At 42.8% G+C, this 57,671-nt stretch carries 53 protein-coding genes, 1 tRNA gene, 1 other RNA gene and 1 pseudogene (2 of these 56 cut by a window edge); 49 read left to right on the top strand and 7 right to left on the bottom strand.

All coding sequences use genetic code 11. The features are described from left to right. From NMM13_RS04845 to NMM13_RS04930, 18 genes and pseudogenes are all read left to right on the top strand, one after another. Positions 1-5,079, top strand: partial view of a ZmpA/ZmpB/ZmpC family metallo-endopeptidase gene (locus tag NMM13_RS04845; RefSeq protein ID WP_254727812.1) — the 3' portion only. The gene continues 876 nt to the left of window position 1, outside the view; only the last 5,079 of its 5,955 coding nucleotides appear in the window; its start codon lies off the left edge, out of view; it ends in the stop codon at positions 5,077-5,079. Positions 5,080-5,307: 228 nt separating this feature from the next. Further along, entirely contained in the window at positions 5,308-5,508 is a 201-nt protein-coding gene (locus NMM13_RS04850; RefSeq protein ID WP_003006433.1) for a F0F1 ATP synthase subunit C, read from the top strand. A gap of 33 nt (positions 5,509-5,541) precedes the next feature. Continuing rightward, positions 5,542-6,255, top strand: a complete 714-nt coding sequence (gene atpB, locus NMM13_RS04855) for a F0F1 ATP synthase subunit A (protein WP_004219958.1) — start codon at positions 5,542-5,544, stop codon at positions 6,253-6,255. A 19-nt stretch (positions 6,256-6,274) separates the two neighbouring features. Further along, positions 6,275-6,769 (top strand): F0F1 ATP synthase subunit B, encoded by a 495-nt coding sequence (gene atpF / locus NMM13_RS04860; RefSeq protein WP_003006439.1) that lies wholly within the window; start codon positions 6,275-6,277, stop codon positions 6,767-6,769. After that, positions 6,769-7,305, top strand: coding sequence for a F0F1 ATP synthase subunit delta (locus NMM13_RS04865; protein WP_049483899.1), 537 nt, complete (start codon positions 6,769-6,771; stop codon positions 7,303-7,305). The genes atpF and NMM13_RS04865 overlap by 1 nt, the downstream gene beginning before the upstream one ends. 15 nt (positions 7,306-7,320) lie before the next feature. Then, positions 7,321-8,826, top strand: coding sequence for a F0F1 ATP synthase subunit alpha (gene atpA, locus NMM13_RS04870; protein WP_009732555.1), 1,506 nt, complete (start codon positions 7,321-7,323; stop codon positions 8,824-8,826). Positions 8,827-8,841: 15 nt separating this feature from the next. Beyond that, on the top strand, positions 8,842-9,723 hold the full coding sequence (locus tag NMM13_RS04875; RefSeq protein WP_009732556.1) for a F0F1 ATP synthase subunit gamma: 882 nt from the start codon (positions 8,842-8,844) through the stop codon (positions 9,721-9,723). An 85-nt stretch (positions 9,724-9,808) separates the two neighbouring features. Further along, positions 9,809-11,215, top strand: a complete 1,407-nt coding sequence (gene atpD, locus NMM13_RS04880; RefSeq protein ID WP_003011794.1) for a F0F1 ATP synthase subunit beta — start codon at positions 9,809-9,811, stop codon at positions 11,213-11,215. A gap of 13 nt (positions 11,216-11,228) precedes the next feature. Further along, positions 11,229-11,648 (top strand): F0F1 ATP synthase subunit epsilon, encoded by a 420-nt coding sequence (locus tag NMM13_RS04885; RefSeq protein ID WP_003002471.1) that lies wholly within the window; start codon positions 11,229-11,231, stop codon positions 11,646-11,648. A 96-nt stretch (positions 11,649-11,744) separates the two neighbouring features. Next, a complete protein-coding gene (locus NMM13_RS04890) occupies positions 11,745-11,975 on the top strand; it encodes a DUF1146 family protein (protein WP_129824257.1) in 231 nt (76 codons plus the stop codon). Positions 11,976-12,041: 66 nt separating this feature from the next. Further along, positions 12,042-13,325, top strand: a complete 1,284-nt coding sequence (murA, locus tag NMM13_RS04895) for a UDP-N-acetylglucosamine 1-carboxyvinyltransferase (RefSeq protein ID WP_049474821.1) — start codon at positions 12,042-12,044, stop codon at positions 13,323-13,325. Beyond that, positions 13,315-13,503, top strand: a complete 189-nt coding sequence (locus NMM13_RS04900) for a DNA-directed RNA polymerase subunit beta (protein WP_003006464.1) — start codon at positions 13,315-13,317, stop codon at positions 13,501-13,503. Before murA ends, NMM13_RS04900 begins: the two co-directional genes overlap by 11 nt. Positions 13,504-13,585: 82 nt before the next feature. Beyond that, positions 13,586-14,425 (top strand): DNA/RNA non-specific endonuclease, encoded by an 840-nt coding sequence (locus NMM13_RS04905; protein ID WP_254727810.1) that lies wholly within the window; start codon positions 13,586-13,588, stop codon positions 14,423-14,425. A gap of 81 nt (positions 14,426-14,506) precedes the next feature. Then, entirely contained in the window at positions 14,507-15,226 is a 720-nt protein-coding gene (locus NMM13_RS04910) for a M57 family metalloprotease (protein ID WP_254727808.1), read from the top strand. Between the two features lie 107 nt (positions 15,227-15,333). Next, positions 15,334-17,241: an ABC-F family ATP-binding cassette domain-containing protein gene (locus NMM13_RS04915; RefSeq protein ID WP_254727806.1), complete on the top strand. Its 1,908-nt coding sequence runs from the start codon at positions 15,334-15,336 to the stop codon at positions 17,239-17,241. After that, positions 17,242-18,114, top strand: a complete 873-nt coding sequence (locus NMM13_RS04920) for an XRE/MutR family transcriptional regulator (RefSeq protein WP_254727804.1) — start codon at positions 17,242-17,244, stop codon at positions 18,112-18,114. A 25-nt stretch (positions 18,115-18,139) separates the two neighbouring features. Continuing rightward, positions 18,140-19,319, top strand: a pseudogene (locus NMM13_RS04925) (MFS transporter). A gap of 108 nt (positions 19,320-19,427) precedes the next feature. Further along, positions 19,428-20,606 carry an MFS transporter gene (locus NMM13_RS04930; protein ID WP_254727803.1) on the top strand — a complete coding sequence of 393 codons (1,179 nt, stop codon included), beginning with the start codon at positions 19,428-19,430 and terminating at the stop codon, positions 20,604-20,606. Positions 20,607-20,668: 62 nt separating this feature from the next. Here the strand turns inward: NMM13_RS04930 and NMM13_RS04935 are convergent, their stop codons facing one another. From NMM13_RS04935 to murT, 3 genes are read right to left on the bottom strand one after another with little or no spacing between them, the layout of a single operon-like run. Next, the gene (locus tag NMM13_RS04935; protein WP_031573378.1) at positions 20,669-20,923 is read right to left on the bottom strand and encodes a LapA family protein; all 255 of its coding nucleotides are present in this window, start codon (positions 20,921-20,923) and stop codon (positions 20,669-20,671) included. A 10-nt stretch (positions 20,924-20,933) separates the two neighbouring features. Beyond that, the gene (gene gatD, locus NMM13_RS04940) at positions 20,934-21,722 is read right to left on the bottom strand and encodes a lipid II isoglutaminyl synthase subunit GatD (RefSeq protein WP_254727801.1); all 789 of its coding nucleotides are present in this window, start codon (positions 21,720-21,722) and stop codon (positions 20,934-20,936) included. Then, on the bottom strand, positions 21,722-23,065 hold the full coding sequence (gene murT / locus NMM13_RS04945) for a lipid II isoglutaminyl synthase subunit MurT (RefSeq protein ID WP_247926173.1): 1,344 nt from the start codon (positions 23,063-23,065) through the stop codon (positions 21,722-21,724). Before murT ends, gatD begins: the two co-directional genes overlap by 1 nt. A gap of 103 nt (positions 23,066-23,168) precedes the next feature. Between murT and cdaA the strand changes: the two genes are divergently transcribed. From cdaA to whiA, 11 genes are all read left to right on the top strand, one after another. Further along, on the top strand, positions 23,169-24,017 hold the full coding sequence (gene cdaA, locus NMM13_RS04950; protein ID WP_049490565.1) for a diadenylate cyclase CdaA: 849 nt from the start codon (positions 23,169-23,171) through the stop codon (positions 24,015-24,017). Further along, entirely contained in the window at positions 24,014-24,763 is a 750-nt protein-coding gene (locus tag NMM13_RS04955; RefSeq protein WP_195623101.1) for a YbbR-like domain-containing protein, read from the top strand. Before cdaA ends, NMM13_RS04955 begins: the two co-directional genes overlap by 4 nt. Positions 24,764-24,785: 22 nt before the next feature. Next, entirely contained in the window at positions 24,786-26,135 is a 1,350-nt protein-coding gene (gene glmM, locus NMM13_RS04960) for a phosphoglucosamine mutase (RefSeq protein WP_023917722.1), read from the top strand. A 47-nt stretch (positions 26,136-26,182) separates the two neighbouring features. After that, a complete protein-coding gene (locus tag NMM13_RS04965) occupies positions 26,183-27,580 on the top strand; it encodes an Ig-like domain-containing protein (protein ID WP_254727799.1) in 1,398 nt (465 codons plus the stop codon). A 117-nt stretch (positions 27,581-27,697) separates the two neighbouring features. Next, positions 27,698-27,829 carry a DUF4044 domain-containing protein gene (locus tag NMM13_RS04970; RefSeq protein WP_003011566.1) on the top strand — a complete coding sequence of 44 codons (132 nt, stop codon included), beginning with the start codon at positions 27,698-27,700 and terminating at the stop codon, positions 27,827-27,829. A 33-nt stretch (positions 27,830-27,862) separates the two neighbouring features. Then, positions 27,863-29,176 (top strand): GTPase ObgE, encoded by a 1,314-nt coding sequence (obgE, locus tag NMM13_RS04975; protein ID WP_013903339.1) that lies wholly within the window; start codon positions 27,863-27,865, stop codon positions 29,174-29,176. Between the two features lie 51 nt (positions 29,177-29,227). Continuing rightward, on the top strand, positions 29,228-29,392 hold the full coding sequence (locus tag NMM13_RS04980) for a hypothetical protein (RefSeq protein ID WP_003006512.1): 165 nt from the start codon (positions 29,228-29,230) through the stop codon (positions 29,390-29,392). 18 nt (positions 29,393-29,410) lie between these two features. Further along, positions 29,411-29,794, top strand: a complete 384-nt coding sequence (locus NMM13_RS04985) for a RidA family protein (protein ID WP_003006514.1) — start codon at positions 29,411-29,413, stop codon at positions 29,792-29,794. Between the two features lie 76 nt (positions 29,795-29,870). Next, on the top strand, positions 29,871-30,761 hold the full coding sequence (gene rapZ, locus NMM13_RS04990) for an RNase adapter RapZ (RefSeq protein WP_155167838.1): 891 nt from the start codon (positions 29,871-29,873) through the stop codon (positions 30,759-30,761). Then, positions 30,758-31,735, top strand: a complete 978-nt coding sequence (locus NMM13_RS04995) for a YvcK family protein (RefSeq protein WP_254727797.1) — start codon at positions 30,758-30,760, stop codon at positions 31,733-31,735. Before rapZ ends, NMM13_RS04995 begins: the two co-directional genes overlap by 4 nt. After that, positions 31,732-32,649: a DNA-binding protein WhiA gene (whiA, locus tag NMM13_RS05000; RefSeq protein ID WP_003006525.1), complete on the top strand. Its 918-nt coding sequence runs from the start codon at positions 31,732-31,734 to the stop codon at positions 32,647-32,649. Before NMM13_RS04995 ends, whiA begins: the two co-directional genes overlap by 4 nt. Before the next feature lie 246 nt (positions 32,650-32,895). Here whiA and NMM13_RS05005 read toward each other — a convergent pair whose 3' ends face one another. After that, positions 32,896-33,864: an NAD(P)/FAD-dependent oxidoreductase gene (locus NMM13_RS05005; protein WP_254727795.1), complete on the bottom strand. Its 969-nt coding sequence runs from the start codon at positions 33,862-33,864 to the stop codon at positions 32,896-32,898. A gap of 174 nt (positions 33,865-34,038) precedes the next feature. Between NMM13_RS05005 and rpsU the strand changes: the two genes are divergently transcribed. Beyond that, positions 34,039-34,215, top strand: coding sequence for a 30S ribosomal protein S21 (rpsU, locus tag NMM13_RS05010; protein WP_000048054.1), 177 nt, complete (start codon positions 34,039-34,041; stop codon positions 34,213-34,215). 99 nt (positions 34,216-34,314) lie between these two features. Here the strand turns inward: rpsU and mscL are convergent, their stop codons facing one another. After that, the gene (mscL, locus tag NMM13_RS05015; RefSeq protein WP_070589400.1) at positions 34,315-34,695 is read right to left on the bottom strand and encodes a large conductance mechanosensitive channel protein MscL; all 381 of its coding nucleotides are present in this window, start codon (positions 34,693-34,695) and stop codon (positions 34,315-34,317) included. A 216-nt stretch (positions 34,696-34,911) separates the two neighbouring features. Here mscL and dnaG point away from each other — a divergent pair, with 216 nt between their 5' ends. From dnaG to lepB, 11 genes are all read left to right on the top strand, one after another. Continuing rightward, a complete protein-coding gene (gene dnaG / locus NMM13_RS05020) occupies positions 34,912-36,690 on the top strand; it encodes a DNA primase (RefSeq protein ID WP_254727793.1) in 1,779 nt (592 codons plus the stop codon). A gap of 2 nt (positions 36,691-36,692) precedes the next feature. Continuing rightward, a complete protein-coding gene (rpoD, locus tag NMM13_RS05025) occupies positions 36,693-37,802 on the top strand; it encodes an RNA polymerase sigma factor RpoD (protein ID WP_021152924.1) in 1,110 nt (369 codons plus the stop codon). A 75-nt stretch (positions 37,803-37,877) separates the two neighbouring features. Next, a complete protein-coding gene (locus NMM13_RS05030) occupies positions 37,878-38,207 on the top strand; it encodes a metal-sulfur cluster assembly factor (RefSeq protein ID WP_004220168.1) in 330 nt (109 codons plus the stop codon). 172 nt (positions 38,208-38,379) lie between these two features. Further along, entirely contained in the window at positions 38,380-39,087 is a 708-nt protein-coding gene (locus tag NMM13_RS05035) for an ABC transporter ATP-binding protein (protein ID WP_223141196.1), read from the top strand. A 9-nt stretch (positions 39,088-39,096) separates the two neighbouring features. After that, positions 39,097-39,891 (top strand): hypothetical protein, encoded by a 795-nt coding sequence (locus tag NMM13_RS05040; RefSeq protein ID WP_070673853.1) that lies wholly within the window; start codon positions 39,097-39,099, stop codon positions 39,889-39,891. A 103-nt stretch (positions 39,892-39,994) separates the two neighbouring features. After that, positions 39,995-40,343: a transfer-messenger RNA gene (ssrA, locus tag NMM13_RS05045) on the top strand. An 8-nt stretch (positions 40,344-40,351) separates the two neighbouring features. Further along, a tRNA-Ser gene (locus tag NMM13_RS05050) sits at positions 40,352-40,439 on the top strand. 95 nt (positions 40,440-40,534) lie between these two features. Further along, complete coding sequence (locus NMM13_RS05055) at positions 40,535-43,636, top strand: DNA polymerase III subunit alpha (RefSeq protein WP_368077073.1); 3,102 nt, start codon at positions 40,535-40,537, stop codon at positions 43,634-43,636. 84 nt (positions 43,637-43,720) lie between these two features. Further along, complete coding sequence (pfkA, locus tag NMM13_RS05060; RefSeq protein WP_118397106.1) at positions 43,721-44,734, top strand: 6-phosphofructokinase; 1,014 nt, start codon at positions 43,721-43,723, stop codon at positions 44,732-44,734. Positions 44,735-44,803: 69 nt separating this feature from the next. Continuing rightward, positions 44,804-46,309: a pyruvate kinase gene (gene pyk / locus NMM13_RS05065; protein WP_254727789.1), complete on the top strand. Its 1,506-nt coding sequence runs from the start codon at positions 44,804-44,806 to the stop codon at positions 46,307-46,309. 165 nt (positions 46,310-46,474) lie between these two features. Then, positions 46,475-47,035: a signal peptidase I gene (gene lepB / locus NMM13_RS05070; protein WP_003006560.1), complete on the top strand. Its 561-nt coding sequence runs from the start codon at positions 46,475-46,477 to the stop codon at positions 47,033-47,035. A gap of 87 nt (positions 47,036-47,122) precedes the next feature. Here lepB and NMM13_RS05075 read toward each other — a convergent pair whose 3' ends face one another. Next, positions 47,123-48,316: a cation diffusion facilitator family transporter gene (locus NMM13_RS05075; protein WP_254727787.1), complete on the bottom strand. Its 1,194-nt coding sequence runs from the start codon at positions 48,314-48,316 to the stop codon at positions 47,123-47,125. 152 nt (positions 48,317-48,468) lie between these two features. On the opposite strand from NMM13_RS05075, the gene pcrA reads away from it, so the two are divergent. From pcrA to NMM13_RS05090, 3 genes are all read left to right on the top strand, one after another. After that, entirely contained in the window at positions 48,469-50,754 is a 2,286-nt protein-coding gene (gene pcrA / locus NMM13_RS05080; RefSeq protein ID WP_254727785.1) for a DNA helicase PcrA, read from the top strand. A 328-nt stretch (positions 50,755-51,082) separates the two neighbouring features. Next, positions 51,083-52,357 (top strand): DUF2130 domain-containing protein, encoded by a 1,275-nt coding sequence (locus tag NMM13_RS05085; protein WP_201037173.1) that lies wholly within the window; start codon positions 51,083-51,085, stop codon positions 52,355-52,357. Between the two features lie 33 nt (positions 52,358-52,390). Further along, entirely contained in the window at positions 52,391-53,161 is a 771-nt protein-coding gene (locus tag NMM13_RS05090) for an alpha/beta fold hydrolase (RefSeq protein ID WP_173019402.1), read from the top strand. A 34-nt stretch (positions 53,162-53,195) separates the two neighbouring features. On the opposite strand, the gene NMM13_RS05095 is transcribed toward NMM13_RS05090, so the two are convergent. After that, positions 53,196-54,512 carry an FAD-containing oxidoreductase gene (locus NMM13_RS05095; RefSeq protein ID WP_254727783.1) on the bottom strand — a complete coding sequence of 439 codons (1,317 nt, stop codon included), beginning with the start codon at positions 54,510-54,512 and terminating at the stop codon, positions 53,196-53,198. A gap of 181 nt (positions 54,513-54,693) precedes the next feature. Here NMM13_RS05095 and truB point away from each other — a divergent pair, with 181 nt between their 5' ends. The 5 genes from truB to NMM13_RS05120 all read left to right on the top strand — a co-directional run. Continuing rightward, a complete protein-coding gene (gene truB, locus NMM13_RS05100; protein WP_254727781.1) occupies positions 54,694-55,590 on the top strand; it encodes a tRNA pseudouridine(55) synthase TruB in 897 nt (298 codons plus the stop codon). 4 nt (positions 55,591-55,594) lie between these two features. Next, complete coding sequence (locus tag NMM13_RS05105; protein ID WP_254727779.1) at positions 55,595-56,530, top strand: bifunctional riboflavin kinase/FAD synthetase; 936 nt, start codon at positions 55,595-55,597, stop codon at positions 56,528-56,530. Positions 56,531-56,839: 309 nt separating this feature from the next. Continuing rightward, positions 56,840-57,241 (top strand): Spx/MgsR family RNA polymerase-binding regulatory protein, encoded by a 402-nt coding sequence (locus NMM13_RS05110; protein WP_021152971.1) that lies wholly within the window; start codon positions 56,840-56,842, stop codon positions 57,239-57,241. 12 nt (positions 57,242-57,253) lie between these two features. Continuing rightward, the gene (locus tag NMM13_RS05115; protein WP_003003480.1) at positions 57,254-57,532 is read left to right on the top strand and encodes a UPF0223 family protein; all 279 of its coding nucleotides are present in this window, start codon (positions 57,254-57,256) and stop codon (positions 57,530-57,532) included. Continuing rightward, on the top strand, positions 57,522-57,671 hold the beginning of the coding sequence (locus NMM13_RS05120) for an inositol monophosphatase family protein (protein ID WP_254727777.1). The gene runs 621 nt beyond the window's last position; the window shows 150 of its 771 coding nt (coding positions 1-150); the start codon lies at positions 57,522-57,524; the stop codon falls past the right edge of the window. Before NMM13_RS05115 ends, NMM13_RS05120 begins: the two co-directional genes overlap by 11 nt.

Here is a 57,671-nt window from a genome sequence, read left to right on the forward strand (position 1 = left end):
GTAGATGGACAAGAAGTTCGCAGAGTCGTTGAAAGCAAGGTCACTAAAGAACCAGTTTCACAAATTCTTGCTGTTGGGACAAAAGAAGATGCCCAACCAACCCCTCAACCCAATCCTTCTCCAGTTGTAACGGCTAAGGGGACACAAGAAGAAGGTCATGTCGGTGAAGCTCCTGTTCAACCGGAGAAGCCAACCTATACAGGTGTGGTGGAAGATAAAGGAACACAGGAAGAAGGCCATATCGGCGAAGCTCCTGTTCAACCAGAGAACCCAGCCTATACAGGTGTGGTGGAAGCTAAGGGAACACAGGAAGAAGGCCATGTCGGCGAAGCTCCTGTTCAACCGGAGAACCCAACCTATACAGGTGTAGTAGAATCCAAGGGAACACAGGAAGAAGGCCATGTCGGCGAAGCCCCTGTTCAACCAGAGAACCCTACTTATACAGGTGTGGTGGAAGCTAAGGGAACACAGGAAGAAGGTCATGTCGGTGAAGCTCCTGTTCAACCGGAGAATCCAACCTATCAAGTTACGGAAGGGACGGTAACAGAGACAGAAACGGTAATCCTTCCATATGAAACAGAGTATGTAACGGATGCCAATCGTTACACCGATGAAGAAAGCCTTCTTCAGAAAGGCGAGGCTGGTAGTCAGGAGATTCGTCGTGTTTATAAGACGGTCAATGGTGAGAAGATTGGCGAGCCCGTGAGCACGACAACTGAAACGGTAAAAGCTCCTGTGACAGAAAAAATTAGTCGTGGGAGTAAGGCGATTGAAGGCCAAACAGAGGAAGTTGCTTTTGAAGAAATTCCATTTAAGACGGTAACCGAACAAGATGCCACCTTGCTAAAAGGAACCGAAAGGGTTTCTCAAGTCGGTAAAAATGGGAAGAAAAAAATCACCAAGGTCTATAAGACCATTAAAGGTGTCAAAACAACGGATGCTCCTACAATTTCTGAAGAAGTACTAGAACAAGCCCAAGATCAGATCATTCAACAAGGGACCAAAGAACTTGAAAAGCCTACCTTAACTTTGACCCAGGTCGATAAGGAAGAATTGAAGCGCAGTGCTAAAGCTACCTATCATTTGGATAAACCAGACGGTGTGACCATCAAGTCCATCCAGGCTGTATTGAAGAAGGGTGATCAAGTGGTGAAAACCCTGACCCTTTCAGAGACGGACTTGGCAGCTGCTTTAGCGGACTTGGACTACTACAAGGATTATACGCTCGCAACGACCATGGTCTATGACCGTGGAAATGGGGATGAAGAAGAAGTTCTCAAGGAAGAACCACTGAGAATTGATCTTAAAAAAGTTGAAATCAAAAACATCAAGGAAACCAGTCTGATTAGCGTGGATGACCAAGGTCTTGAGACCGATAGCAGCCTCTTGTCTGAAACACCATCAGATGTGAAGCCTTACTACTTAAAGGTCACCACCCATGATAATAAGATTACAAAACTAGCCGTTGATAAAATCGAAGAAGTGACGGTAGATGGCGCAACCCTCTACAAAGTAACAGCCAAAGCTCCTGATCTCATCCAACGGACTGCGGACAACCAGTTCAGTGAGGACTATGTCCACTATATTGCGAAGCCGAAAGCTCATGAAGGAGATGTCTACTACAATTTCAACGAACTTGTAAAAGCTATGCAAGCCAATCCGACTGGTATCTTTAAGCTTGGTAGCAGTATGAATGCAAGTAATGTGCAACCAGCTGGCAAGTCTTATGTAACCAATGCCTTCAAGGGAATATTGGAAAGTACAGAAGGCAATACATTTGCTATCCATAACATTACGAGACCGTTATTTGGTAACATCGAAGGTGGTACTGTTAAGAATCTCTTGCTTGAAAATGTTAACATTGACATGCCTGGATTTGATCGAGTAGCACCGATCGCAGGTGTCATCAAAAATAATGCGACTGTCGAAAATGTTAAAGTAACAGGAAGCGTTGTTGGAAACAACGATGTAGCTGGTATTATCAATAAAATTGATGGTAGTGGGAAGGTCAGTAATGTTGCCTTCATCGGGAAACTGCACGCTGCTGGCAATAAAGGTGGCTATCTAGCAGGTGTTGTTGGCGAGAACTGGAAAGGTATTGTAGAAAAGGCTTACGTTGATGCTGAAATGACTGGGAACAAAGCCAAAGCGGCAGGTCTCGTCTACTCCTCCCAAAATGGTGGCAATAACCATACAGTAGGTAAAGAAGGGGTCCTCAGAAACTCCGTTGCTAAAGGTTCGATTGAACTGAAAGAAGCGGTCCAATCTGGTGGCTTACTGGGGACCAACTGGGCCTTGGGTGCCATTGAAGACAACATCACCATGATGAAAGTCAAAACAGGTGAGATGGTCTTCGGACACTCGGATATTGACGCAGATGATTACTTTACCTATTCAAGAACCAAGCGCAATTACAGTGTGGACGGCGTGAGTGAAGGGAAAAAATCCTTTAACAATTCCCGTAAAATCCCAAGCATCTCGCTGGCAGAAGTTGAGCAGAAAATCGAAGCAATGGGAATCACTGCTGATAAATATACCAGCAGTAAGCCGATTGAAGATACGCTCAATCACCTTGTTAGCAAAGACGATCAATACAAGGCCATCACTGGTTACGATGCGACTCGTGAGCTAGCTTACCGCAATATCGCTAAATTGCAACCTTTCTACAACAAAGAATGGATTGTCGACCAAGGGAATAAACTGGCTGCAACGAGTCCTCTCTTGACCAAGGAAGTCTTGTCTGTGACCGCTATGAAGGGCAATGATTTTGTTACTGAACTAGCTGATGCTGATCACATCCTGATCCATTATGCCGATAAGACAAAAGATATCTTTAGCATTTCACCGAAAGAGTCTAAAGTTAAACAAGTCAAAGAGTACAGTGTGGCGGAGCTCGGTGAAGTGGTCTACACGCCAAATATGGTGGACAAAGACCGGAGCGATCTCATCAGTGCTATCGTAGGGAAACTAAGTCCAGTAGAATTGCAATCAGATCCAATCTACACCCATCTTGGTAGAACAGGTCCTAACAAGGTCAATGCTATTAAGAACCTTTACCTTGAAGAAAGCTTCCAAGCAGTCAAGGATAATTTGACTCACTTTGTCAAACAGTTGGTTGAAAACCAAGACCATCAATTGAACACAGATGAGGCTGCCAAACGGGCCCTTATCAAGAAAGTTGATGACAACAAGGCCGCTGTTCTTCTTGGTTTGTCTTACCTCAATCGTTACTACGGAGTTAAGTTTGATAACTTCAATATCAAGCAACTCATGTTGTTCAAGCCAGATTTTTATGGGAAGAATGTTGATGTCTTAGACCGTTTGATTGAAATTGGTTCAAAAGAAGACTACATCAAAGGGACTCGTACCCACGATGCCTTCCGTGAAGTTGTGGCTAAATCGACTCTTTCTGGTAACTTAAATGACTTCTTGAAGTACAATATGGAGCTCTTTACAAAAGAGACAGACTTGAACGATTGGTTCATCAAAGCAACCAAAGACAATGTCTATATTGTGGAGCCTGAGACGACCAATCCAGCATTCGCGTCTGCTAAACACAGAGCCTATGAGGGCTTAAACAATGATGTTCACGGTAAAATGATCTTGCCACTCTTGAACTTAAAAGATGCCCATATGTTCTTGATTTCAACCTACAATACCATGGCCTATAGTTCCTTCGAGAAATATGGTAAGAACACAGAAGCGGAACGAAATGCCTTCAAAGCGGAAATCGACAAGGTGGCTAAAGGACAACAGGATTACCTGGATTTCTGGTCACGTCTCGCAACGGATAAGGTTCGCAATCAGCTCCTGAAGAGCAACAATATGGTGCCGACCCCTGTTCTCGATAACCAAAACTATAAAGGCATTAGCACAGATCGTTATGGACATACAGATAGTGGCAAAGATGTCGCTCCAATCCGTGAATTGTACGGGCCTACCGATCGTTACCATGCGACAGATTGGCGCATGGGGGCTGTAGCTCGAATTTACGGAAATCCATATAAAGACGACTCTGTCTTCTTCATGGTGACCGATATGATTAGTGACTTTGGGGTTTCTGCCTTTACCCACGAAACGACGCATGTCAATGACCGTATGGTTTACTTAGGTGGTTGGAGACACCGCGAAGGAACAGATATTGAAGCCTTTGCCCAAGGAATGCTCCAAACACCATCTGTATCTAATCCAAATGGGGAATACAAAGCCTTAGGTCTCAACATGGCCTATGAACGTCCTAACGATGGCAACCAATGGTACAATACCAATCCAAACAATCTTCAATCACGTGATGAGATTGATCGCTACATGAAAGGTTATAACGATACGCTCATGCTTCTGGATTACCTAGAAGGGGAAGCTGTATTGGACAAACATAGTAAGGACTTAAACAATGCTTGGTTCAAGAAGGTTGATAAACAATACCGAGGAGCGAACACCAAGAATCAATTCGATAAGGTTCGGGCTTTGAGTGATGAGGAAAAAGCGATTGCTTTAAATACAGTAGATGACCTCATCACCAACAATTTCATGACCAACCGTGGTCCTGGAAATGGCGTCTATAATCCATCTGACTTTGGTTCAGCCTATGTGACTGTGCCGATGATGACAGGTATCTATGGTGGGAACACCAGTGAAGGGGCTCCTGGAGCCATGTCCTTCAAACACAATACCTTCAGACTCTGGGGTTACTATGGCTATGAAAAAGGATTCCTGGGTTATGCTTCAAACAAGTATAAACAAGAGTCCAAACAAGCTGGACGTGCCACTCTAGGAGATGACTTCGTCATTCAGAAGATTTCTGATGGAAGATTCAGTACCCTTGAAGACTGGAAGAAAGCTTACTTCAATGAAGTGGTGACCAGTGCCAAAAATGGAATTCAGGCTATTGACATCGATGGGAAGACCTACAATAGCTATGAAGGCTTGAAACGTGCATTTGCTGAAGCAGTGGATAAAGATAAGGTTACTCTAAGTAACGGTTCTGTCAAATTTGACAATACGGTTGCACTGAAAGAAAAAATCTTTAAGAAATTGCTGCAACAAACAGATAGTTTTAAAACGTCTATCTTTAAATAATTGAATTCTCTCATCTGCTGAGCAGGTGAGAGTTTTTTAGAAGAAAAAATGAATAGAGGTGGATAAAGTGTCTAAAAATTAAAAGTAATCAATCGTAGAGCGGAAAAATTATCATATTAAAAAAATAACGTAATTTAACAAAAACGCTTTCTTTTCTAGGAAATATTTGACTATTATATCTTTTAGGAGTAAACTAAGGAGGTAAAATTTATAAAAGGAGAATTCATCATGAATTTAACATTTTTAGGTCTTTGTTTAGCCTGCTTTGGTGTATCACTGGCAGAAGGTTTGATGATGAGCAGCCTATTGAAATCTGCGTCTCGTCAACCAGAAATTATTGGTCAATTGCGTAGCCTCTTGATTCTTGGTGTTGCCTTTGTCGAAGGTACTTTCTTCGTAACCTTGGTTATGGCCTTCATTATCAAATAAGCACTTCTATTTTAGAAAAGGAGGTGTCAAAACTTGGAAGAAAGTATCACTCCAACGATAACTCTTGGACCTGTAACTTTTAATTTGACCCTACTTGCTATGACCTTGATTGCTGTTTTGGTGGTTTTTGGCTTTATTTATTGGGCCAGCCGTAAAATGACGATCCGACCAAAGGGCAAACAAAATGTGCTGGAATACGCATATGACTTTGTCGTAGGCTTCACCAAAGGAAATATTGGGGAACATTATATAAAGGACTATTCCTTGTTCTTGTTTGTTCTTTTCCTATTTCTTTTAGTGGCCAATAACATTGGATTGATGGCTAAAATCGAAACGACCAATGGTTACAATTTGTGGACATCACCAACCGCTAACCTGGGTTATGACTTTGCCTTTTCATTTTTGATCACCTTAATCGCCCATGTAGAAGGAATTCGCCGACGTGGTGTGAAGGAATATTTAAAGGCTTTTGTGACACCTGGATTTATGACCCCCATGAATATTTTGGAAGAATTAACGAACTTTGCCTCCTTGGCACTTCGGATCTTCGGAAATATCTTTGCGGGTGAGGTATTAGCAAGCTTGCTCGTGAACTTATCACACCAAGCTTTCTATTGGTATCCATTTGCCTTTATTGGTAGCATGGCATGGACTGCATTTTCAATTTTTATTTCATGTATCCAAGCCTATGTGTTTACCATGTTGTCATCAATCTATATTGGTAAGAAAATTAATGGCGAAGAGTAAGTAGAGGAGGAGTAGAAGAATGCATGTATCAATGAGTGAAATTATTGGTAACTTTATTCTCATTGCTGGTTCCTTCCTATTATTAATCTTTTTAATAAAGAAATTTGCATGGAACAATATCAATGGAATTTTAGAAGCGCGTGCCAAAAAGATTACAGATGATATTGATGGAGCAGAATCAGCTCGTCAAAAAGCTGAGGAACTAGCAAGTAAACGTGAAGAAGAGTTGGCAGGTAGCCGCAAAGAAGCTGCGTCTATCGTCGAAAATGCAAAGGAAACTGCAGAAAAGAACAAATCTCAGATCCTTTCAGAAGCCACTCAAGAAGCAGTACGTTTGAAAGAAAAAGCGCAACAAGAAATTGCGCATAACAAAGAAGAAGCATTGAACAGTATCAAAGGCGATGTGGCAGATCTCACTGTCAATCTTGCCGGCAAATTGTTGAGTCAACAGCTGGATGCTGAAGGTCAACGCCAACTGATCGATCGCTATCTTGATGAATTAGGAGAAGCCTAATGGACAAAAAGCAACTGATGGTGATTGAGAAATATACCCAGCCTTTTGTTCAATTGGTCTTTGAAAAAGGAGAACAAGATCTAGTCTTTGAAAAATTGACCCAAATCAAGGCTATTTTTGAAGAGACTGGACTTGCTAACTTCTTAGCTCATATCGGTGTAGAGGATGAAGAGAAAGCAAAAAGTCTAAGACTTTTTCAACCCTCTGATTCACAATTACTCGACCATTTGATTGAAGTGGTTATTCTCAATCATCGTGAAGCCTTATTTTATGACATTGTAACGATTTGTTTGGATCAGATTCAACTGTTGAGCAACGCTTTTGTCGTCACTGTTACGACGGTTGCTGGTTTGGATCCTGTTCAAGAGCAAAAGCTAATCCCCATTATCGAAAGAAAATTTGGGATTCAAGTTCGCTCGATCCAACAAAAGATCGATCCAGATTTAATTGGTGGCTTTGTCGTGACAGCCAATCATAAAACGTTGGATACCAGTCTCAAACACCAATTGCAAGTTATAAAATCTAAATTGAAATAGAAAGTGGTGTGAATTTTGGCGATTAACGCACAAGAAATCAGCGCTTTAATTAAGCAACAAATTGAAAATTTCAAGCCAAACTTTGACGTCACTGAGACAGGTGTTGTAACCTACATTGGTGACGGGATTGCCCGCGCTCATGGGCTTGAAAATGCCATGAGTGGTGAGTTGTTAATCTTTGAAAATGGCTCATACGGGATGGCCCAAAACTTAGAAACAACGGATGTCGGGATCATCATCTTGGGTGATTTCACGGATATTCGTGAAGGAGACTCTGTCCGTCGTACAGGTAAAATCATGGAAGTCCCTGCAGGGGATGCCTTGATTGGTCGTGTTGTTAACCCACTTGGCCAACCAGTAGATGGTTTGGGTGAGATTGTGACAGATAAATTCCGTCCAGTTGAAACACCAGCTCCTGGTGTTATGCAACGGAAATCTGTCTCAGAACCCCTACAAACTGGTTTGAAAGCCATTGATGCCCTTGTTCCAATTGGACGCGGTCAACGGGAATTGATCATCGGGGACCGTCAAACAGGGAAAACTTCGATTGCCATCGATACCATTTTGAACCAAAAGGGTCAAGACATGATCTGTATCTATGTGGCGATTGGTCAAAAAGAATCAACAGTTCGTACGCAAGTAGAAACTCTCCGTAAATACGGAGCTATGGATTATACGATTGTGGTAACCGCTTCGGCTTCTCAACCGTCTCCATTGCTTTATTTGGCACCTTATGCTGGGGTTGCCATGGCAGAAGAGTTCATGTATAACGGTAAACATGTTTTGATCGTCTATGATGATTTGTCAAAACAAGCCGTAGCTTACCGTGAATTGTCCCTTCTTCTTCGTCGTCCACCAGGACGTGAAGCCTTCCCAGGGGATGTCTTCTATCTCCACAGCCGTTTGTTGGAACGTTCTGCGAAAGTTTCGGATGAATTGGGTGGGGGTTCTATTACAGCTCTTCCAATCATTGAAACCCAAGCAGGGGACATCTCCGCTTATATCGCAACCAATGTGATTTCGATCACAGACGGACAAATCTTCTTGCAAGATAGTTTGTTTAATGCCGGTATTCGTCCAGCCATTGATGCCGGATCTTCTGTTTCCCGGGTTGGTGGATCTGCTCAAATCAAGGCTATGAAGAAGGTTGCTGGTACCCTTCGTATCGACCTCGCTTCCTACCGTGAGTTGGAAGCCTTCACGAAATTTGGTAGTGATTTGGATGCGGCCACTCAAGCGAAATTGAACCGTGGTCGTCGGACAGTGGAAGTCTTGAAACAACCTGTTCATGAACCATTGACAGTTGAAAAACAAGTCGTGATCTTGTATGCCTTGACTCATGGTTTCTTAGATAGTGTTCCAGTAGACGACATTCTTCGTTTCCAAGAAGAGTTGTTTGATTACTTTGAAGCACATTATCATCAAATCTTTGAGACGATTCGTTCGACACATGATCTTCCAGCAGAAGAAGAACTGGATGCAGCCCTTACTGAATTTGTCAACCAGTCAAATTTCAAATAGAAATAGGAGTGGAAGATGGCAGTTTCATTAAATGATATTAAAAATAAAATTGCATCCACAAAAAACACCAGTCAAATCACCAATGCCATGCAGATGGTGTCCGCTGCCAAACTTGGTAAATCTGAGCAGGCAGCCAAGGATTTTCAGGTTTATGCTGCTAAGGTTCGTAAGCTCTTAACAGACTTGCTCCATGGACATGAAACAGAAAATACCAAGTCCCATCCGATGTTGGTGAGTCGCCCGGTAAAAAAGACAGCTTATATCGTGATTACATCCGATCGTGGTTTGGTTGGAGGTTACAATGCCTCCATCCTTAAAACCATGATGGAAATGAAGGCAGAATACCATCCAACTGGAGATGACTTTGAAGTGATCTGTATTGGAAGCGTCGGTGCGGATTTCTTCCGTGCCCGTGGGATTCAGCCGGTTTATGAATTGCGTGGTTTGCCTGATCATCCTAGCTTTAAGGAAGTTCGCAAGATCATTTCGAAAACAGTCCAAATGTATCAGGAAGGCTTGTTTGATGAGTTGTACGTCTGTTACAACCACCACGTCAACAGTTTGACGAGTCAAATGCGGGTGGAACAAATGCTTCCAATTATTGATTTGGACCCAAATGAAGCGGATGAGGACTATGTATTGAATCTAGAATTGGAATCTAGTCGAGATGCCATTTTGGATCAATTGCTTCCTCAATTTGCTGAAAGCATGATCTATGGTGCCATTATTGATGCTAAAACAGCTGAAAATGCTGCGGGGATGATGGCCATGCAAACTGCAACAGACAATGCCAAGAAAGTCATTGATGAATTAACGATTCAATACAACCGTGCTCGTCAAGCAGCGATTACACAAGAAATTACTGAAATCGTTGCTGGTGCTAGCGCCCTTGAATAGTTGTCGGATACAATTTTATATACAAAAACAGATGCTCGAAAGAGAACTTTTGAGCAGTAGAAATTACTTAGAATAGGAGAATGACATGAGTTTAGGCAAAATTTCTCAGGTCGTAGGTCCCGTCGTAGACGTTGCCTTTTCCGTTGGAGATAAACTTCCTGAGATCAATAATGCGCTTGTAGTCTATAAAAATGACCAACAAAAATCAAAAGTCGTTCTTGAAGTAGCTTTGGAACTTGGTGATGGGGTCGTACGGACCATTGCCATGGAATCAACTGATGGTTTAACACGTGGAATGGAAGTCTTGGACACTGGTCGTCCAATCTCTGTTCCTGTCGGAAAAGAAACCTTGGGACGTGTCTTCAATGTTCTTGGAGATACCATTGACTTGGATCAACCTTTTCCTGAGGATGCTCCTCGTGACTCCATCCACAAAAAAGCTCCATCCTTTGACGAGCTCTCTACTTCAGAAGAAATTCTTGAAACAGGGATCAAGGTTATTGACCTCTTAGCCCCTTATTTGAAAGGTGGGAAGGTCGGACTCTTCGGTGGTGCCGGAGTTGGGAAGACCGTCTTGATTCAAGAATTAATCCATAATATTGCCCAAGAACACGGTGGTATTTCTGTATTTACCGGTGTTGGGGAACGGACACGTGAAGGGAATGACCTTTACTGGGAAATGAAAGAATCTGGCGTTATTGAAAAAACAGCCATGGTCTTTGGACAAATGAATGAGCCACCTGGAGCACGGATGCGTGTTGCTTTGACTGGTTTGACCATTGCGGAATACTTCCGTGATGTCGAAGGTCAGGACGTTCTCTTGTTTATCGACAATATCTTCCGTTTCACTCAAGCCGGATCTGAAGTATCAGCCCTTTTGGGACGGATGCCATCAGCCGTTGGTTACCAACCTACTTTGGCAACTGAAATGGGTCAATTGCAAGAACGGATTACGTCAACGAAGAAAGGTTCTGTTACATCGATCCAAGCCATCTATGTGCCAGCCGATGACTATACAGACCCAGCGCCAGCAACCGCTTTTGCTCACTTGGATTCAACCACCAATTTGGAACGTAAATTGGTACAATTGGGGATCTACCCTGCGGTGGATCCATTGGCATCAAGCTCACGTGCCCTTTCTCCAGAAATCGTAGGAGAAGAACACTATGCAGTAGCTTCTGAAGTCAAACGCGTCCTTCAACGTTACCATGAATTGCAAGATATCATTGCTATCTTGGGGATGGATGAATTGTCTGACGAAGAAAAGACCTTGGTTGCTCGTGCTCGCCGGATCCAATTCTTCTTGTCACAAAACTTCAACGTTGCGGAACAATTTACAGGTCAACCTGGTTCTTATGTACCAGTTGGAGAAACTGTTCGTGGCTTTAAAGAAATTTTGGATGGGAAATATGACCATCTTCCTGAAGATGCCTTCCGTGGTGTTGGATCGATCGAAGATGTGATCGCCAAAGCTGAAAAAATGGGATTCTAAGAAGAGGTGAAAGATGAGTCAAATGAACGTCCAAATCGTTACACCGGATGGACTGGTTTATGATCATCATGCCGCATTTGTATCTGTCAAGACAATTGATGGTGAATTAGGGATTTTACCTCATCATATCAATACCATTGCGGTTTTGGCTGTAGACCAAGTAAAGGTTCGTCGTGTCGACGATGACAAACATATTGATTGGATTGCAGTCAATGGTGGGATTATCGAAGTAGCTGATAATGTCATTACCATTGTTGCCGATTCTGCCGAACGTGCTCGAGATATCGACATTAGTCGTGCAGAACGTGCCAAACTGCGAGCTGAAAAAGCGATTGAAGAAGCCAAAGATCAGCATTCGGTTGATATGGAACGTCGTGCTAAAATTGCTCTTCAACGCGCCATTAACCGGATTAATGTCGGAAATCGTTTATAAGATATTCAAATAAGGTGGAGGTTTTGTCCTCACCTTATTTTTGTTGGGAGAGAATCAAAAGAAGAAAGTACGGACCAAATATGGTATAATAGCTGTATGATTCAAATGATTTTTAACCTTTCAAGCCATCTATTGTTTATCTTTTTTGCCTATTACCTATTGTTGAACCTGGTTCAATGGGAAAAGTTTTTAAAAGTAAGTGCTGAAAATGCGGTTAAAATCCGTTTTTTGATCTTGATGATCAGCATTGGAATCGGCTATCTAGCCAGCTCATTTTTTATCAGTGTCTATGAGATGAGTCGGCAGATTTTTATTGGCCAATTCTAGCCACATTTTATAAAAAATATGGTATGATAGAAAGCGTGACTTTAAGAAATTGGAGAACAATCCCGTATGGAAAAAATAATCGTTAATGGTGGTCATAATCGACTGGTTGGAACCGTCAAAATCGAAGGAGCAAAAAATGCTGTCCTTCCTCTTCTTGCTGCAACAGTTCTAGCAAGCGAGGGCGTGACAACCTTGAAAAATGTACCTGTTTTATCAGATGTCTTTACAATGAACAATGTTGTTCGTGGGTTGAATGCACAAGTAACCTTCAATGAAGAAGACAATACAGTTGTCGTAGATGCGCAAGCAAAATTATCAGAGGAAGCGCCTTATAAATATGTGAGTAAGATGCGGGCTTCTATCGTTGTCCTAGGTCCTGTCTTGGCACGCAATGGCCATGCCAAAGTTTCCATGCCTGGAGGCTGTACGATCGGTAGTCGTCCGATTGACCTCCATCTCAAAGGTCTGGAAGCTATGGGAGCTGAAATTACCCAAACGGCCGGCTATATTGAAGCAAAAGCAGATCGTCTCAAGGGTGCACACATCTATATGGACTTCCCATCAGTAGGGGCGACACAAAATATTATGATGGCTGCAACCTTGGCAGATGGAGTCACTGTGATTGAAAATGCAGCTCGGGAACCTGAAATTGTTGACCTAGCTCTCTTGCTGAATAAAATGGGAGCTAATGTTAAGGGGGCAGGAACTGAGACCTTGACCATTGTTGGTGTGGAGAGCTTGCACGGTGCAAACCACAATGTCGTGCAAGACCGCATCGAAGCTGGAACTTTTATGATTGGGGCAGCCATGACAGGTGGAGATGTCTTGATCGAAGATGCCATTTGGGAACACAACCGTCCGCTTCTATCTAAGATGCAGGAGATGGGTGTAACGGTAACCGAAGAAGAAAATGGAATTCGGATTCAATCGGATATCAGTAAGCTTCGTCCAGTAACCGTTAAAACCCTTCCGTATCCAGGATTCCCAACCGATATGCAGGCTCAATTCACAGCCTTGATGGCCATGGCTAAAGGTGAGTCTACCATGATTGAAACGGTCTTTGAGAATCGCTTCCAGCATTTAGAAGAAATGCGTCGGATGGGCGTTCACTCGGATATTATGCGGGATACAGCTCGTATCGTTGGAGGGGAAAGCTTTCAAGGTGCAGAGGTCATGTCGACCGATTTACGAGCAAGTGCAACCTTGGTCTTGATGGGCTTGGTAGCAGAAGGAGAGACGAAAGTCAGCAAATTAAGTCACTTAGACCGTGGTTATTATCAATTCCATGAGAAATTGGTGGCACTAGGTGCAGACGTGAAACGTGTAGAGGAAGAAGACGATGAAAACTAATCTTCGCTATGTTGGAAAACAGCTAGGAATTGTCCTCCTGTTGGCTGTGATTGGCATCATCATTTTTGCAGTTGGTTTGGTCATTGGCTATGGAGTGATTGGCGATGGAAAAAATCCATGGTCCATTCTCTCTCCGGATACCTGGTCAGAAATCATTGGAAAGCTAACCGGCAAATAAGATTTAAATAACATTGAGTAAATAGGAGAGCAGCGAATTGAGTCAGTGACCGATCTAGCGCTGCTCTTTTTTGGAGAGAGACATGACAAAACAAACAATAACCAAACGAACCAAACAAACCTTAGCAGGTTTTGTGGTGGCAACAGCCCTAGCAATCGGGGGCTATTATTTTAATCAGCCGACGATAAAAGAAGCGACGGATCAGGTTGTTTCCGTGGTGACGAGTAGCCAAGAGGAAACACCTAGTAAAGAGTTAGCTAGCTCTGTATTAACGAAATCTGCCCGTTCACAATTGGGAAATGACTTGGAATGGAATGGTGCTGGAGCCTTTGTCGTTAAGGGAAATCGAACAGATCTGGATGCCAGTGTGGCTAGTCAACCCTATGCAGATAACAAGACAAAAGAAGTGAATGGAAAGACCGTACCGACGGTTGCGAACGCTATTATGACCAAGGCGACTCGCCAGTACAGAGATCGAGATGCAACAGGTAGTGGCCTAACCGATTGGAAACCTGCAGGTTGGCATCAGGTCCACAATCTGTCAGGCGAGTATGACCATGCTGTGGATAGAGGTCATCTATTGGGTTACGCCTTGATCGGTAATCTCAAAGGTTTTGATGCTTCGACTAGCAATCCCAAAAATATCGCTGTGCAAACGGCTTGGTCCAATCAAGCCAATGACCCTCATTCCACTGGTCAAAACTACTACGAGACCCTGGTACGAAAAGCACTGGATAAGAACAAGCGGATCCGCTATCGGGTGACCTTGATCTACAACCAGCCAGAAGATTTGATTCCATTGGGGTCTCATATTGAAGCCAAATCGAGTGATGGGACACTTGAGTTCAATGTCTTTGTTCCCAATGTTCAAAGTGGAATGAGCCTGGATTACCAGACAGGAAAAGTAACCGTCCATCAATAAGCTGGAAAGCATAGCTATTTAAGTTATTTTTAAGTATGGAGTGGTATAATTGCATACCTTCTTTAAGAGAAAGGAGAATGTATGAGAACCATTTTTCGGTTTTTCAGAGGAATCCTTCGCATGGCTTGGAGTCTCTTTTGGGGATTTTTCTGGACCATTGCCATCAGTTTTCTCGTCCTAGTGGGGATCATCTATTTCACAGATTCTCCTAGTTCTGGTATGGATGGGGTTGGGCGAGCTGCCCAAAAGGTTGTCTATCAAGTCGGGAATTTATTTGGTGATCAGGGCTTTGCATCGCGCTTTGGAATGGCACCTAGCTCACAGACGACGCAGACGGATAATCATGAGCATAGTGGTGCTCGCTGGGAAAAAGCGGAGGCCACGGTCTACCTGGATCCCAATATCAGTCAAACTTTTGTAAAAGCCTATCGAGATGCCATTGAGGCTTGGAACCAAACAGGTGCCTTTACTTTCAAGCTGGTCACAAATGAAAAAGAGGCCAATGTGGTCTTGACCGAAATGGACAACGCATCCGTTTCTGCAGCAGGAGAGACTGCCTCTCAAACCAACCTCTTAACCAATCGGTTCACCCACATCACAGTTCGCCTCAATCGCCATTATCTGTTAAATTATGTCTATAACTATAGTTATGATCGGATTGTCAATACAGCTGAGCATGAGCTAGGCCATGCGATTGGGTTGGACCACACAGATGGAGAATCGGTTATGCAACCAGCTGGCTCTTTCTACAGTATCCAGGATTCAGATGTAGAAGCAGTCCGGCAATTATACAAGGAATAATGAGTTTTAAAATACTTGCTAAAAGTTCTGGGCCTCAAGGGGCTCGGGATTTTTTTGATGCTTCGTCTTCCCTTGTTTAATCCGTAAAAAGATAGTAAAATAGGAACATGATTATTTTACAAGCCAACAAAATTGAACGCTCTTTTGCAGGGGAGGTTCTTTTTGATAATATCAGCCTGCAAGTGGATGAACGGGACCGGATTGCCCTGGTCGGAAAGAACGGAGCCGGTAAGTCCACGCTCTTAAAAATCTTGGTGGGAGAAGAAGAGCCGACTTCTGGGGAAATCAATAAAAAACGGGACCTTTCTCTCTCTTATCTAGCCCAGGATAGCCGCTTTGAGTCGTCCAATACCATCTACGATGAAATGCTCCATGTCTTTGACTCTCTCCGTAAGACAGAGAAAACTTTACGGCAGATGGAGCAGGAGATGGGGGAAAAAACTGGGGCTGATTTGGAGAAACTCATGCAGGATTATGACCGGCTATCGGAAGAATTTCGTCAGGCTGGTGGCTTCACCTATGAGGCAGATATCCGCGCCATTTTAAACGGCTTCAAGTTTGATGAGTCCATGTGGCAGATGAAGATTGAAGAGTTATCTGGTGGGCAAAATACCCGTCTGGCCCTAGCCAAGATGCTCTTGGAGAAGCCAAATCTTTTGGTACTGGACGAGCCGACCAATCACTTGGATATTGAGACCATTGCCTGGTTGGAAAATTACTTGGTCAATTATAGCGGAGCCCTTCTCATTGTCAGCCACGACCGGTATTTCTTAGACAAGGTCGCAACCATTACCTTGGACTTGACCAAGCACTCCTTGGACCGCTATGTCGGCAATTACTCCAGCTTTGTCGAGCAAAAAGAGAAAAAATTGCTGACTGAAGCCAAGAACTACGAGAAGCAACAAAAAGAAATTGCGGCGCTAGAAGACTTTGTTAATCGTAATTTGGTGAGGGCGTCGACTACCAAGCGGGCCCAGTCTCGGCGCAAGCAGTTGGAAAAAATGGAGCGCCTAGACAAGCCTGAAGCTGGGACCAAGTCTGCCCATATGACCTTCCATTCTGATAAGACATCAGGAAATGTCGTCCTGACAGTAGAAGATGCAGCCGTCGGCTATGACGATCAAATTCTGTCAGAACCTATTAATTTGGATATCCGCAAGATGAATGCAGTCGCTATTGTAGGACCAAATGGGATCGGGAAATCGACCTTAATTAAGTCCATCGTCGGGCAGATTCCTTTTATCAAGGGAGAAGCTCGTTTTGGGGCCAATGTCGAGGTAGGCTACTATGACCAGACTCAGAGTAAGCTAACCCCTCACAACAGTGTCTTGGATGAGCTCTGGAATGACTTTAAACTGACACCAGAAGTGGAGATCCGCAATCGCCTGGGAGCCTTTCTTTTCTCTGGGGATGATGTCAAGAAAACCGTCGGCATGCTGTCAGGTGGAGAGCGGGCCCGCTTGCTCTTGGCTAAACTATCCATGGAAAATAACAATTTCTTGATTCTCGATGAGCCGACCAACCACTTGGATATCGATAGCAAGGAAGTGCTGGAAAATGCCTTGATTGATTTTGATGGGACCTTGCTCTTTGTCAGCCACGACCGTTACTTTATCAATCGGGTGGCTACACAAGTTTTGGAACTCTCAGAAGAGGGCTCGACCCTTTACCTAGGAGACTATGATTATTATCTGGAGAAGAAAGCAGAGTTAGAGGCCCTTGCTGCAGCACAAGCAGAAGCTGTGCCTGTTTCTTCATCAGAAGAAGTCACCAGCAATGATTATCATTTGCAAAAGCAAAACCAGAAGGAACTCCGGAAAATTACCCGTCGCATTGAGCAATTGGAAGCGGAGATGGAAGAGCTGGATAAAAAAATCCAAGACATCACCGAAACCATGCATAGCACCAATGATGCAGCTGACTTGGTTCAACTCCAGAGCGAGCTGGATCAACTAACTGCCCAGCAGGAAGCGGTCATGGAAGAGTGGGCAGAACTGTCAGAGCAGGTGGAATAGATGGAAGATTTAGGCAAAGTTTTTCGTGAATTTCGAATTAGTAAAAATTATTCGTTAAAAGAAGCCGCTGGAGAAGCTTGCTCGACCTCCCAGTTATCCCGTTTTGAATTGGGGGAGTCGGATCTGGCTACGTCGCGCTTCTTTGAAATTTTGGACAATATCCATGTGACGATTGAGAATTTTATGGATAAGGCCAGAAATTTTCAACACCATGAGCATGTGGCCTTGATGGCTCAGATTATTCCGCTTTACTATTCAAATGATATTGCGGGTTTCCAAAAGCTTCAAAGAGAACAACTGGAAAAGGCTAACCGTTCGACCAATCCCCTCTATTTTGAATTGAACTGGATCCTGCTACAAGGCTTGATTTGCCAGAGAGATGCCAGCTACACGATGAAGCAACGTGATCTGGATAAGGTGGCGGATTATCTCTTTCAAACGGAAGAATGGACCATGTATGAGTTGATTCTCTTTGGCAATCTTTATAGCTTTTATGATGTGGATTATGTCACTCGGCTTGGGAGAGAAGTAATGGAGCGGGAAGATTTCTACAAGGAAATTGGTCGCCATCGAAAACTGGTCTTGATTCTAGCCCTCAATTGTTACCAGCATTGTTTAGAACACCGTTCTTTTGAAAGTGCTAGTTATTTTGAGGCCTATGTGGAAAAGATTATCGGCAAGAGCATCAAACTCTACGAGCGCAATGTCTTTCATTACCTCAAGGGATTTGCCCTCTATCAGAAGGGGCAAACAGAAGAAGGGAGTCAGCAAATGCAGGAAGCCATGCATATTTTTGACGTGCTAGGACTTCCAGAGCAGGTGGCCTATTATCAAGAACACTTTGATAAATTTGTAATAAATGAATATTCATAAATAGGACAGTGATAAAGGAGATTTTATGAACCGACATGCGGTCCAATTAATTAGTCGTGGAGCTATTAACAAAATTGGAAATATGCTCTATGATTATGGGAATAGTGTCTGGCTGGCCTCGATGGGGACTATAGGAAAGACGGTATTAGGGATCTATCAAATTTCTGAGTTAGTGACAGGGATTCTCGTGAATCCTTTTGGAGGAGTGATTTCAGACCGTTTTTCTCGTCGCAAGATTTTGATGACGACCGACCTGGTTTGTGGACTCCTTTGTTTGGCGATTTCTTTTATCACAAATGATAGCTTGATGATTGCGGCTCTTATTTTTGCCAATATTGTTCAGGCCATTGCCTTTGGTTTTTCTCGACCTTGCCAATAAAGCCATTATTACCGAGGTGGTAGAGAAAGAAGAGATTGTGACCTATAACGCTCACTTGGAGTTAGTCTTACAGGTTGTTAGTGTCTGTTCACCTGTTTTTTCTTTCCTAGTTCTACAATTTGCCAGTCTTCATATGACCCTCTTATTAGATGCACTGACCTTTTTCATTGCTTTTGTCCTAGTGGCTTTCCTTCCGAAAGAAGAAGTTAAGGTGCAAGAGAGGAAACAGTTTACCGGGAAAGATATTTTTTCTGATATCAAGGATGGGTTAGACTACATCTGGCATCAGAAAGAGATTTTCTTTCTCCTCTTGGTCGCGTCTAGCGTCAATTTCTTTTTTGCGGCTTTTGAGTTTTTACTTCCCTTCTCGAATCGTCTATACGGGGTTAAAGGAGCTTATGCGACCATTTTAACGCTGGGAGCTATTGGATCTATTCTAGGAGCACTTGTTGCAAATAAAATGAAATCAAGTATGAGAATTCTCCTGTTTTTACTGCTTATGGCAGGGATAGGAGTGTTCATAATGGGCTTGCCCCTTCCACCTTATCTTTCCTTTTCAGGAAATCTGGTCTGTGAATTTTTTGTGACCATTTTCGACATCCACGTTTTTTCCCAAGTATAAACCAAGGTGGAAGATGATTATCTAGGTAGAGTATTAAGCACAATTTATACTTTGGCTGTTCTCTTTATGCCCATTGCCAAAGGGTTGATGACTTGGTTGCCAAGTGTCCGCATGGAATCATTTCTCTTTATTGGAGCTGGAGTTATTCTCTTTTCACTCTTGGCTCAGCTAGTAGCTAAGCAGCTTCAATCAAAAGAACAGTAGGGATCTTTTGATAAAATTGTAAACCATTATTTTTCCCAAATAGGGGACAAAATGAAAACCTCTTTCATGAACTGATACAATCGTTTCAGAAAATGAAGGAGGTTTTTTATGAATCGACATGCTATCCAGTTGATTGCTCGTGGGGCGATCAATAGAATGGGAAATATGCTCTATGATTATGGGAACAGTGTTTGGCTGGCCTCGATGGGGACGGTAGGAAAGACAGTATTGGGGATTTATCAGATTTCTGAACTTGTCACCTCTATTTTAGTCAATCCCTTTGGTGGCGTGATCTCAGACCGTTTTTCTCGTCGCAAGATTTTGATGACGACCGACTTGGTTTGTGGTCTCCTTTGTTTAGCGATTTCCTTTATCAGGAATGATCGTTGGATGATTGCAGCCCTGATTGTTGCCAATATTGTCCAGGCCATTGCCTTTGCATTTTCTCGTACTGCTAATAAAGCTATTATCACAGAAGTTGTAGAGAAAGATGAGATTGTGACCTATAATGCCCACTTGGAGTTGACCTTACAAGTGGTCGGTGTTAGCTCACCTGTGTTCTCTTTCCTTGTTTTACAATTTGCCAGTCTCCATGTGACTCTCTTACTGGATGCGCTGACCTTTTTCATCGCCTTTGTTCTGGTCGCTTTCCTTCCGAAAGAAGAAGCCAAGGTTCAGGAAAAGAAACAGTTTACGGGAAAAGATATTTTTTCGGATATGAAAGATGGGTTAGACTATATCTGGCATCAGAAAGAGATTTTCTTTCTCTTATTAGTGGCTTCTAGCGTCAATTTCTTTTTTGCGGCTTTTGAGTTTTTACTTCCCTTCTCGAATCATCTATACGGGGTTAAAGGAGCTTATGCGACCATTTTAACGCTGGGAGCTATTGGCTCCATCATCGGAGCTTTGATCGCCAATAAATTTAAATCAAGCATGGAGATGCTTCTCTTCTTATTGATTTTAACAGGAGTAGGAGTCTTCATGATGGGCTTGCCCCTTCCGCCTCTTCTTTCCTTTTCTGGAAATTTAGTCTGTGAACTCTTTATGACAATTTTTAATATCCACTTTTTTACTCAGGTTCAAACCAAGGTAGAAGGAGACTATCTGGGAAGGGTCTTAAGCACCATTTTTACCCTAGCCATTCTCTTTATGCCCATCGCTAAAGGCTTGATGACCTGGTTACCAAGTGTTCGAGTAGAATCCTTTCTCCTGATTGGAGTTGGCGTCATTCTCTTTTCACTCCTAGCACAAGTGGTCGCCAAGAAATTACAAACAAAAAATCATTAGAATAGCATCAAAAAAGCACCTATCGGTGCTTTTTAGTTGTTTTCTTTTTCTTCTGTCTTGATTTATTTCTTTGCTTCTTCCAGTTGCTTTTGAGTGCTCTTAAGTTCTCTTTTTAGGGAGAAGCCCTTTGAAAAATTAATCAAGTTCATGACGAATGCACCTAAGAGGACACAGAGCAGGATCAGAATGATCAAAGGCAATTTAAATTGGACCAAGAGGAAATTTACGGTAACCGATTGCATGTTTGCAAGGGAAATACCAGCAATCAATAAAATTAAAAGTAATAAAGCAATGTAGTGTAGATTATTTTTGTTCATCATTATCTCCTTATTGTTCAGCAGGGGCCTTGCTTTTCACATCAGCGTACTCTTCCGGCTGCTCTAGGCTTAGAATCTCCTCATAAGCCGGTAGGGAAAGGTCCTTGCCATATTTATTTTTTAAAGCAGTGCTCACTAGTCGATAGGCCAAATTGGCATTTCGGGACAAGATAGGACCGTGGAAGTAGCTGCCAAAGACGTTCTTGTAATGAACCCCTTCGCACCCATCTTCTTTGTTGTTCCCATTTCCATAGACGACCTTACCCAGCGGTTTTTCATCCTCAGCCAAGAAGGTCCGACCTTGGTGGTTTTCAAAACCATAATAGGTTTCGTTAAATTCTTCGTTATGGATTTTGATATCACCGATATAGCGGTTGTTGACTTGGTTGAGCGTATAGTGGCCCATAATGCCAAGTCCCTCAATGCGTTTGCCAGAAGCTTCAATGTAGTATTGGCCTAGAAGCTGAAAGCCACCACAGATAGCAAGGACTACACCATCGTCATGAATGAAGCGTTCGAGGTCTTCTTTTTTATCTGGTAGATCCTCGGATACAATGGTCTGTTCGTAGTCTTGCCCGCCGCCGAAAAAGGCGATATCGTAGGCATCAGGGTCGAACCGGTCTTTGAGAGAGACGATATCAACAGTGACATGGGCTCCAAGCTTTTCCGCAACGTACCTGAGCATGAGGATATTCCCATTGTCCCCATAGGTATTCATTAAGTTGCCATAGAGATGGGCAATACGCAGGCTGTAGGGATACTGTGCCTGATCAGAAGATTCTAGGGAAGTATAAGTCATTAGTGCATCTCCTTTTCAATCAGGTGTTCTTGGGCCAAAAGTTCACGGAATTCTAGCATGGCTGTATAGGTAGCTAAAATGTAAGCGTGAGGGGTTTCCTGTTGCTGGATGCGTTGGAAAACCTCTTTTAATTCAGCCATTTCTGTGATCTTTTCTGCAGGATAGCCAGTGACCCGAAGTCGCCGAGCAATCTCAGAGTGGCGCACCCCGCCAGCGTTGATCTCTGGAATGTCCATCTGAGTGATTTGCTCGAAGTCGGCATCCCAAATCCAGCTGGTATCAATCCCATCTGCATAATTCGCATTGAGGAGAACCGACAAGCTAAAGGGATAAGGGGCTAGTTTGATCATTTCAATGGCTTGGGTCGCACCAACCGGATTTTTAATCAGGACTAGGGTACATTCCTTATCCCCAATCTTAAAGGTTTCCTGGCGACCAAAGACAGCGCGACTGCGATCAAATCCTTGCTTAATCACTTCAGGTTGAACCCCAAAGAATCCAGCAACGGAAACAGCTGCTAAGGCATTATATATGTTGTAGAGACCACCGATATTGATGTGGTAATCTTGCCCTTGGATCCGGAATTGGGAAGAGCGATGGGTTAAAGAGAGGAGGTCCGATACGGCATAGGTCAGAGGGGGCCGGTGGAAACCACAGTGCTCACAGATATAATCTCCCAGGTTAGCATAGGTATTGAGCTTGTACTTGAGGATGTTGTGACAATGCGGGCACAGGATTCCTTCCGTATTGTAATGGGCTAGTTGTGGCTCTGATTTGTCTGTATCAAATCCATAATATTGGATCGGATTGGATAAGGTCTGACTATTAAAGAGCGGACTATCTCCGTTTAACAGAACCGTCGCAGTTGGGACCTTGTGAATGGCATCCAAAATCATCTGGTAAGTTGTATAGATCTCCCCATAGCGATCCATCTGGTCCCGGAAAATATTGGTGACCACAAAAAGGCTGGGCTTAATATAATCACAAATACGAGAGAGGCTGGCCTCGTCAATTTCAAGTACCGCAATCGGTCGATTTGATTTCGAATGTTTGGCCCGTATGAAGGTCGTCGTGATTCCCGAGATCATATTGGCCCCACTTGGATTGGTCAAAATAGGTCCAAAAGCTTCTTGGAGAATACCTACTGTTAGCGCAGTGGTCAGGGTTTTTCCATTTGTCCCTGTAATCACAACAATCTCATAGTTTTTTGCCAGTTGACTGAGAATATCTTTATCAAATTTGAGGGCTACTTTACCTGGTAGGGTTGATCCCCGCCCCATCTTTTCTAGAATAGAGCCGGAAAGCTTTCCTGCCAGAAGGCCCAAGGTTGTATTTATCTTCATAAATCATATTTTATCATAAAAAGCATCAGAAGGTTACAGAAAAATCTGTTGAAACGTGTTATAATAAGATGATGTCTTTTAGAGAAGTGGTAGGTATGAGAATATGAATATTCAACAGTTTTCAAATCCACAATTTTGGACCAGTTTGTTCCCAAATTGGTGGAGTGTTATTATCAATATCATCGATATTGCCCTGGTGGCTTGGTTGCTGTATTTTTTGATCAAAGCCATCGTCGGGACCAAGATCATGATTTTGGTGCGTGGGGTCATTATCTTTTTCTTGGCTCAATTTTTAGCCAATTTTTTGGGTTTAACGACTATTTCTTGGCTGATCAATCAAGTGATTACCTATGGGGTTATCGCGCTGGTTGTGATTTTCTCCCCTGAAATTCGGATTGGCTTAGAGCGTTTAGGTCGGGCGACAGAATTTTTTACGACGAGTGAAGTCAGTCAGGAAGAGAAAATGGTACAGGCCTATGTTAAGGCAGTGGCTTATATGAGCCCACGTAAGATTGGTGCTTTGGTAGCTATTCAAGGGGCCAGAACCCTTCAGGAATACATTTCCACAGGGATTCCACTAGATGCGGAAATTTCAGGAGAATTGCTGATTAATATCTTCATTCCTAATACTCCTTTGCACGATGGAGCGGTCATTGTCCGCAATGATAAAATTGCCGTTTCTTGTGCCTACCTGCCCTTGACAGAAAACACAGGAATTTCAAAAGAGTTTGGAACGCGTCACCGCGCAGCCATTGGTTTATCTGAAGTTTCTGATGCTTTTACCTTCGTGGTATCCGAAGAAACGGGCGGGATCTCTGTGACCTATAATGGAACTTTCCGACACGATTTAACTTTAGAAGAGTTCGAGGCAGAATTGAGATCCTTCTTGGTTCCTGAAGAGAATAAAACGAGTAGTTGGAAAGAGCGTCTATTTGGGAGGGTGACAAAATGAGATCGAAAAAAGAATTTCTTTATGTTTTCGCCTCCGTCTTATTGTCCTTTATCTTGTTTATCAATGCGTCTTCCTTTAATTTTCAAAATAATAGTAGTGCTAGACAAGTGAGTTCAGAGACCTATACCAATACATTGACCAATATTCCAATTGATGCCAAGTACAATGACAAGACATACTTTGTCAGTGGGTTGACATCAGAGGTAACGGTCTTTCTGAAAGGTTCAAACCGGGTTGCTCTTGCTAGTGAGATGCAACCGGGCACTCGGAAGTTTCGTGTGGTAGCAGATCTTCGTAAGGCCAAGGAAGGCACCGTAGAAGTTCCGTTGATTGTAGAAGATCTTCCGTCTGGTTTGACAGCAACCGTAGAACCTCAGAAAGTTTCTGTAAAAATCGGGAAGAAAGCGAAAAAATCGTTTGCGGTCAGGGCCACAATCCCGGACAATCAAATTGTGGATGGAATAACGGTATCGGATATTACTCTTGAAACCACCAAGGTAGAAGTGACCAGCGATCAAGAAACCTTGAGTCGCATTGATCATGTCGAAGCTGTCTTCCCATCCAGTGAGATCATCAGTGGAAATTATAGTGGAACTCTTTCATTAAATCCGGTAGATGCTCAAGGAGATGGTCTACCAGGTCTGGTAAATCCGAGTGAAACACGGATTAAAGTAACCACAAAGACTAGCTCGTCTACGTCAAGCTCTAGCAGTTCGTCGTCGACCTCTTCCAGTTCAAGTAATTAGAAAGTAAAAAAGGTAATGAAGAATGGGTAAATATTTTGGAACGGACGGTGTCCGTGGAGAAGCAAATGTAGAATTAACGCCAGAATTGGCTTTTAAACTAGGCCGTTTCGGTGGCTATGTGTTGAGCCAACATGAAGAAGAAACACCTCTGGTATTTGTTGGACGTGATACGCGTATTTCTGGTGAAATGTTAGAGCATGCCTTAATTGCTGGCCTCTTATCTGTTGGAATTCGCGTCTACAAGTTGGGTGTGATTGCAACGCCAGGTGTTGCTTATCTAGTTCGTACGGAAAAAGCCAGTGCCGGAGTTATGATTTCTGCTAGCCACAATCCAGCCTTGGACAATGGCATCAAATTCTTTGGTGGTGATGGCTTCAAATTGGATGATGATCGCGAACTTGAAATTGAAGCCTTGCTTGATGCTGCTGAAGATACCCTTCCACGTCCAAGTGCCCAAGGTTTAGGAACGGTCATGGAATATCCAGAAGGCTTGCGTAAGTATCAAGAATTTCTTGTATCGACAGGTGTCCAACTCGAGGGCATGCACGTAGTCTTAGATACAGCAAATGGTGCAGCCTCTACTAGTGCCCGTCAAATCTTTGCAGATCTGGGAGCTCAATTGACCGTCATCGGTGAAAACCCAGATGGTTTGAACATCAATGATGGGGTTGGTTCTACTCACCCAGAGCATTTGCAAGAGAAAGTCAAAGAAGTAGGCGCAGCGATTGGTCTAGCCTTTGACGGAGACAGCGATCGCTTGATTGCAGTGGATGAAAATGGAGAGATCGTTGACGGGGATAAGATCATGTACATCATCGGTTCTTATCTTTCAAGCAAAGGCTTGCTCGAAAAAAATACGATCGTCACAACCGTCATGTCCAATCTCGGCTTCCACAAGGCATTAGATGCGAAGGGAATTCAAAAAGAAATCACAGCTGTTGGAGATCGTTATGTGGTCGAAGAGATGCGCAAGTCTGGTTACAACCTTGGTGGTGAACAATCCGGTCACGTAGTCATCATGGATTACAACACGACTGGTGATGGTCAATTAACAGGAGTTCAATTGACTAAAATCATGCAAGAAACCGGCAAGAAATTATCTGAATTGGCTGCTGAAGTAACCATTTATCCACAAAAACTCGTCAATATCCGGGTTGAAAATAGCATGAAAGATAAGGCGATGGAAGTACCTGCTATTCGTGAAATCATTGAAAAAATGGAAGCGGAGATGGCAGGAAATGGACGTATTTTGGTACGTCCAAGTGGAACTGAACCCCTCCTTCGAGTGATGGCAGAAGCACCAACCCATGAAGAAGTGGACTACTATGTAGATACCATTGCTGCAGTTGTTCAAGCAGAAATCGGACTTTAACCTTGTAAAAAACATGGCTCGCAAATAGGCGAGCAGAGGAGGTATATATGAAACAGGTTCGTCAAATTGTATGGGCACTTGCCTTAGTGCTAACGATTCTATTCACAGCTGGTTTGACTAAAACAATACATGCTGCAGAAGTCTCATCATATACACAGACAGCACGTCTAACGAAAGACGGTAACACGCTAACAAATGGGAGCAAGGTGTTGACAAATGAAAAATTGTCAGCAAGTATTTATTTAGCCTTTCCAGATTCGCAAACTATTCAAGCTGGTGATACCTTAACTCTTAGTTTGCCAAAAGAATTAGCCCTCTACACAGCACTGGAATTCAATGTTCTTGAGGAAGGTCAATCAAATGGTCAGACGGTGGGGAAAGCTGTCGTTGATACAGCTAAGAAAACAGTGACCGTTACCTTTAATGATTATTTCGCATCTCATCCACTCAACAAACGAGTTGCTCTTCATTTTGATGTAAAAGTAGACTCAGAAGTAGTTACAAAAACTTCTCCAATCCAGTTTAAACTAGGAAATACAGATTTTTCATTTAATTATGAAAAAACAGCTGGAGAAGCTGGAGACTATGAGATGAAATACGGTTACCAAGATAAGTCTGATCCAACCATTATCAAATGGCGGATTCTCTTAAATGCTCGCCAAGATATGCTTCGTGGAATGGTCATTAAAGACCAATTCGGAGATGGTTTAACATTGGTTGAAGGTAGCTTACGTGCGGTTCGTTATGCTCCTGTAGAAGGTGGGATCAAGAACGAAGCTCAGATATTAAGTCTCCCAGTTCTGGATAACTTTACTAAAAAAGCTGTTTTCAATAAGAATGCAGATGGAAAGACCACTGGTTTTACAATTGAATTTGGTGATAACTACAATTGGCCAATGTATATTGAATATTCTACGAAAGTGGCACCTGGAACGAAAGTAGGCGATATTGTCCATAATACGTTAACATGGACGGCAACCAATTTCCCAGCACCTCGTACCTTGACCCGTGAGGTGAGATTGGAAACAGGATCTGGAGAGGGATTAGGTGAGAAAGAACAAACACCACCGACACCTAGCTCAACCTCCTCAACGAGTTCTAGTTCTTCATCAAGCTCATCATCTTCAACGAGTTCTAGTTCTTCATCAAGCTCATCATCTTCAACGAGTTCTAGTTCTTCATCAAGCTCATCATCTTCAACGAGTTCTAGTTCTTCATCAAGTTCATCATCTTCAACGAGTTCCAGTTCTACATCGAACTCAACATCCACATCAAGTTCTTCATTGAAATCATCTTCATCTTCTGTTAAAGAAGAAGCCCCAAAACCTGGTAAGAAAAAAGTTCTTCCAAGTACAGGTGAAAAGATGACACCGGTGGTTCTTATCATGAGTGTCTTTCTAGCAGTTCTATCGGTTGGTATTTTACGTGTAAGAAAAGATTCTTAAAATGATCAATGAAAGATCAGACTTCTGTCTGGTCTTTTTGTGTAGGCTCGATTTGAAAAATCCCCTATTTCGTGGTAAAATAGGGCTAATGAATTTATAGTAATCGAGGTATTAGAAGTGGCTTTTGGAGATAACGGAAAACGTAAAAAAACACCATTTGAAATGATCACGATGGTGGTCATTGTGATTATGTTGATTGTAACGGTTGGTGCAATCTTTGCAACCGCAATTGGTGCTCTTTCTTACTAAGACGCACACAGAAATAAAGGAAATCATCTATTTATGAGTATGTTTTTAGATACAGCCAAGATTAAGGTCAAGGCTGGAAATGGCGGCGATGGCATGGTGGCCTTTCGCCGTGAAAAATATGTCCCTAATGGCGGACCTTGGGGTGGTGATGGAGGTCGTGGTGGCAATGTCATCTTCGTAGTAGACGAAGGCTTGCGCACTCTGATGGACTTCCGTTATAACCGGCATTTCAAAGCCCAAAATGGGGAAAAAGGAATGACCAAAGGGATGCACGGACGGGGAGCAGAAGATCTCTATGTTCGGGTTCCTCAAGGAACGACCGTCCGAGATGCCGAGACTGGCAAGGTCATTACGGACCTAGTTGAAAATGGACAAGAGTACATTGTCGCCCACGGTGGCCGTGGCGGACGTGGAAACATTCGTTTTGCCACTCCTAAAAATCCAGCCCCAGAGATTTCTGAGAATGGGGAACCTGGTCAGGAACGCGAACTCGAATTAGAACTCAAGGTTTTGGCAGATGTTGGTTTGGTTGGTTTCCCTTCTGTTGGGAAATCGACCCTTCTCAGTGTCATCACTTCAGCCAAACCAAAAATTGGGGCTTATCATTTCACAACCATCGTTCCAAATTTGGGAATGGTTCGGACTCCGTCTGGGGAATCCTTTGCCGTAGCAGACCTTCCTGGATTGATTGAAGGGGCCAGCCAAGGTGTCGGATTAGGAACCCAGTTCCTTCGTCACATTGAGCGCACCCGTGTTATCTTGCACGTCATCGATATGTCAGCCAGTGAAGGTCGCGACCCTTATGAAGATTATGTTCAAATCAATAAAGAGCTTGAAACCTATAATCTTCGCTTGATGGAACGTCCTCAGATTATCGTGGCGAATAAGATGGACATGCCGGAAAGCCAAGAAAATTTGAAAGAATTCAAGAAGAAATTGGCAGCCAATTACGATGAGTTTGATGAACTGCCACAGATCTTCCCGATCTCTAGTTTGGCTCATCAAGGTTTAGACAATTTGTTAGATGCAACGGCAGAATTGTTAGACAAAACACCAGAATTCCTCTTGTATTCAGAAGACGACATGGCCCAAGAAGAAGTCTACTATGGCTTTGATGAAGACCAGCCAGCCTTTGACATCAGTCGTGATGACGATGCCGCTTGGGTCTTATCTGGTGAAAAACTTGAAAAACTCTTTAATATGACGAATTTCGATCGGGATGAAGCAGTCATGAAATTTGCTCGTCAATTGCGTGGAATGGGTGTTGATGAAGCTCTCCGTGCACGTGGGGCAAAAGATGGCGATATCGTCCGGATCGGTAAATTTGAATTTGAGTTTGTAGATTAAGGGTGATCCTGAGCGGGTCAAGGATTCCAAATAAGAAATGAGGCTTTTTCAGTGGGAGATAAACCAATATCTTTTCGAGATGAAAATGGAAATTTTGTTTCAGCAGCTGATGTTTGGAATGCTGAAAAATTAGAAGAACTCTTTAATACGCTAAATCCTAAGCGCAAGTTGCGCTTACAAAGGGAAAAATTAGCAAAAGAAAACCAGCAGAAGTAAATAGACTTGGAGAATACTATGGCAAAAACAATTCATACAGATAAAGCACCTGCAGCAATTGGACCTTATGTTCAAGGGAAAATCGTAGGCAATCTTCTCTTTGCAAGCGGACAAGTTCCCTTGTCACCTGAAACAGGAGAAATCATTGGCGAAACCATCCAAGAACAAACAGAGCAAGTCTTAAAAAATATTGGGGCTATTTTGGAAGAGGCTGGGACAGACTTCGACCACGTGGTGAAAACCACTTGTTTCTTAAGTGATATGAATGACTTTGTACCTTTTAATGAGGTCTATAAAACAGTCTTTACCACAGAGTTTCCAGCTCGATCTGCTGTTGAAGTAGCACGCCTGCCACGTGATGTGAAGGTTGAAATTGAAGTTATTGCGGAAATCAAGGCCTAATAACCATTCAAAGACAAAAAGACAGAGTGGAAAGCAGGAAACTGTAGGCCACTCTGTTTTATTTTGGGAGGAGAAAATGACAGAAAGTAAGATTCAACTAGTCATGGTAACAGGGATGAGCGGTGCTGGCAAGACCGTCGCTATCCAATCGTTTGAGGATTTGGGTTACTTTACCATCGATAATATGCCACCGGCGCTCTTGCTGAAATTTATTGAGCTCATGCGCCTTAGCCCAGATAACAATAAATTAGCCGTTGTTGTGGACATGCGGAGCCGTTCTTTTTTCAATGAAATTCGCACCATTTTGGATGAATTGGACAACCAAGAAGACCTCGATTTTAAGGTCTTATTCTTGGATGCTACTGACAGTGAGTTGGTAGCACGATACAAGGAAACACGTCGTAGCCACCCACTAGCAGCAGATGGCCGTGTTTTAGATGGGATTACCCTAGAGCGCGAGCTCTTGTCTCCTTTAAAAAATATCAGTCAAAATGTGGTGGACACGACTGAGTTGACGCCCCGTAATCTGAGAAAAACGATTGCAGAGCAATTTGCCAGTCAAGATAATCAGCCAGATTTTCGGGTTGAGGTCATGTCATTTGGTTTCAAATACGGCCTTCCGATCGATGCTGACCTCGTCTTTGACGTGCGTTTTCTTCCAAATCCCTACTATAAATTGGAGCTTCGGAATTTAACCGGTCAAGATCCAGCTGTCTATGATTATGTCATGGATCACCCTGAATCAGAGGACTTTTACCGTCATCTCCATGACTTAATCGTTCCTATTTTACCGTCTTATAAACGAGAAGGTAAATCCGTTCTCACCATCGCCATGGGCTGTACTGGAGGTCAACACCGTTCAGTAGCCTTTGCAGAGCGCTTAGCGCATGATTTAGAAAAAAATTGGCAGGTCAATTGCAGTCATAGAGACAAGGACAGACGGAAAGAAACGGTGAATCGCTCATGAGAAAACCTAAAGTAACCGTTATTGGAGGAGGGACAGGGATTTCTGTTATTCTCGATAGTCTAAGAAAGAAACCGGTCGAGATCACTGCCATTGTAACTGTTGCAGATGATGGCGGTAGCTCAGGTGAATTGCGGAAGAACATCCAAAAATTGACACCACCTGGGGATCTTCGAAATGTCTTGGTTGCCATGTCAGATATGCCTCGTTTTTATGAGAAAGTCTTTCAATACCGCTTTGCAGACGATGATGGTCCTTTGGCTGGGCACCCTTTGGGAAACTTAATTATTGCAGGGATTTCAGAGATGCAAGGCTCGACCTATAATGCCATGCAGTTGTTGACGAAATTTTTCCATACAACCGGTAAGATCTATCCGTCGAGTGATAGTCCCTTGACCCTTCATGCTGTCTTTCAAGATGGAAAAGAAATAGTAGGAGAAAGCCACATTGCCAACTATACCGGCATGATTGATCATGTTTATGTGACCAATACCTATGATCAAGAGCGTCCAAAGGCTAGTAAGAAAGTGGTGGAAGCGATTCTTGAAAGTGATATGGTCGTCTTGGGTCCTGGTTCGCTCTTTACCTCGATCCTTCCTAATTTGATGATCGATGAGATTGGGAAAGCCATCCTTGAAACCAAAGCCCAAGTAGCCTATGTTTGCAATATCATGACCCAAAGAGGAGAAACCGAACATTTCACAGATAGTGACCACGTGGCCGTGCTCCACAAACATTTGGGAGAAAAGTTCATCGACACCGTCCTTGTCAATATCAATCAGGTTCCCGCAGCTTATATGAACAGCAATAAATTTGATGAATACTTGGTCCAGGTAGAGCATGATTTTAAGGAGCTACACTCACAAGTGCCTCAAGTGATTTCTTCCGATTTCTTAAAGCTGGTCAACGGGGGAGCTTTTCATGATGGTGAAAAAGTGGTCGACGAGCTGATGCAGATCGTGCAGGTGAGAAAATGAGTTTTACGGTTCGTGTCAAAGAAGAATTATTATCTCTCAAGCGATTTGAAAAGAGTGAGTTGGCTGCCATTATCAAGATGTCTGGAAGCCTCGGAATTTCAATGGGCGGCTTGACGCTCTCGGTAACGACAGAAAATGCCAAGATTGCTCGCCATATTTATGAATTATTGCATCATTTTTATGAAGCTAAGTCGGATATTCGTCACCACCAAAAAACCAATTTGAAAAAGAATCGTGTCTACACAGTATTCTTGGATGAAAAGGTAGAAGAAATTTTAGCTGACTTACATTTGGCAGATGCCTTCTTTGGGATTGAGACAGGCATTGATGCTAGTGTTTTAGAGGATGAAGTAGCCAGTCGTGCTTATCTTCGAGGAGCTTTTCTGTCGAGTGGTTCGATAAAAGATCCTGAAAAAGGGAAGTACCAGCTGGAAATTCATTCTGTTTATACAGACCACGCGGAAGGAATTGCCCTTCTCATGCAAGGATTTTTACTAGATGCGAAAACCATCGAGCGTAAAAAAGGAGTGGTAACCTATTTGCAACGAGCGGAAGATATTATTGATTTTCTAATTGTCGTAGAGGCCATGCAAGCCATGCAGGAATTTGAGTCCATCAAGGTCATGAGAGAGACGCGCAATGACCTCAATCGCGCCAATAATGCCGAGATGGCCAATATCCAACGCACGGTTACAGCTAGTATGAAAACCATCAATAATATCAGTAAAATTGTGGATACAGTCGGTCTAGGGAGTTTACCAAGTGACTTGCAAGAAGTTGCCTATATTCGGATGAACCATCCAGATTATTCCATCCAGCAGATCGCTGATAGTTTGCAACAACCTATTTCAAAAAGCGGCGTCAATCACCGCTTGCGTAAGATTAATAAAATCGCAGACGATTTAGACAAATAAAAAAGGCCAAAGGCCTTTCATAATGAGGATAAAGTCTTTTTAAAAACTTTCCTTAGGTGAGTACGGACGTCAGCGAACTTCGTAGAAGTTCCATGACTAATTATTGAGCCTAAGGTCTCAATAATTCCGAGTGCCTGAAACGTATTGTTTCAGGCACTTTTCTCACAACGGAAAGTTTTTGTATTTTCTTGATTCATTCTAAAAATAGGAACTCATTTTTATTCCTTTGCAGAATCAATTAACTTATTATAAACTGGTTGAGTGTGTTGGTTGGACTTTCTTATCTGGATAGATGTAGTTGATGGCATTGTTTACAGCTGTTGGGGCTTCTCCCAGACCTGTAGCAATGAGATCGATCTTTCCTTCATAGAAGCAGCAGTCTCCACAAGCATAAATTCCAGGAAGGCTGGTTTCTTGTTTCTGATTCACCTTGATTTTATGGCGTTGCAATTCTACACCCCATTCTTTCAAGTTTCCGATTGAAGATTTAAAGCCATAGTTGACAAATAAGTGATCAATCGGGATGAGTTCGGCTTCATCGGCTTTAACTTTTGTGATTTCAAGATGAGTGGCATGACCATTTTCGCCAATCAAGCGGCTAGGAACAAATGGTGTTTTGATGCTGACAGAAGATTGTTTGAGTTCTTCTACGCTATGTTCCAAGGCACGGAAGTTATCCCGACGATGAATGATCGTAGTTGGAGCAATCTTGTCAAAAGCAAGAGCCCAGTCTACAGCAGAGTCTCCACCACCAAGGACGGTCACCTGCTGTCCTTCATATTGTTGGATGTTCGAAACATGATAGTGGACGTTATCAAAGTCTTCAGCTCCCTCAATGTCAAGGGCACGTGGCTTAAAGGCACCACCGCCCATGGCAATGATGACGGCTTTAGACTGATGCACTTGGCGAGAAGTAGTGATGGTGAAGAGGTCACCTTCTTTTCGAATATCCTCTACAGTTTCATTGAGAAAGATCGGTGTATCAAACCGTTTGACTTGCTCGATCAAGCGGTTGCTCAATTCTTCACCAGTCAAATTGGTAAAGCCAGGTACATCGAGGATACTCTTTTCTGGATAGAGAATAGCTGGTTGCCCTCCCAGTTGAGGTAAGGAATCAATCAGTTTGACTTTTACTTGGCGCATATTGCCATAAAAAGCAGCAAACAGACCAACTGGTCCGCCCCCAACAATGGTAATATCATAAATTTCTGACATGGTGTCTCCTTCATGGTTTTCTTTGTTTCCATTGTAACATAAAATGCAAGGAATGAAAAAGTTGGAAAGCGCAAAAAATGAATGGGGATAGTAGAAAAGTTTCAAAAGATATTGACAGGATCTTTCAAGTGTGATAAAATAATTAAGATTTTAGGCTTGAAGGGAGTGAAAAACATGTCAAAAACAGTAGTACGTAAGAATGAATCTCTTGACGATGCTCTTCGTCGTTTCAAACGTGCGGTTACTAAAGCTGGTACTCTTCAAGAAACACGCAAACGTGAATTCTATGAAAAACCTTCTGTAAAACGTAAACGTAAATCAGAAGCAGCTCGTAAACGTAAAAAATTCTAATTGAATACAGAAACAGACTTCGGTCTGTTTTTTGTTTTTCTAGAAAATTGAAGACAAAAAAATCCGACCTTCTTCTAGAAGATCGGATTTTTTATCTCTTTATTTGTTTGCAAGCAAGTCGCGGATTTCAGTAAGCAACTCTTCTTGAGTAGGAGCAGCAGCTTCTTCTTCAGCAGCTTCCTCTTTTTTACCAAGGTTTTGAGCTTTCTCTGCAGCTTTCACTACGAAGAAAAGAACAGTACCAACAACAAGGAAGTTGATCACAGCGCTCAAGAAGCTACCGTAAGCAACACCGTTCCATGACAATTGTGCAATATTTTGAACACGAGCAGCTTTCAAAGCTGGGTTCAAAATAAGTGGAGTAATGATATCGTTAACAAATGATGTTACGATAGCTCCAAATGCAGCTCCGATAACGACTGCAACAGCAAGGTCAACAATATTCCCACGAAGGAGAAAATCTTTCAAATCTTTTAACATATCCTAAATATGTCCTTTCATAATAATTTTTTACTATGATAGTATAACGGAAAATAGTTAGACTGACAAGAAATATGCACAATTTTTTTAAAAATTAGTGATAAAGGGTGAAAATCTTTTCTTTTGAGTGTGAAATCGGTAGGAAAAAATTTACTTTTACTAACTTTTAGTATAAAATATAAAGTGATAATCTATGGTAAAATGGAGGCACTGTTTATGGTTGATAAAGAGCTGATTGCAGAAATTAAAAACAGTGTAAACATTGTTGAAGTCATTGGAGAAGTTGTTTCTTTGACCAAGGCTGGCCGTAACTTTTTAGGCCTCTGTCCTTTTCATGGTGAAAAGACTCCCTCCTTTAATGTCGTTGAAGACAAGCAGTTTTACCATTGTTTCGGATGTGGTCGCTCTGGAGATGTCTTTAAGTTTATTGAGGACTACCGTGGAGTCGCTTTTATGGATGCGGTTCAGATCGTAGCAGAAAAAGCGGGTATTGCGCTTCAGTACCAAGCAAGGCCGGCTCAACCAACGTCTATCAATCCCAACCAAGAACTTTATGAGATTCATCAGGAAGCCAGTAAGTTCTACCAGGCGATTCTGATGACGACAAAGATGGGAGAAGAAGCGCGAAATTATCTGCATGAACGTGGACTGACGGATGAGGTCATCCGACATTTTCAATTGGGCTTAGCCCCAGCAGAAGGGAATTATCTCTATCGAAATCTCTCTGAGAAGTTCTCTGAGAAAGTGATTACCGATTCGGGGTTATTCACAATCTCAGATACTGGAACAGTTTTTGATGCCTTTCAGGATCGGATTATGTTTCCTTTGACGGATGATAGTGGACGTGTCATTGCTTTTTCTGGTAGGCTGTGGCAACTAACGGATGATGGCAGTCATCAAGCCAAGTACAAGAATAGTCGAAGTACCCGTCTATTTAATAAGAGTTATGAACTTTATCATTTGGATCAAGCGAAGACGAGCGCCAAAAAGCAACATGAAATGTATATCATGGAAGGCTTTATGGATGTCATTGCGGCTTATCGAGCTGGGATTGAAAATGCAGTCGCCTCTATGGGGACAGCCTTGACACCAGAGCACGTCCAGCACCTGTCTCATTTTACCAAAAAGGTCATTCTGACCTATGATGGGGATAAGGCGGGACTTGAAGCAACCGCTAAGGCCTTGGATGTCTTGCAGGATCTGGAGTTGGAGATCGTCCGTATCCCTGATCAGATGGATCCCGATGAGTACCTCAAAAAGACCTCCCCAGAAGATCTAGCTTCCCTCTTGAAGAATTCGCGGATCAGTAAGGTTGAATTCTTGATGCACTACTGGAAACCCCAGTATATTGAGAACTTGCAGGCACAGATTGAGTTTGTCGAGAAGCTGGCACCGATGATCGCCCAGACGCGCTCCATCACAGCGCAAAACACCTATATTTATAAGTTGGCAGATTTATTGCCAGACTTTGATTATTTGCAGATTGAGCAGATTGTCAATAATAGTCGCTTGCATCAACGGCAGGAGGATCAAAGTGGTGGACGATCAAGAACGTCGAATTTTTCAGTCGATCTCCTGCCTAATCGTGGGATGACGCGCTTGATCAAGGCGGAAAATCATTTATTAAGTAGGATGAAAGATTTTCCAATGGTGCTCAATGATTACCGTTTGCGACCTGATTTTGTCTTTGACACACCGGAGTTACAGATCTTGTACCAATTACTCTGTCAAAATGGAGAAGTCACATCTCAGGATTTGTCCGAGCAACCTGAAGGGATCCAGCACGCCTGGTACCGGATGTTAGAAGAAGATTTGCCAGAAGAGATAGCGGATGGTGAATTAGAAGAAGTGGAAGAGACGCGAAATCGTGAGCTTCTTCGCAAAGAAAGTCAACAAATTGGAAATAAAGTGAAGGAAGCTTCCTCGACAGGGGATGCGGAAAAAGCTTTATTGGAACTCGAGCGTTTGATCGCTCAAAAAAGAAGAATGGAGTAGGAATGGCTAAAGAACAAAAAGATATTACAACATTGGACGTTCAAATTGCAGAGTTTATTCGCAGCCACAAGAAAAGTGGAACTGCAACAGATGATGAAATTAATGACAAGTTGGTTATTCCATTCACACTAGATGCAGATGGGATTGAAGATCTTTTGCAACGTATTCAAGATGCAGGAATTTCGATCACGGATAAAGATGGTAACCCAAGTGCGCGTGTGTTGAACAATGAAGAAGAGCCAGAATTGTCAGATGAGGAATTGCTTGGAAGCAACTCTGCCAAGGTCAACGACCCAGTACGGATGTACTTGAAAGAAATTGGGGTTGTTCCTCTTTTGACCAATGAAGAAGAACAAGAATTGGCTATCTTAGTGGAACAAGGTGACTTGGAAGCCAAGCAACGTCTTGCAGAAGCCAACCTTCGTTTGGTTGTATCCATTGCGAAACGTTACGTTGGTCGTGGAATGCAATTTTTGGATTTGATCCAAGAAGGAAATATGGGCTTGATGAAGGCCGTTGATAAGTTTGACTATACCAAAGGGTTCAAGTTCTCTACCTATGCTACTTGGTGGATTCGTCAGGCTATCACTCGTGCCATTGCAGACCAAGCACGGACCATTCGGATCCCTGTTCACATGGTGGAAACCATTAACAAGTTGGTTCGTGAACAACGCAATCTCTTGCAAGAATTGGGACAAGACCCAACGCCTGAACAAATCGCTGAACGCATGGATATGACGCCTGATAAGGTGCGCGAAATCTTGAAGATTGCCCAAGAGCCTGTTTCTTTGGAAACGCCAATCGGGGAAGAAGACGATAGCCATTTGGGAGATTTCATCGAAGATGAAGTGATTGAAAATCCAGTAGACTACACCACTCGTGTGGTTCTACGTGAACAATTAGATGAAGTCCTCGATACCCTGACAGACCGTGAAGAAAACGTCCTTCGTTTACGTTTCGGTTTGGATGATGGAAAAATGCGGACCTTGGAAGATGTGGGTAAAGTCTTCAACGTGACCCGTGAACGGATCCGTCAGATCGAAGCCAAAGCCCTCCGCAAACTCCGCCACCCAAGCAGAAGCAAACCATTGCGTGATTTTATTGAGGATTAAAAAGATCCTGTGGATCTTTTTAACCCGAGCCAAGAAATTCTATCGAGAGTAACATAACAAAAAAGGAAGTGTCATATGGCATATACAACTGAGCAAATTGAAGAAATTAAAAATAAAATCTTAAATGCTTTGGAAGAGGTAATCGATCCTGAGCTTGGGATTGACATTGTTAATTTAGGTCTTGTTTACGAGATCCATTTTGATGGTGAAACTGGAGCGACCATTATTGATATGACGCTAACGACCATGGGATGTCCATTAGCGGATCTTCTGACAGATCAGATTCATGATGTTTTAGCAGAAGTAGAAGAAGTGACATCGGTGGATGTGAAGTTGGTCTGGTATCCTGCTTGGACGGTTGAAAAAATGAGCCGCTATGCACGGATTGCACTTGGAATTAGTTAAACATTCTATTCATCAAAACAAATCAGAGGTTGGGGGCTTCCCTAACCTCTGATTTGTTTACATCTGTATTTTTGAACAACCATTTTCAAATTCTTAGCAAATTTTCAGATAAAGTTGCAATCATCAAGAGGACAAGGTATAATAGCATAAATAGAAAATAAAGGAGATTTACATGAATCAGTATCCTTTGGTCTACTTGGACCATGTGACAAAGAATTATGGGCATGAAGTTGCTCTCATGGATGTTAGTTTGAACATCCAACCTGGCCGTATTATTGGCCTTTTGGGGCCTAATGGTAGCGGGAAAACAACCATCATTAAATTGATTAATGGTTTGTTGCAACCAAGCCTTGGAAATATCTATATTCATGGGCAATTACCATCCCCAGCTTCTAAAAAAGTTGTTTCCTATTTGCCGGATACGACTTATCTGAGTGAAAATATAAAAATTAGTGATGCTATTAGCTATTTCCAAGATTTTTATGCAGATTTTAATGTCCAACGAGCTTACCAATTGCTCAACGATTTGCATTTGCATCCAAATCAAAAATTGAATAGCCTTTCAAAAGGGAACAAGGAAAAAGTACAATTGATTTTGGTGATGAGTCGTGAAGCTGACTTGTATGTCCTTGATGAACCAATCGGTGGGGTCGACCCAGCAGCGCGTGATTATATTTTGCGGACCATTATTCAAAACAGACGTCCAAACTCTTCTGTCTTGATTTCTACTCACTTGATTGCGGATATTGAGCAAGTTTTGGATGAAGCGATTTTCATCAACCAAGGAAGAATCCTCTTGCATGAAAATACGACTGTTTTGCGCAATCAACACGGAAAATCAATCGATGAGATCTTCCGTGATCAATTCCGTGTTTATTAGGAGGACCCCATGTTTGGTAAATTATTAAAATATGAATTTAAATCGACAGCTAAGTGGTATTTATTGATCACCCTGATCGCACTAGGTTTGTCAGTGATTACAGGTGTTATTGGTGGAAGTGCTACAAACGGTTTTGTGGATATGGAAACCAATAGTATGCAAATCATAACTGGGACTCTTGGGATTCTCATTTTTGGAGGAGTCATTGGTCTTTATCTTAGTAACTACTATATTATTATTCGTCGTTTCTATTCCAACTTATACGGACGTGAAGGTTACTTGACCTGGACCCTTCCAGCTAGCCCTCATGCGATCATTTTGTCTAAATTTGTGGGAGCTTTAGTAGCGAGTCTTTACTGCCTATTCCTTCTATTTTTTAGTGGTTTTATCACAATTATTGTGATGGGCGCTGTCATTGGACAAGACCTCTCTCCTGTATTTAGTATTATCGCTGAGGCTTTTAGTCATTCTATTGCTTATTGGATTATCATCTGGTGGATTTTTACCACAGCTTCAGGAATCTTACTATTTTATGTATCAATCGCACTTGGCCAACTGTTCCAAAATCGTCGTGGATTGAAGGCTATTCTGTTTTTCTTTCTCTTGTGTATTGTGTTAAGTATCATAGGTACAGCAGTCAATCCATTAAAAGATTCATATGCTGTCGGATATGCATTGGTTTATGGAAATATTGATGATTTTGGACCAAACTTCATCCCAGGTCTCATTTATGAAGTTATTAAGATTGTTTCTATGTACTTCACCATTCACTACATCAGCAAGTACAAGTTGAATCTTCAATAATAACAGCAAATTGAGCAAGGAGCTTCCCAGTGGAAGCCTTCTTGTTCAATTTTTTTCTTTTGCATTTTTAGCTACATTTTGATATACTAATTGTATTCGTTTTGGGGTCGTTACGGATTCGACAGGCATTATGAGGTATATTTTGCAACTCATCTAGCGGATGTAAAACGCCAGTTAAATATAACTGCAAAAAATAATAATTCTTACGCTTTAGCTGCCTAAACACCAGCAGGCGTGACCCGATTCGAATCGCTCGTGTTTGATGACAGGTCTTAATTTTAGCGAGATACGATCTAACTTTGTCTAGAAGTTAGATAAGAGATTGATAGACTCGCAGGTACAGGACTTGAGTTATGTGTCATGTAGCTGTTAAAAGAAGACATAACCTATGGTTGTAGACAAATATGCTGGCAGGTGTTTGGACGTGGGTTCGACTCCCACCGGCTCCATATATAGTTTTGGAAGATTACTCAAGAGGCTTAAGAGGCCGTGTTGGAAACGCGGTAGGCGTGTAATAGCGTGCGTGGGTTCGAATCCCATGTCTTCCGTTGTTGAGACATCATTGTGTAGCAGTGGTGTTTTTTTGTACAAAAAGGAGTGACCAAAGGAGGCACCAAAATAGACAATGCAGAAAGGAGAAAAAGTGATTACACAGCTAGATACCAAATCAGTCTATACCTTTATGGAAAGTCTTGTGACCATAAAAGACTATGTCCAAGTGGCTAAAAGCATGGGGTATGGCGCATTGGGAATCATGGATGTAGATAATTTGTATGGTGCTTATGAATTTATCGAAGCCTGTCAGGCCCACAACCTCAGCCCCTTGGTCGGTTTAGAAATTGGACTAAAAGTAGACAATGAAACAATTCCGTTTCGGATGATCGCCCTGTCAACGAAAGGCTACCAGAATCTGATGAAGATGTCGACCGTCAAAATGATGGGGAAGAGCAATTGGGAGGATGTAAAGCACCTTACAGAAGGAGTAGCGGTCATTGTCCCAGCGCCTTTTGCTAGTGAAGACATACCGCTTGGTCTAGATTACTTCATCGGAGTTTTTGCCGATACGCCGGACCAAGAGTTTAGCCACCCTGTGCTTCCTCTTCATACTGTGCGTTTTTTTGAGGCGGAAGATATGGAAGCCATGCAGATGCTCGCGGCCATCAAGGACAATCAAAGCTTGACAGAAACAGGACAAATTGATCCTAGAACTGTCCTAAAAACTCCTCAGGAGTTACAGAATGATTTTGCTGAGCGATTTCCTCAAGCCATCACAAATCTTGAAAAACTTGTCCAAGGGATTCAATACGACATTGATACTCAGTTGAAATTGCCTCGCTTCAATCCTCAGAAACCAGCTGTTGAGGAATTGAGAGAATTAGCCCAAGCCGGTCTTCTTCGAAAGAACTTGACTAGTCCGGTCTATCAAGAACGTTTGGAGCATGAATTAGACATAATTCACCAAATGGGCTTTGATGATTATTTCTTGATTGTCTGGGATCTTCTTCGTTTCGGACGAAGTCAGGGATATTATATGGGAATGGGGCGTGGGTCTGCTGTAGGCTCACTGGTAGCTTATACCCTGGAGATTACAGGGATTGATCCAGTGGAGAAGAACCTTCTGTTTGAGCGCTTTTTAAATGTGGAGCGCTATACCATGCCGGATATTGATATTGATATTCCTGATATCTATCGTCCAGAATTTATCCGTTATGTGAGAGACCGTTATGGGAGTTACCATGCGGCTCAGATCGTGACCTTTTCAACCTTTGGGGCCAAACAAGCCATTCGAGATGTCTTCAAACGTTTTGGGGTACCAGAGTACGAATTGACCTCTATTACCAAGCGGATTGGTTTTAGGGATACACTGACGACTGCTTATGAACAGAATCTAGCTTTTCGACAAGTGATTCATAGCCGAGCAGAATTTGAGCGTGGCTTTGAAATTGCTAAAAGAATTGAAGGCCAACCAAGACAGACCTCTATCCATGCGGCTGGGGTTGTGATGAGTGACCAGGATTTGACGGATCACATTCCTCTCAAGTATGGAGAAGACATGTTTGTCACCCAGTATGATGCCCATGCGGTTGAAGCCAATGGTCTGTTGAAGATGGACTTTTTGGGTCTGCGAAATTTAACCTTTGTTCAGAAAATGAAGGAAGCCGTCTATGAAAAGTACCAAGAAGAGATCGTGATTGAAGCCATTGATTTAGAAGATCCAGAAACCTTGGCCTTGTTTGCTGCAGGGGATACCAAGGGGATTTTCCAATTTGAACAGGCTGGAGCCATTCGCCTCTTGAGACGAGTGAGACCCAATCATTTCGAAGAAGTGGTAGCGACCACCTCTCTCAATCGTCCAGGAGCTAGTGATTACATTGACAATTTCGTCAAAAGAAAGCACGGCCAAGAAAAAGTTGAGATTTTAGATCCAGCTATTGAAGAAATCTTAAGGCCCACTTATGGGATCATGCTCTACCAAGAGCAGGTCATGCAGGTTGCCCAGCGTTTTGCAGGCTTTAGTCTAGGGAAAGCCGATATTTTACGTCGGGCTATGGGCAAAAAAAATGCAGCTGAAATGCATCAGATGGAAGACGATTTTGTCGCAGGTGCTCTTAAACTTGGGCATACGGAAGAAAAAGCTAAAGAGGTCTTTGCAATCATGGAAAAATTCGCAGGCTATGGGTTTAACCGTTCCCATGCCTATGCCTATTCTGCCTTGGCCTTTCAGATGGCCTATTTCAAGGTCCATTATCCAGATGTTTTCTTTGATGTTATGCTCAATTATTCGAGCAGCGATTATCTGACAGATGCTCTCCAGTTTGATTTTAAAGTCGCGCCATTATCCATCAACACCATCCCTTACAGAGATAAGTTCCAGGATCGAAAAATCTACTTGGGAATGAAAAATATCAAGGGACTCCCGAGAGATTTAGCGTATTGGATCATTGACAATCGTCCCTTTGAAAGTGTCGAAGATTTTATTTTACGACTCCCCAATCAGTATCATAAATTGCCTTTGTTAACACCTTTAGTGGAGCTTGGATTGTTTGATATTTTTGAAAAAAATAGGCGCAAGGTGCTTCACAATTTGCCGAATTTGTTTGTCTTTGCCGATGAGCTAGGTAGTTTATTTGCAGATTCTAACTATTCCTGGACAGAAGCAGAAGACTTTAGCCAGGCTGAAAAATATGAGAAGGAAGAGGCCATTATTGGTGTCGGGCTCAGTACTCACCCATTGGTTGCGATTGGGCAAACGAGTCCCTATGAGATCCAACCAATTTCTCAACTCATACAAGGAGAGCAGGCACGCATTCTCATTGAGGTACAAAGCATTCGAACCATTCGAACCAAGTCAGGTGATCTCATGGCTTTCTTACAAGTCAGTGATACCAAGAAAAAATTGGATGTGACACTTTTCCCTGAAACCTACAATCGATTTTCCTCCTTGATAAAAGAAGGTGGCTTTTATTACTTGACAGGGAAGATACAAGAGCGTGATGGGCGCTTGCAGATGATTCTAGCAGAGGCGCAACTAGCGACCAATGAAAAGTTCTGGATCCAGTTGCTCGATCATCGTCAGGATAAAACGATTCTTTCTATCTTGAAAAAATATCCGGGCCCATATCCTGTGATATTACGCTATGAAGACGAGAAAAAAACTCTTCAATTGAGGGGCTATACAGTCCAGAAAAACAAAGAATTGGAAGATGAACTAAAGAATCTCGTTATGAAAACGATTTATCGGTAAAAACTGCGAAAAATACGAGAATTTTAGTCTTCTTTGTGTTATAATTACGTAGAATGTAAAAGAAAAAAAGGAGCAAACAACGAAATGAAACGTATTGCTGTTTTAACTAGTGGTGGAGATGCCCCTGGAATGAACGCTGCCATCCGTGCAGTTGTTCGTCAAGCAATTTCAGAAGGAATGGAAGTTTTCGGTATCTATGATGGATATGCGGGAATGGTTGCTGGTAAAATTCAGCCCCTTGACGCCTCATCTGTTGGAGATATTATTTCCCGTGGTGGTACCTTCCTTCATTCAGCTCGTTACCCTGAATTCGCACAACGCGAAGGTCAATTAAAAGGGATCGAGCAATTGAAGAAACACGGGATCGAAGGTGTTGTCGTTATTGGCGGAGATGGTTCTTACCATGGTGCGATGCGCTTGACTGAGCTTGGATTCCCAGCTGTTGGTCTTCCTGGTACGATCGACAACGATATCGTCGGAACTGACTTTACAATTGGTTTTGATACGGCAGTCACAACTGCAATGGACGCGATCGATAAGATCCGTGATACTTCATCTAGTCACCACCGTACTTTCGTAATTGAAGTTATGGGACGTAATGCTGGAGATATCGCTCTTTGGGCAGGGATTGCATCTGGTGCAGATGAAATCATCATCCCTGAAGAAGGATTCAAGATCGAAGAAGTTGTTGAGAGCATCAAAGAAGGTTACGCAAAAGGTCGTACCCACAACATCATTATCTTGGCTGAAGGCGTGATGTCTGCAGATGAATTTGGTAAAGCGTTGAAAGAAGCTGGTGATGAAAGTGACCTTCGTGTGACTGAGCTTGGCCACATCCAACGTGGTGGTTCACCAACTGCGCGTGACCGTGTTCTTGCATCACGTATGGGAGCACACGCAGTTAAATTGTTGAAACAAGGAATCGGTGGTGTAGCCGTTGGTATCCGCAATGAAAAAATGGTGGAAAATCCAATCCTTGGTAACGCAGAAGAAGGAGCCCTCTTTAGCTTGACAGAAGATGGTAAGATTGTGGTAAACAATCCACATAAAGCTGATCTTGGTCTTGCCGAGTTGAACCGTAGCTTGTCTTCAATTTAATTTTATTTCATAAATTCGTTAACCTTGTCTTAAAAAGACAGATATATTTAAAAAGGAGTCATATATATCATGAACAAACGTGTAAAAATCGTTGCAACTTTGGGTCCTGCGGTAGAAATCCGTGGTGGTAAAAAATTTGGTGAAGATGGATACTGGGCTGAAAACCTTGACGTTGAAGCTTCAGCACAAAACATTGCTAAATTGATCGAAGCTGGCGCTAACACTTTCCGTTTCAACTTCTCACACGGTGACCACCATGAACAAGGTGAACGTATGGCAACTGTTAAACGTGCAGAAGAAATCGCTGGTAAAAAAGTTGGTTTCCTTCTTGATACAAAAGGTCCTGAAATCCGTACTGAATTGTTTGAAGGTGAAGCTAAAGAGTATTCATACAAAACTGGTGAACGTATCCGCGTTGCTACAAAACAAGGCATCAAATCAACTCGTGATGTTATCGCATTGAACGTTGCTGGTGGACTTGACATCTTCGATGACGTTGAAGTTGGACACCAAGTATTGGTTGACGATGGTAAATTGGGTCTTCGTGTTGTAGAAAAAGACGCTGCAAAACGTGAATTTGTCGTTGAAGTTGAAAATGATGGTATCATCGCTAAACAAAAAGGTGTAAACATCCCTAACACTAAGATTCCTTTCCCAGCACTTGCTGAACGCGATAACGACGATATCCGCTTCGGTTTGGAACAAGGTATCAACTTCATCGCGATCTCATTCGTACGTACTGCAAAAGACGTAAATGAAGTTCGTGCAATCTGCGAAGAAACTGGTAATGGACACGTTCAATTGTTTGCGAAGATCGAAAACCAACAAGGTATCGATAATTTAGATGAAATCATTGAAGCTGCAGACGGTATTATGATTGCTCGTGGTGACATGGGTATCGAAGTACCATTTGAAATGGTTCCAGTTTACCAAAAAATGATTATCACTAAAGTGAATGCTGCTGGTAAAGTTGTTATCACTGCAACAAACATGCTTGAAACAATGACTGAAAAACCACGTGCAACTCGTTCTGAAGTATCTGACGTCTTCAACGCTGTTATCGATGGTACTGATGCTACAATGCTTTCAGGTGAATCTGCAAATGGTAAATACCCACTTGAATCAGTTACAACAATGGCTACAATTGACAAGAACGCTCAAACACTTTTGAAAGAATACGGACGTTTGAACTCAGATTCATTTGAACGTAACTCTAAGACAGAAGTTATGGCTTCAGCTGTTAAAGATGCTACAAACTCAATGGACATCAAATTGGTTGTAACTCTTACTAAGACTGGTCACACAGCACGTTTGATTTCTAAATACCGTCCAAATGCTGATATCTTGGCATTGACATTTGACGAATTGACAGAACGTGGATTGATGTTGAACTGGGGTGTTATCCCAATGTTGACAGAAGCTCCATCATCAACTGATGACATGTTTGAAATTGCTGAACGCAAAGCAGTTGAAGCTGGTCTTGTACAATCTGGTGATGATATCGTTATCGTTGCAGGTGTACCACTTGGTGAAGCAGTTCGTACAAACACAATGCGTATCCGTACAGTACGTTAATAGACAATTATATCTGAAAGCCTTGCTGGTTGGTCCGAAAGGATCGGCCGCGAGGTTTTTCTTTTTCTTCTGGTTTGTGTTGATAAGAATTCTCACTAATGCTTACTTTCTCTTTTTTAAAGATCAAAAACATGGTATAATAAATAAAAAGGAAGGGAGACATACATGCCAAGGAGAGATTTAATTAGAAATGTCATCATTGTTGGTGTACTGGTTTTGGCACTGATTTTGCTTCGAATCTTTGTATTTCATCCATTTAGTATCAATGATAAGATGGCCAATGCTTCTGTGAAAACTGGAGATCTTGTGGTAGCGACTAGAAATGCTCAGGTAGATCGCAGTGATTTAGTCTTATACAAGGTCGGTGGAAAAGAATACCTTGGACGTGTTATTGCCAAAGAAAACGACGAAGTCAGCTACGTAGATGACGTCCTCTATTTGAATGGACAGGCAACACCAGAACCTTACCTAAATAAAATGCTGAATAAACACTTGGCGGCTCCAACGAGTAATGGGTATTATACGGATGATTTCTTCTTATCAGAGTTAAAGGGAACCAAGGCTGGCCGCGTACCATCGGATACTTACTTGGTTTTAAATGATAACCGTGGGGATACAGAAGATAGTCGGGAATTTGGGTATATCCATAAAAATCAGATCGAAGGAGTTGTCAATCTCCGCCTCTACCCCCTCAATAAATTTGGATTTATAAAAGTTGAAGAATAGCCGAAAGGCTATTTTTTCTTACAAAAAAACTACTGCAAAAAAGAATTGCAGTAGCTTTTTATTCTGGTTAGATTGAGGTAGAGGGTTCTATTTTTTCTGTTTACTGGTAATTTGGTGAAAGACCTTTTGCCAGTGTTCATGACGCCGCCAGAGACTGGTATGGATCTGGTCATTTAACTCATAGCGAATCAATTTGGTCTTTTGACTGATAGATTCAATTTCGAAATTCTTAAAGGGAATTTGATGTTCTTCCTGCAAACGGACCAGGTCCTCTTTGTGGCTTTCTTGGCCATACTCATTGATGAGGGTGAAGTTGTCTGCTAGGAGGGTTTGGTATTCCTGCTGAGCCTGCAAGCGTTCCTCATAGGTCTTTAATTTGAGAAGGACATTGTCCAGAATCTCATCTTCAGGGATAGAACTTGGCTCCACATGGACATCGATATCAAAGACGCCAAACTGTTCCTTGAGAAGGCGCTCGACCTCTTCGGTAATAGCATGGCTCTCATAAACAGAGAGGTCTGGATTCATTTCGATGACGACATCTAGGTAAATGTTGCTTCCGTAAGTCCGTCCCCGTTGGGATTTGACCCGGCTGACCTTTGGCAATTCCAGAATAGCCGCCTTGTATTTATCCAGGAGACTTTCATCAAAACCATCGGAGAGGCTGAAGGAGGATTCAATGAAAATGTCGTAGGCAGTTTTTAGGATAAAGAAGGTAATAACGATGGCCACTAATTGGTCCACAATCGGATAGTTAAGAGCACTAGCTCCAATCGCAACAGAGGTTCCTAAAGAAGTGACCACGTCAGACAGGTTGTCTTTGGCAGCTGCCTTGAGGGCCTTGGATTGAGCTTTCTTAGCTAAAGTCCGGTTATAAAGATAGACCGCAAACATGACAAGGGCTGAAACCACTCCGACACCAGCACCGAGTGGATCAATGCTAACTGTTTCATTGCTGAAGATCTTTTGGAGGGTATCGCGTAAGACATCAAAACCAACATAAAACATAATGATGGAGGTGACTAGGCTTGCTAGATCCTCAATTTTCCAGTGACCAAATTTGTGATCGCGGTCAGCAGGTTGGCGAGCAAGACGAATCCCGATGAGCAGGGCAGCATTGCTGATGATATCAGATAAGTTGTTAAATCCATCGGCTACCAAACTGGATGAATGAAGTAGATGGCCGGTAGCCAATTTTACTGAAGAGAGCAATAAATAGGCTAGAATACTAATGATAGCACCACGTTCGGCCAGTTTTAAGTTACTGTATGGTTTTTCCAAAATTTCCTCCTACAACCTCGGATATGAACCTGTTTTCTTTAAGCTACTATTATATCGTTTTTGGAAGGGAAATTCAAATGAGTCCTTTTTTAAAAGAAGCTAGACCGGTTTTTGTGGTATAATAGAACGATTGAATGAATGAGGAGTATGAGATGAATCCTTTATTGAATGGTATGAATGATCGCCAAGCAGAGGCGGTCCAAACGACGGAAGGTCCCCTCTTGATCATGGCGGGGGCTGGTTCGGGTAAGACACGTGTCTTGACCCACCGCATCGCTTACTTGATCGATGAAAAAATGGTCAATCCTTGGAATATTTTGGCCATTACCTTTACCAATAAAGCCGCTCGGGAGATGAAGGAGCGGGCGTATCAGTTGAATCCAGCCACCCAAGATTGCTTGATCGCCACCTTCCACTCCATGTGTGTGCGTATCCTTCGACGCGATGCGGATCACATTGGTTACAATCGTAACTTTACCATTGTTGATCCAGGTGAGCAACGAACACTGATGAAACGTATTCTCAAGCAGTTAAACTTGGATCCTAAGAAATGGAATGAACGAACCATTTTGGGAACTATTTCCAATGCCAAGAATGACTTAATTGATGAAGTGGCTTATGCCGCCCAAGCGGGGGATATGTACACCCAGATCGTCGCCAAGTGTTATGAGGCTTACCAAAAGGAACTCCGTCAGTCAGAAGCGGTGGACTTTGATGATTTGATCATGCTGACCTTGCGTCTCTTTGATCAGCATCCAGATGTGCTGACCTATTACCAGCAGAAGTTCCAATACATCCACGTAGACGAGTATCAAGATACCAACCATGCACAATACCAGTTGGTCAAACTCTTGGCTTCACGCTTTAAAAATATCTGTGTCGTTGGGGATGCGGACCAGTCTATTTATGGCTGGCGGGGAGCAGATATGCAGAATATCCTGGACTTTGAGAAGGATTATAAGGAAGCTAAGGTCGTCCTCCTAGAAGAGAATTATCGCTCGACCAAGACGATCTTGCAAGCAGCCAATGATGTCATCAAAAACAATCGCCACCGTCGTCCGAAGAATCTCTGGACACAAAATGAAGACGGGGAAGAGATTGTATATTACCGGGCTAATGACGAGCAGGATGAAGCGGTCTTTGTTGCCAAAACCATTGAAGAGCTCAGTCGGGAAGCTGGCTATAAGCATCGTGATTTTGCGGTTCTCTACCGGACCAATGCCCAGTCACGTACCATTGAAGAAGCCTTGCTCAAGTCCAACATTCCCTACACTATGGTGGGGGGCACCAAATTCTACAGCCGGAAGGAAATTCGGGATGTCATTGCTTATCTGAACTTGATTGCCAACCTCAGTGACAATATTAGTTTTGAGCGCATCATCAATGAACCCAAGCGGGGAATCGGGCCAGGTACAGTGGATAAGATTCGTGACTTTGCCCAAATGCAAGAGTCTTCACTCCTGGATGCTTCAGCCAATATCATGCTCTCAGGCATCAAAGGAAAGGCAGCCCAAGCCATCTGGGACTTTGCCAATCTCATTCTTGATTTGAGAGAAAGATTGGACCAGCTGACCATTACAGAATTGGTCGAAGAAGTCCTTGACAAGACGGGTTATATGACAGCCTTAACCAATCAGGGGAATTTGGAAAGTCAGGCCCGTATCGAGAATATCCAAGAGTTCCTGTCTGTTACCAAGAATTTTGATGAAAACGGGGAAACCGTCGAAGACGAAACAGGTGTGGAAACCTTGAGTCGTTTCTTGAACGATTTGGCTTTGATTGCCGATACAGATGATGGGGCGCAAGAAACTTCTGAAGTCACCTTGATGACTCTTCATGCGGCTAAGGGATTGGAGTTCCCAGTCGTCTTCTTGATTGGAATGGAAGAAAATGTCTTTCCTCTTAGTCGTGCAGCAGAGGATCCAGACGAGTTGGAAGAAGAGCGTCGCCTAGCTTATGTAGGGATCACGCGGGCAGAGAAGGTTCTCTTCTTGACAAATGCCAACTCGCGTTTGCTCTTTGGACGGACCAGCTACAACCGGCCAACGCGTTTCATCAATGAAATTAGCTCGGATTTATTGACTTACCAAGGATTAGCCCGTCCAGTCAACACTAGCTATAAGGCTTCTTATAGCAATGGAGGCGGAACGACCTTTGGAAAAGGCATGAGCCTGTCACAAGCCCTTCAAGAGCGCAAGAGACAAGCAGCCCCAAGTGCTCTCACGTCATCAAGCCTCCCCTTTGGCAATAGTAACCGAGATGCTGCTAAAGAAAGCGTCGCTTGGTCTATTGGCGACATTGCCATTCACAAGAAGTGGGGCGAAGGAACTGTTCTAGAAGTCTCTGGTAGTGGTAGTACCCAAGAGCTCAAGATCAACTTCCCAGAAGTGGGTCTCAAAAAACTCTTGGCCAGTGTCGCTCCGATTGAAAAGAAATAAACTAAAGCCAGTAAGCTAAGCTTGCTGGTTTTGTCCTTTTATCAACTTCCCTTAGGTGAGGGCGGACGGTAGCGACTCCCTTTGGGATTCCATACCTTAGATTTGAGCCTTCCGTCTCAAATCTACCGAGCAGCAGAAACAAATTTGTTTCTACTGCTTTTCTCACGGCGGGAAGTTTTAATGGTCATTGTTCTTCTTTCTTAAATTCTCTCATTTACTCTATTCACTGTCATAAACTAGGGAAATAGTAGGAGCAAGCCTCGTTTGTTGGTTTTGATTTTACTGGTGGCATGATATAATATACTAAGAATAGAGAAAGAGGCATGCTATGAACGAAATCAAGTGCCCCAACTGTGGGGAAGTCTTTACAGTCAATGAAAGTCAATACAGCGAACTCTTGTCACAGGTACGGACAGCTGAGTTTGACAAGGAAATTCATGAGCGGATTCGACAAGAGTTGGCTTTAGCTGAGCAAAAGGCCCTTAATGAGCAACAAGAGAAGTTAGCTAAGAAGGACCAAGAAATTGCCCAATTACAGAACCAAATTCAACAGTTTGATACCGAAAAAGAATTGGCCAAAAAAGAGGTGGAGCAAACAGCTAGCCAAAGCCTGCTAGAGAAAGAAAAAGAAGTGCAAGCACTGGAAAATCAGTTGGCCACCTTGCGCTTGGAGCATGAGAATCAACTGCAAAAGACGCTTTCTAATTTGGAGAAGGAGCGTGATCAGGTACAAAACCAATTGCTCCTTCAAGAGAAGGAAAACGAACTGTCCCTAGCTTCTGTCAAGCAAAACTACGAAGCCCAGCTTAAGGCAGCCAATGAACAGGTCGAGTTCTACAAGAATTTTAAGGCCCAACAGTCGACCAAGGCCATCGGGGAAAGTCTGGAACAGTATGCGGAAAGTGAATTCAACAAAGTTCGCAGTTTTGCCTTTCCAAATGCCTATTTTGAAAAGGACAACAAGGTCTCTGCACGTGGGTCTAAAGGCGACTTTATCTTCCGCGAGTGCGATGAAAATGGGGTGGAGATTATCTCCATCATGTTTGAGATGAAGAATGAAGCTGATGGGACAGAGAAGAAGCATAAGAATGCGGATTTCTACAAGGAGTTGGACAAGGATCGTCGGGAGAAGAACTGTGAGTATGCAGTTTTAGTGACCATGCTTGAAGCAGATAACGATTACTTCAACACAGGTATTGTCGATGTCAGCCACGAGTATGAGAAGATGTATGTCGTCCGTCCTCAGTTCTTTATCCAGATCATTGGACTCCTGCGCAATGCGGCCCTTAATTCCCTTAAATACAAGCAGGAATTGGCGCTTGTCCGTGAACAAAACATTGACATCACTCATTTTGAAGAAGACCTGGATGCTTTCAAAGTTGCCTTTGCTAAGAACTACAATTCGGCTTCTGTCAACTTTGGCAAGGCCATCGATGAAATCGACAAAGCCATCAAGCGGATGGAAGAAGTCAAGAAGTTCTTGACTACATCAGAAAACCAACTCCGTCTCGCTAACAACAAGTTGGATGATGTTTCTGTCAAAAAATTGACTCGGAAGAATCCAACCATGAAGGCTAAATTTGATGCTCTGAAAGGAGAATAATCTTTGTATTCAGCTAAGAACGCTACCTTGTCCATGAATGGGAAAACCATGGACTATGTGACATTTGGAAAAGGAAAGGACCCTCTAGTAATTATACCAGGCTTGGGGGATGGATTGCAGACCGTTAAAGGAAAGGCACAGCTCTTTTCTCTCTCGTATCGTCTACTTGCTAAGCGATATAAAATCTATGTTTTTTCTCGAATCAATGAGTTGAGACAGGGCTATACGACGCGGGATATGGCAGCAGATGTAGCAGAAGCAATGGAGACACTAAACATAGATACAGCCTATGTCATGGGGATTTCACAAGGTGGAATGATTGCCCAATGGTTGGTGGTAGATTTCCCTGAAAAGGTTCAAAAGCTCATCTTAGCCGTGACTACTGCAAAACCTAGTCAACTTGCTAGAGAGCGAATTGAGCATTGGCAAAAGCTTAGTCAATCTGGAACTTTTAGAGACCTCATGCTGGATATTGCAAAGCATTCTTACACGCAAAAGAGTTATCAAAAGTGGCGGTTGCTTTATAATATTATGGGTCGCTTGGGGCGAATCAAAGATGAAAATAGAATAGCCATTCAGTCTCAGTCTTGCCTGGAACATAATAGCCTTGAGGTCTTAAAAGAAATTCAGTGTCCAACCTTGGTCCTTGGTGCGCTTGAAGATGATGTGATTGGTGTGGACGGATCCAAGGAACTAGCAAAAGCGATTTCGGGTTGTCAACTCCTCATTCTTAAGCATTCTGGGCATGCTCTTTATGAAGAAAATAAAGTATTTCAAGAGGCTGTCTGTGAATTCTTAAATTAAAAAAAGCTGGAATTTTCCAGCTTTTTTATGTTAGTTAAATCGCAAAGAGATCGTTTAGGTTTTCAGCCATGGTTGGGTGGGTAAAGATTTGTTTTGCGATGTAAGTATAAGGGATCTTGTTGTCCATGGCCATGGTGATCAGGTTGATGAGTTCGCCTGCAGCTTCTCCAAAGAGCGTCGCTCCAAGAATTTCTTTGGTTTCTGGGTTGACAACGGCTTTGAAGGCCCCTCGGAGGTCTGCGTTGACATGGCCACGTGGCATGGCAGCAACTGGTAATTCTTTGACAGCCACTGGAAGTCCTTTGTCGCGTGCTTCTTGCTCAGTCAAGCCGACTTGGGCAAGTGGAGGAGCAATAAAGAGTGTTGTCGCATAATTTCTACGAGTTTCGAGATTGTAGCTACCATCGCCTGTAAGATAGTTGAAGACAATGCGGAAGTCATCGAGTGACATGTAGGTGAATTGAGGACCACCATTGACATCCCCAACTGCAAAGACACCAGGGACGCTGGTTTCCAAATGACGGTTGACTTGGATCGCTCCACGATCAGTGACTTGGATATCTGTGTTTTCAAGACCAAGTCCAGCTGTGTTTGGTTTACGTCCTGTAGCGTAGAGAAGGATATCAAACTCGAAGTCTCCCTTATCTGTGACAACCGTTAAGCTGTTTTGGCCATCTTTGATTTCTTGGGTATGAACGCCTTCCAAGAATTGAATACCATCTTCTTCCAGGTAGCCTTTTGCAAGAGCTGCAATGCTGGGCTCGATCCGTGGCAAGAATGTTTCAGAAGCATCCAGTACCGTTACTTGGCTGTCCAAGGTATTATAGAGATGAGCAAATTCCAATCCAATTGGTCCACCGCCAAGGACGCCCAGGCGTTTAGGTAGGTTTTCCAAACGTTGAATACCGGTTGAATCCACAGCAAATTTACTTTCAGCCAATCCTGGAATCGGAAGGATAGTTGGTACAGCACCAGTATTAATAATAATGGTTTCAGCTGTCAATTCTTCCTTTTCATCTCCAGCTTGAATTTCGATGACCTTGTTAGAAACGAAACGAGCCGTCGCGTCGATAATGTCTACACCAGTTCCAGCAATAGTTGCGTAGTTCTTGCCATTGAGACGAGTAGTGACCGCATTTTTTTCATTCATGGCTTGCTCAAAATCCAAGCCTTTTTCTGCGGCAACAATCAAGGTCTTGGTGGGAATACAAGCGATATTGATACAAGTACCACCGTACATAGACTTGCTCTTTTCAATTAGAGCGACTTTTTTTCCTTGGCTTGATAATTTCGCTGCAAGTGTTTTACCAGCTTTACCAAATCCAATCACAATAACATCATACATTAACATATGTTACACCTTCTTTCGCTTTCTATTGTATCAAACCCATATTAAAAAGTCTGAAATCTGCTACGGGATTTTTTAGGAGCTCATGGGAAGGGGGAAAGAGGGACAAGAAGTCTCGTTTCGTGGTATAATAAAGGGTCGGTGGCCCGGATGGTCACACAAACAGTTAGAAAGAGCAAATCAGATGGACGGAATTATCAATGTAAAAAAAGAAGCAGGCATGACCTCACATGATGTGGTCTTTAAACTGCGAAAAATCTTAGGAACTAAGAAGATCGGCCATGGGGGAACGCTGGATCCAGATGTGGTGGGAGTACTTCCGATTGCAGTTGGAAAGGCGACCCGGATGGTCGAATTCATGCAAGATGAGGGCAAGGTCTATGAGGGAGAAATCACTCTGGGATTTTCTACCACGACGGAGGATGCCAGTGGGGAAGTCGTAGAGCGGACCCCAGTGGAAGCCCCTTTAGATGCAGGAGAGGTCGATCGTATGATTGCCCAGATGGTGGGAGAGATTGAGCAGGTACCGCCCATGTATTCAGCGGTCAAGGTCAATGGACGTAAACTCTATGAGTATGCACGGGCAGGAGAAGAAGTGGAACGGCCTGTCCGGCAGGTAACCATTTATGAATTCACGCGCACCAGTGAGATTAGCTATGAAGAAGGACTAGCCCGTTTTCGTTTCCGGGTCAAATGCAGTAAGGGCACCTATATCCGGACCTTGTCTGTGGACCTTGGTCAAAAACTGGGCTACGCAGCCCATATGTCTCATCTGACCCGAACCAGTGCTGCCGGTTTGTCACTAGATGATGCCCTGACCTTAGAAGAAGTGGCTGAAAAAGTAGCCCAAGGAGATTTGAGCTTCCTTCATCCACTTGAGATTGGCACCGGGGATCTGGAAAAAGTAGAGCTGACAGTAGAAGAGGTTGGCGAAGTCCAAGTGGGACGCTTTATTCCTGTTGAGAGTGACTCCAGAGAGTTGGCTGCTTTTTACCAAGGAAAATTGGTAGCCATTTTAGAAAAAAGAGAAGAACTTTACAAACCTCGAAAAGTCTTTCTCACAGAAAGTGTGTTACAATAAATTCATGAATATTCGTACGATAACTACTGCTAACCAGATCCATTTGGAGAATGAGACAGTTTTGGTTCTGGGCTACTTTGATGGCCTGCATCTGGGGCATCAAGAACTCTTTAAAAAGGCGCGTCAGATAGCGGATGAAAAAGGCTTGAAGGTCTCTTTGTTAACCTTCCCTGAATCTCCTAAGTTAGCCTTTGTTCGCTACCAACCAGAATTACTGCTTCATTTGCAGAGTCCTGAGGATCGGTTCCAAAAATTAAACGAACTAGGTGTGGATGAGCTCTTCCTCATTGATTTTACGACCGATTTTGCTTCTAAAACAGCCAAAGAATTTGTTGATCAATTTGTCAAAGCCTTGAGGGCCCGAGTTTTAATTGCTGGATTTGATTATAGTTTTGGCTCTGATAAGAAAACGGCCTCTGACTTAGCTGCTTATTTTGATGGTCAAGTGGAAGTCATTTCTCCTGTATTGGATCAGGGGGAAAAGATTAGTTCAACCCGCATTCGTCAAGCTATCCTAGAAGGACGAGTCCAAGAAGCTGCCCGTCTACTTGGTCACCCTTTATCCAGTCGGGGAATCGTCGTGCACGGAGATGCACGTGGCCGTACCATTGGCTATCCTACCGCTAATCTAGCACCGATTGATCGGACCTATCTCCCATCAGATGGCGTTTATGTAGTCGATGTCGATTTTAAAGGGCAGACCTACCGTGGGATGGCTTCTGTCGGGAAAAATGTCACCTTTGATGGGAAAGAGCTTCGTTTCGAAGTCAATCTCTTTGATTTTACAGGAGATATCTATGGTCATACCCTGACCATTCATTGGTTAGATAAGATTCGAGAAATGGTCAAATTCGATGGGATCGATCAACTAGTGGCGCAACTAGAAGAAGATGAAGCAGTTTCACGAAACTGGACCAAGAGAGTGGGACAGAAGTCCTAGCCTCTCAATTGTTTTTGGATTGTCGAGCAAGACGCAGTGGTTGAGTGGGCTCTACTACGCTGATTTCATCAGCTTTTACAGCCCTACTCAACTGTGCGGAGGTGGGACGACGAAATCGAATTCTAACGAATTACCGATTTCTGTCCCACTCTCTTTTTTCGGGCCTCTTCTTGGGAAAAATGAAAGGGATTTCTTTTTTCCACTGAAATTCAGAAAAATCGTCGAGAAATCAAAAAAGCGCTTTTCAAGCACCTATTTTTTTTGTATAATAGAGTCAGATAGTTATATATAAAAAAAGAAGTGAACCACATGATTACATTATTTTTATCACCGAGTTGTACATCATGTCGAAAAGCTCGGGCTTGGTTAAAAAAGCACGATGTTCCATTTAAAGAACACAATATTATGACAAGTCCTTTGAGCAAACAGGAGTTGACAAGTATATTGGCCTTGACCGAAAACGGAACAGACGACATTATTTCAACTCGTTCAAAAATTTTTCAAAAATTGGATGTTGATGTTGAAGATTTATCCATCTCAGCCTTGATCCGTCTGATTGAGGAAAATCCTAGTCTCTTGCGGAGACCGATTATTTTAGATAACAAACGTATGCAGATTGGCTTTAACGAAGATGAAATTCGGGCCTTCTTGCCACGGAGTTATCGCAAACAAGAGTTACGCTCTGCCACTCTAAGAGCAGAAATAAACTAAGAAGTATGTCGAATGCAAAAAAATTATAGTTACCCACTGGACTTATCGTGGAGCACTGAAGAGCTTGCTTCAGTGCTTTCTTTTTTCAATAAAGTTGAAGAAGCCTATGAAAGTAAGGTAGAGGCCAAAGAATACATGGAAGCCTACCGCGCTTTTAAGAAGGTCGTACCTAGTATCGGAGAAGAAAAGCGTCTCGGACGGGAGTTCGAAGAAGTGAGCGGTTATTCTCTCTATCGTGCGACCCAGGCTGCAAAGCAAAAAGAGGAAGGATGGTTTTCTCTTGAAGAATAAGTTAGAGTTTGCCAAACAAATCGTTTTAGAGGCTGGAGACTACTTGCGTCTTCATCTCCATGATGACTTGATGATCTCAAAAAAAACTGGGCCGACAGATTTAGTAACCCAGATGGACCAACAGGTTCAAAAGGATTTG

It is taken from the genome of Streptococcus sp. CF8_St5-11 (assembly GCF_024295625.1).
Taxonomy (GTDB): Bacteria; Bacillota; Bacilli; order Lactobacillales; family Streptococcaceae; genus Streptococcus.

Bases quoted from the DNA above. Each gene is read 5' to 3' on its own strand.
- NMM13_RS04905 (WP_254727810.1), top strand. From the start codon at position 13,586: ATGACAAAACAAACAATAACCAAACGAACCAAACAAACCTTAGCAGGT.
- NMM13_RS04900 (WP_003006464.1), top strand. From the start codon at position 13,315: ATGAAAACTAATCTTCGCTATGTTGGAAAACAGCTAGGAATTGTCCTC.
- gatD (WP_254727801.1), bottom strand. From the start codon at position 21,722: ATGACTTATACTTCCCTAGAATCTTCTGATCAGGCACAGTATCCCTAC.
- NMM13_RS04955 (WP_195623101.1), top strand. From the start codon at position 24,014: ATGAGATCGAAAAAAGAATTTCTTTATGTTTTCGCCTCCGTCTTATTG.
- murA (WP_049474821.1), top strand. From the start codon at position 12,042: ATGGAAAAAATAATCGTTAATGGTGGTCATAATCGACTGGTTGGAACC.
- pcrA (WP_254727785.1), top strand. From the start codon at position 48,469: ATGAATCCTTTATTGAATGGTATGAATGATCGCCAAGCAGAGGCGGTC.
- glmM (WP_023917722.1), top strand. From the start codon at position 24,786: ATGGGTAAATATTTTGGAACGGACGGTGTCCGTGGAGAAGCAAATGTA.
- NMM13_RS05035 (WP_223141196.1), top strand. From the start codon at position 38,380: ATGAATCAGTATCCTTTGGTCTACTTGGACCATGTGACAAAGAATTAT.
- whiA (WP_003006525.1), top strand. From the start codon at position 31,732: ATGAGTTTTACGGTTCGTGTCAAAGAAGAATTATTATCTCTCAAGCGA.
- NMM13_RS04875 (WP_009732556.1), top strand. From the start codon at position 8,842: ATGGCAGTTTCATTAAATGATATTAAAAATAAAATTGCATCCACAAAA.
- NMM13_RS05105 (WP_254727779.1), top strand. From the start codon at position 55,595: ATGAATATTCGTACGATAACTACTGCTAACCAGATCCATTTGGAGAAT.
- NMM13_RS04885 (WP_003002471.1), top strand. From the start codon at position 11,229: ATGAGTCAAATGAACGTCCAAATCGTTACACCGGATGGACTGGTTTAT.
- murT (WP_247926173.1), bottom strand. From the start codon at position 23,065: ATGAAGATAAATACAACCTTGGGCCTTCTGGCAGGAAAGCTTTCCGGC.
- rpoD (WP_021152924.1), top strand. From the start codon at position 36,693: ATGGCTAAAGAACAAAAAGATATTACAACATTGGACGTTCAAATTGCA.
- cdaA (WP_049490565.1), top strand. From the start codon at position 23,169: ATGAATATTCAACAGTTTTCAAATCCACAATTTTGGACCAGTTTGTTC.
- NMM13_RS05085 (WP_201037173.1), top strand. From the start codon at position 51,083: ATGAACGAAATCAAGTGCCCCAACTGTGGGGAAGTCTTTACAGTCAAT.
- NMM13_RS04910 (WP_254727808.1), top strand. From the start codon at position 14,507: ATGAGAACCATTTTTCGGTTTTTCAGAGGAATCCTTCGCATGGCTTGG.
- NMM13_RS04965 (WP_254727799.1), top strand. From the start codon at position 26,183: ATGAAACAGGTTCGTCAAATTGTATGGGCACTTGCCTTAGTGCTAACG.
- atpD (WP_003011794.1), top strand. From the start codon at position 9,809: ATGAGTTTAGGCAAAATTTCTCAGGTCGTAGGTCCCGTCGTAGACGTT.
- NMM13_RS05095 (WP_254727783.1), bottom strand. From the start codon at position 54,512: ATGTTAATGTATGATGTTATTGTGATTGGATTTGGTAAAGCTGGTAAA.
- mscL (WP_070589400.1), bottom strand. From the start codon at position 34,695: ATGTTAAAAGATTTGAAAGATTTTCTCCTTCGTGGGAATATTGTTGAC.
- NMM13_RS05005 (WP_254727795.1), bottom strand. From the start codon at position 33,864: ATGTCAGAAATTTATGATATTACCATTGTTGGGGGCGGACCAGTTGGT.
- NMM13_RS04850 (WP_003006433.1), top strand. From the start codon at position 5,308: ATGAATTTAACATTTTTAGGTCTTTGTTTAGCCTGCTTTGGTGTATCA.
- NMM13_RS04920 (WP_254727804.1), top strand. From the start codon at position 17,242: ATGGAAGATTTAGGCAAAGTTTTTCGTGAATTTCGAATTAGTAAAAAT.
- pfkA (WP_118397106.1), top strand. From the start codon at position 43,721: ATGAAACGTATTGCTGTTTTAACTAGTGGTGGAGATGCCCCTGGAATG.
- NMM13_RS05030 (WP_004220168.1), top strand. From the start codon at position 37,878: ATGGCATATACAACTGAGCAAATTGAAGAAATTAAAAATAAAATCTTA.
- NMM13_RS04995 (WP_254727797.1), top strand. From the start codon at position 30,758: ATGAGAAAACCTAAAGTAACCGTTATTGGAGGAGGGACAGGGATTTCT.
- NMM13_RS04985 (WP_003006514.1), top strand. From the start codon at position 29,411: ATGGCAAAAACAATTCATACAGATAAAGCACCTGCAGCAATTGGACCT.
- NMM13_RS05090 (WP_173019402.1), top strand. From the start codon at position 52,391: ATGAATGGGAAAACCATGGACTATGTGACATTTGGAAAAGGAAAGGAC.
- NMM13_RS05040 (WP_070673853.1), top strand. From the start codon at position 39,097: ATGTTTGGTAAATTATTAAAATATGAATTTAAATCGACAGCTAAGTGG.
- NMM13_RS04930 (WP_254727803.1), top strand. From the start codon at position 19,428: ATGAATCGACATGCTATCCAGTTGATTGCTCGTGGGGCGATCAATAGA.
- obgE (WP_013903339.1), top strand. From the start codon at position 27,863: ATGAGTATGTTTTTAGATACAGCCAAGATTAAGGTCAAGGCTGGAAAT.
- NMM13_RS04915 (WP_254727806.1), top strand. From the start codon at position 15,334: ATGATTATTTTACAAGCCAACAAAATTGAACGCTCTTTTGCAGGGGAG.
- pyk (WP_254727789.1), top strand. From the start codon at position 44,804: ATGAACAAACGTGTAAAAATCGTTGCAACTTTGGGTCCTGCGGTAGAA.
- NMM13_RS04865 (WP_049483899.1), top strand. From the start codon at position 6,769: ATGGACAAAAAGCAACTGATGGTGATTGAGAAATATACCCAGCCTTTT.
- atpF (WP_003006439.1), top strand. From the start codon at position 6,275: ATGCATGTATCAATGAGTGAAATTATTGGTAACTTTATTCTCATTGCT.
- NMM13_RS05115 (WP_003003480.1), top strand. From the start codon at position 57,254: ATGCAAAAAAATTATAGTTACCCACTGGACTTATCGTGGAGCACTGAA.
- dnaG (WP_254727793.1), top strand. From the start codon at position 34,912: ATGGTTGATAAAGAGCTGATTGCAGAAATTAAAAACAGTGTAAACATT.
- truB (WP_254727781.1), top strand. From the start codon at position 54,694: ATGGACGGAATTATCAATGTAAAAAAAGAAGCAGGCATGACCTCACAT.
- rapZ (WP_155167838.1), top strand. From the start codon at position 29,871: ATGACAGAAAGTAAGATTCAACTAGTCATGGTAACAGGGATGAGCGGT.
- rpsU (WP_000048054.1), top strand. From the start codon at position 34,039: ATGTCAAAAACAGTAGTACGTAAGAATGAATCTCTTGACGATGCTCTT.
- NMM13_RS05110 (WP_021152971.1), top strand. From the start codon at position 56,840: ATGATTACATTATTTTTATCACCGAGTTGTACATCATGTCGAAAAGCT.
- NMM13_RS04935 (WP_031573378.1), bottom strand. From the start codon at position 20,923: ATGAACAAAAATAATCTACACTACATTGCTTTATTACTTTTAATTTTA.
- NMM13_RS04890 (WP_129824257.1), top strand. From the start codon at position 11,745: ATGATTCAAATGATTTTTAACCTTTCAAGCCATCTATTGTTTATCTTT.
- lepB (WP_003006560.1), top strand. From the start codon at position 46,475: ATGCCAAGGAGAGATTTAATTAGAAATGTCATCATTGTTGGTGTACTG.